We start from the raw sequence: 57,473 nt of genomic DNA on the forward strand, positions 1-57,473 counted from the left end.
GCGGCAAACCGTTCTGGACGACGCGCCCCACGTCCTGCTGTATCCGGAGATCGGCATGGACAAGGTCTCGGCGCAGCTCGCCGCGCAGCGGCTGGCGCCGGTGCAATGCTGCTCCTGGGGACATCCGGTCACGTCGGGTTTTCCGAGCATGGATTATTTCATCAGCAGCGACCTGATGGAGCCGGCTGACGCGGCCGACCATTATTCAGAGCGGCTGGTGCGCTTGCCGAATCTTTCGATCTACTATGAGCCCGCTGACATTGCGTTGCTCGAAGTTGATCGTGCACAATTGGGGCTGCGTCCCGATGCGGTGGTCTATTGGTGCTGCCAGTCGCTCCCGAAATATTTGCCGCAATTCGACGCTGTGTTTGCCCGCATCGCCCGTGAGGTTTCCGGTTGCCAGTTCACCTTCATCGAGTCCGGCGCGGGCGAGGCCGTCACCCAGATGTTCCGGCAACGGCTGGACAAGGCATTTGCCGCGCTCGGGCTCAGCGCAAGCGACCATTGCGTGTTCCTGCCGAGACTAGCGCCGGAGCGTTTTGCGGCGGCTATCGGTCAATGCGACGCCGTGTTGGACAGTATCGGCTGGTCCGGCTGCAACTCGATTCTTGAGAGTCTCGCACACGATCTGCCCATCGTCACCTTCGAAGGCGACTTGATGCGCGGCCGCCACAGCGCGGCGATCCTCAAGATGATGGGCATCCGCGAAACCATCGCGCGAAACGTGGACGATTATGTTGCGATTGCCGTCAGCCTAGGGCAGGACCAGTCAAGGCGCGCAGCGCTGTCCTCACAGATCGCCGGCAGCAAGCATCGGCTTTACCGCGACCGAGAATGCATCGCGGCGCTCGAGGTTTTCCTCGAGCATGCAGTTCGTGGCCGCTTTGATACCGCTTAGGCCAACGAGGCGCACCCAAAGTGCGCCTCGGCCTAGCGTGCTATTGGCGACCATCGGCCCGGCCGCTTACTCCGCCGCTTGCACCACTGGATTCTTCTTTTCCGACGCATTGAGCCGGATCGGTCGCACCACGAACAATGCGAGCGCGACCACGATGAAATTCATGATCGCCGCGACGGCAAACACGGAATGCCAACTGCCCGAATACGTCTTCAGCACGTTCGCCAAGGGGACGACAAAGGCCGAAAGTCCTTTGGCTGTGTACAACAGGCTGGTGTTGGTGGTGGCGTATTTCGCGCCGAACATGTCGGTGCAGGTCGAGGGAAACAGGCTGAAGATCTCACCCCATGTGAAGAAGACGATCGCCGCGCAGATCACGAAAGTCCATGGAGTCGTGCCTGCGGTCCCAAGCAGCCAATAGGCGAGGCCGCCGGCGGTAAAGGCGATGGCCATGGTGTATTCGCGGCCGATCTGGTCCGACACCCAACCGAAGAAGGGCCGGGCGCTGCCATTCGCCACATTGTCGATGATGCCCGCGACCGTCAGTGTGGTCGCACCGAACAGGAGCACCGTCTGCGACACGCCGTAATCCTTGGCGATGATCGCGAGCTGGGCTGCCACCATGAGACCGCTCGCGGACACCAGGACGAACATCAAATAGAGCAGCCAGAACATTGGAGAAGCCAGCATCTGGCCCGGGGTGCTGCTGGTCTTGGATTGCAGCACCTTCACGGCCGATGCAGGGGGAACTTCACCCGACAGCGGCGGGCGGAGGAACCAGGCCAACACAAAAATGACGCCACCCTGAACCAGCGCGAACCAGAAGAAGGTGTCGGCATAGCCGACCGAGGCAATCATCATCTGAATGGGGATGACGGTGACGGCGGCACCCGCACCGAAACCGGCAGCGGTGCAGCCGACCGCCAGGCCCCGACGGTCAGGAAACCATTTCACGGCGTTGCCGACGCACGTGGCATAGATGCCTCCGGCGCCTATGCCCGACACAATGGCGCCGAGATAGAGCATCTCCAGCGACGTTGCCTTGGCGTTGATGAGCCAGCCGAGCGCGACGAAGATACCGCCGGCAGCGACCATCAATCTGGGGCCGCGCTGGCCGAGCGAGTCGACGATCCATCCTTCAAGCGGCGTCAGCCAGGTCTCGAGTGCGACGAAGATGCTGAATGCGACCTGGATGCTCGCGACGTCCCAGGAATGCGCTTTCGCCATCGGGCTGACGAAGAACGTCCAGCCGTATTGCAGGTTGGCGATCATCGCCATGCACACGACGCCGATGATCAATTGAAGCCAACGGAAGCCGCCGGAAGGCGGAGCTGAAGCGTTCGTGCTGTAAGCCATGTTTCCTCCCAATGCGCGTTTTTTCAGTTGCGACTGAGTGCCGCGGAACTTGTGGCTTATCGTCGCAAGCGCTGGGGCGCGATCGTGGTATATTATATTCCAGTATGCAAGGCCCATCTTGTGATGCGTTGCAGCATTCTTGCGGGCGGTTCGAAGGAGCCGTGGCGCGACACGAGCACGGTTCTCAATCTTTTCTAGCGCTCCCAATGCGTTAGGGCCAAGGCCTCGAGGAGTAGGCGGGCGAGCGGCTTGCAATCTCAGCGTCGCAAAAAAAGCGCCCGGCCCGCAAGGGCCGAGCGCGCGGTGCGATGATCCGAAGGTATATTAGGCGTTGGCCTGCGCGACCACCGCCTTGCGCCAAGGTTTGAGCACCGCGATCGCCAGGACCGAAGCCAGAATATTGGCGCCAGCGGCAATGATGAAAACCGTGTCCCAGTGTCCGGACGACTGCTGCATGTAATTGGCGAACGGCACCAGCAGCGCCGCCGTTCCCTTGGCCGTGTAGAGCAGGCCCGCATTGGTGGTCGCGAATTTCGGGCCGAAGGTGTCGGTGCAGGTCGAAGGGAAGAGGGAATAAATTTCGCCCCAGGCAAAGAACACCAGGCCCGACAGGATCACGAACCATACCGGGTCACGTCCGAGCACGTAGAGCGCCCAGATGCCGACGCCCTCGAGGCCGAACGCGATGAACATCGTGTTCTCGCGGCCGATCACGTCGGAGACCCAGCCGAAGAACGGCCGTGTCAGACCGTTGAGAATGCGATCGATCGTCGCCGCGAAGGTCACGGCCGTCATGGTCATGCCGACAAGGGTGACGGGAACGGCATCGACTTTCCAATCGACACCGATCGGCTTGAGGTTCGCCGTCACCATCAATCCGCCGGCGCCGACAATGACGAACATGACATACATCAACCAGAAGATCGGATGCCGGATCACTTCGGTCGGCGCATAATTGCGACGACTCTGCACCAGGTTTGCGCTTTGCACTGCGATCGGTACCTGTCCCGTCTTCGGCGCAAGCAGGAAGAACGACAGGATGATAATGACGATGCCTTGTCCGAGCCCGAAGTAGAGAAACGTGGTTTGAAACCCCGAATCCTTGATCATCGCCTGGATCGGCGCAACGGTCAGGGCCGATCCCGCGCCAAAACCTGCGGCCGTAATTCCGGCAGCCAAGCCGCGTTTGTCGGGAAACCATTTCAGCGCGTTGCCGACGCACGTGCCGTAGACGCCGCCGGCGCCGATGCCGGCGATAATCATGCCGAGATAGTAGCCGTTGAGCGAAGTTGCGTGCGCGTTGATGATCCAGCCGATCGCGCAAAGCACGCCGCCGACGAATACCACGATCCGTGGTCCGTATTTATCGACAAACCAGCCCTCGACCGGTACGAGCCAGGTCTCGAACAGCACGAACAGGGTGAACGCCCACTGGATCGATGCGCGATTCCAACCGAATGTCGTCTGGATATCCGGAACGAAGAACGTCCAGCCATACTGATAATTCGCAATCATCACCATTGCGGCGACGCCGATCGCAAGTTGCGTCCAGCGAAAGGTGTCGCTGACTCGCGCCGCCGCAGGCGCGGTCCCCTGAACAATATCTGTCATATACCCTCCCAAGCGCGCTCTTATCTGAAGGCGAGCGCTGCGCGGGCATTGTGTATCCAATATGCCAAGGTCACCGCGCGACACGCGGTCGCGGGCGCGCAAATGCCGCAGCAAGCGGCGGGTCCGTTGAAGCAAGGGCGAAAAAAAGTGGCTCCGAAAAACTCGGAGCCATCAGTCGGGAGGATGCCTTGCGGCGGGAAAACTGGTTGCCAGCTCAGGCGCTGGCCCGGGGCGTCTGCTCGAAGCTCAGAGGCCGACGCGGGGAACGTCGCCGTTGCGGATCTGAATCTCAGCATAGGCCAGGAGCAGGCGGTCGATCGTGGCGAACAGGCGACCGAACAAGCTGGTCGAGGGGATAAGGCCGATAGTTGCAGTCTTGGACATCGTCTTTCTCTGGTTGCAGCTAGGCGCTGCGCGTTTCTGTTATGGGCAATCTAGGTATACCAGATGCCAGGCGCAACGCTTGTGTTTGCATGGCAGCATAACGCCGTTTGCAATGCAGCATCCAATGTCGCGGAAAGCAAAAAGGCCGCCCGTGGGCGGCCTTAGCAAAGGTTTCGAAAGTGAAACCAGATCTATTCCGCAGCCTGCTTGCGCGGCGGATCAAGGGCGCCGGAGTCATGGATCTCGGCGACCTGATGATCGGAAAAGCCGAGCACCTGGCGCAAAATCTCGTCCGTATGCTCGCCGAGCAGAGGCGAGCGCTTGACCTCGCTCGGGCTGTCCGAAAGCTTGATCGGATTGCCGACCGACAGATACTTGCCACGGGTGGGATGATCGACCTCGACCACGGTGCCGGTGGCGCGCAGTGATTGATCCTCGGCGAGCTCCTTCATGGACAGGATCGGTCCGCAGGGGATGTCGTATTTGTTCAGGATTTCCATGGCCTCGAACTTGGTCTTGCTCATGGTCCACTGCTCGATGCGGGCGAAGATCTGGTTCAGGCGCGGCAGCCGGGCCAGCGGCTTGGCGTAGTCCGGATGGGTCTTCCACCCCGGCTCGCCGATGACGTCGCAGATCTTCTCCCAGACCGGCGCCTGGGTGATGAAGTAGATGTAGGCGTTGGGATCGGTCTCCCAGCCCTTGCACTTCAGGATGCGGCCGGGCTGGCCACCGCCGGAATCGTTGCCGGCGCGTGGCACGGCGTCGCCGAACGGGATGCCTTCACCGTATTGGCTGTATTCTTTGAGGGGGCCATGGGCGAGGCGCTGCTGGTCGCGCAGCTTGACGCGGCAGAGGTTGAGCACACCATCCTGCATCGCCGCGGTGACGCGCTGGCCCTTGCCGGTGTGTGTACGCTGGTAGAGCGCGGTGACGATGCCGAGCGCGAGATGCAACCCGGTGCCGCTGTCGCCGATCTGCGCACCAGTGACGAGTGGGACGTCGTCGCGGAAGCCAGTGGTGGAGGCGGCACCGCCGGTACATTGCGCGACGTTCTCATAGACCTTGCAATCTTCGTAAGGTCCGGGCCCGAAACCCTTGATCGAGGCCACGATCATCTTCGGGTTGATGCTCTGGATCTTCTCCCAGGAGAAGCCCATGCGGTCGAGCACGCCGGGGCCGAAATTTTCCACCAGCACGTCGCATTTCTTGATCAACTCGGTGAGCACCTCCTTGCCCTTGGGGTTCTTGGTGTCGAGCGTGATCGAACGCTTGTTATGGTTGAGCATGGTGAAATACAGGCTGTCCACATTCGGGATGTCCTGCAATTGCCCGCGCGTGATGTCGCCGACGCCGGGACGTTCAACCTTGATCACGTCGGCGCCGAACCAGGCGAGCAACTGTGTGCAGGTCGGTCCCGACTGGACGTGGGTGAAATCCAGAATACGAACGCCCGTCAGCGCCTTGGTCATGATGTCGTGTCTCCTCAAATAATTTCGTTTGCGTCCTTCCGCCTGTCGCGCGGAATGACGGGTTTGGGGTTCACTTCTTCTTCAGCACGCTCTGCGGATTGAGGTTGCCGATACGGCCGCTCTCCGACCCGGCTGCTGGATCGATCACCGCGTTGATCAGCGTCGGCTTGCCGGAATCCATCGCCGCATTCACCGCGCGCTTCAATTCGTCAGGCGTCGTTGCATTGATGCCGACCCCGCCGAACGCCTCGATCATCTTGTCGTAGCGCGCACCCTTGACGAATACGGTGGTGGCGGGATCGCGACCTGCCGAATTGACATCGGTACCGCGATAGATGCCGTCATTGTTGAAGATGACGACGCAGACGGGAAGGTTGTAGCGGCAGATGGTTTCGATCTCCATGCCGGAGAAGCCGAAGGCGCTGTCGCCTTCCACCGCGAGCACCGGCTTGCCGGTCTCGACCGCGGCGGCAATCGCATAGCCCATGCCGATGCCCATGACGCCCCAGGTGCCGACGTCGAGCCGCTTGCGCGGCTGGTACATGTCGATGACGCCGCGCGCGAGATCAAGCGTGTTGGCGCCTTCATTGACCAGGAACGCGTCGGGACGTTCCTTGATGATGGTGCGCAGCGCACCGAGTGCGCCGTGATAGTCCATCGGCGACTTGTTGTTCATCAGCCGCGGCGCCATCTTGGCGACGTTCTCCTCGCGCTTGGTCTTCACCGCATTGACCCAATCGGCCGGTGCTGCCGGCCAGTTGCCGCCCATGGCCTCGACCAGCGCGGTGACGCAGGAGCCGACATCGCCGACCAGCGGCGCTGCGATTTCGACATTGGAGTCCATCTCCTTGGGCTCAATGTCGATCTGGATGAATTTCTTCGGCGCTTCGCCCCAGGTTTTGCCCTTGCCGTGCGACAGCAGCCAGTTGAGGCGCGCGCCGATCAGCATCACGACGTCGGAATCCTTCAGCACGGTGGAGCGCGCGGCACCGGCGCATTGCGGATGGGTGTCAGGCAATAGGCCCTTGGCCATGCTCATCGGCAGGAAGGGAATGCCGCTCTTCTCAACGAGGGTGCGGATGGCGTCATCGGCTTGCGCGTAGGCCGCGCCCTTGCCGAGAATGATCAGCGGGCGCTTGGCGCTCTTGAGCACATCGAGCGCGCGCTTGACCGCGGGGGGGGCGGGGAGCTGCGCCGGGGCGGCATCGATCACCTTCACCAGCGATTTCGCGCCCGCATCCGCATCGATCACCTGCGCGAACAATTTTGCCGGCAGGTCGAGATAGACGCCGCCCGGCCGGCCCGACACCGCGGCGCGGATCGCGCGGGCAAGACCAATGCCGATGTCTTGGGCATGCAGCACGCGATAGGCCGCCTTGCAGAGCGGCTTGGCGATCGCGAGCTGATCCATCTCTTCATAGTCGCCCTGCTGCAGGTCGACGATCTCGCGCTCGGAGGAGCCGGAGATCAGGATCATCGGGAAGCAGTTGGTGGTGGCATGCGCGAGGGCGGTGAGGCCATTGAGGAAGCCGGGCGCGGACACGGTCAGGCAAACGCCGGGCTTCTTGGTGAGGAAACCGGCGATCGATGCCGCATAACCGGCGTTCTGCTCGTGGCGAAAGGAGAGCACGCGAATCCCAGCGGCCTGTGCCATGCGGCCGAGATCGGTGATCGGAATGCCCGGCACGCCGTAGATGGTGTCGATGCCGTTGAGCTTGAGCGCGTCGATGACGAGATGGAAACCATCCGTCAGCTCCTGCTCGGTGCCCGATGCCTCGGTTTTTTGTGCGGTGTTCAGCATGGGCTCGTCTCCCTGTTGGTCGTGCCTGGACGATCTGTTGATCGTCTTCTGGTTGAAGATTCAGTGGTGGTTAGGGCAATTCCTGGCCATGCTCTTCGACGAAGGATGCAAGGCTCAGCGTGTGGTCGCGCGCGCGCTTTTCCGCGAGCTCGGTGTCGCGTGCTTCCAGCGCCTCGATGATCGCGAGATGCTCCGGCAGCGAGGCAGCGATGCGTTCGGTCCGGCCGATGGTGAGTTGGCGGTAGCCGCGCACGTGCAGCAGGATGTCGTTGGTCATGTCGACCAGCACCGGCGATTCCGACAGCGAGATCAGCGCCTGGTGGAAGGCGATGTTCGCCCTGGAATATTCCTCGATGTGATCCTGCGGCAGCCGATCCTTGCCGAAATCCCTGAAGAAGTCGCGCAGCGCCGAAATGTCCTTTTTGCTGGCGGTGGTCGTGATCAGCCGCGCGGCCATGCTCTCCAGCGCCGCCCAGGCGCGGATCATGTCGACGATTTCGCTCTTGGTCCGGCGCACCACCATGATTCCGCGGCGCGGCACCGTTTTCACGAAGCCGTCCTGCTCGAGCATCGCGATCGCCTCGCGAATCGGTGTCCGGCTGACGCCCAGCCGCTCCGATAGCGCACGCTCGTCCAGCATCACGGGGTCGGGCGTCGCATAGATGTCCATCTTGAGGATCGCCTCCTTCAGCGCCTCATAGGCCTTGTTCTTGAAGCTGGTCTCCGGAGCAATCCTGACGATTGCGATGTCTGCTTCGGCCATGGTCAGCGCCACCTTGGTTTGTTTCCTGATGGACACGACAAATCTTCTCCCGGGGGAGATGTCTATAGTGATATAACGATAATGGTTTTGGCATGCCAGATGCCAGAATGTCAAGTTGTCAGCTTTTTCGGCGTTTTCGTCCAGCGCCTTGTCTTGACAAATCCGCAGGCTGGCATACCAAATGCCATGAAACAAGTCGCAGGAGGAAGCGAATGTCCAGTGCCAAAGAAGCCGTCCGTAAAATTCTCGACCAGGTCAAATCGGACAAGCGCACCAGCCTGACCGCCCCCGAGGGCAAAGTGGTGTGCGATGCCTATGGCATCCCTGTTCCGAAGGAGGGCGTGGCCAAATCCGCGGGAGAGGCGGCGAAGATCGCGAGCGGCATGGGCTTCCCAGTGGTGATGAAAATCGTCTCGCCGGACATCCTGCACAAGACCGAGGCCGGCGGTGTCGTGGTCGGCGTGAAGAGCGCCGCCGAGGCCGAAAAGGCCTACGACACCATTCTCGGCAACGCCAAGAAATACAAGGCCGACGCGAAGATCGAGGGCATCCAGGTCCAGCAGATGCTCGCCGGCGGTACCGAGGTTATCATCGGCTCCATCACGGACGGTTCGTTCGGCAAGCTGGTTGCCTTCGGCCTTGGCGGCGTCCTGGTCGAAGTCCTCAAGGACATCACCTTCCGCCTGGCGCCGGCAACCAAGGAAGACGCGCTGTCGATGCTCGACGGCATCCAGGCGCATGAAATGCTAAAGGGCGTGCGCGGCGGTGATCCGGTCAATCGCGAGGCGCTCGCCGACGTCATCGTCAAGGTCTCCCAGCTCGTCAGCGACTTCCCCGAGATCGTCGAGCTCGACCTCAATCCCGTCTTCGCCACCAAGAAGGACGCCATCGCCGCCGACGTTCGCATCGTCGTCGATTTCGACTACAAGCCGCGCCCGGCGCCGCGCTCGAACGACGAAATCGTGGCGGCCATGGACCGCATCATGCAGCCGAAGGCGGTGGCCGTGATCGGCGCCTCCGCCGAGGACGGCAAGATCGGCAACTCCGTGATGAAGAACCTGATCAATGGCGGCTACAAGGGCGAGATCTATCCGATCCACCCGAAGTCGCCCGAGATCCTCGGCTACAAGGCTTATAAGAGCGTCAAGGACGTGCCCGGCGTCATCGACGTCGCGGTGTTCGCGATCCCCGCGAAATTCGTCGCCGCGGCGCTCGCCGAATGCGGTGAGAAGAAGATCCCCGGCGCGGTTCTGATTCCTTCCGGCTTTGCCGAAGCAGGTCATCCCGAATTGCAGGCGGAAATCGTCGAAGTCGGCAAGAAATACAATGTTCGCCTGATGGGCCCGAACATCTATGGCTTCTACTACACGCCGGCCAATCTCTGCGCCACGTTCTGCACGGCTTACGACGTGAAGGGCCACGCGGCGCTGTCGTCGCAGTCCGGCGGCATCGGCATGGCGATCATCGGCTTCTCGCGCTCAGCCAAGATGGGCGTTTCGGCGATCGTCGGTCTCGGCAACAAGGCCGATATCGACGAGGACGATCTGCTCGCCTTCTTCGAGCAGGATCCGAACACCAACCTCATCGCGCAGCACTGCGAAGATCTGAAGGACGGTCGCGCCTTCGCCGAAGCCGCCAAGCGCGTTTCCAAGAAGAAGCCGGTGGTGGTCTTGAAGGCGGGGCGCACCTCTGCCGGCGCGAAGGCGGCGTCGTCACATACCGGCGCGCTCGCCGGTAACGACAAAATCTATGAAGACGTATTCAAGCAGTCCGGCGTGATCCGCGCCCGCTCGCTGCGGCAACTTCTGGAATTCGCGCGCGGCGTGCCGGTTTTGCCGACGCCGAAGGGCGAGAACGTGCTGATCATCACCGGCGCGGGCGGTTCGGGCGTGCTGCTGTCGGATGCCGTGGTCGACAACGGGCTCTCGCTGATGACGATGCCGCCGGATCTGGATGCTGCGTTCCGAAAGTTCATTCCGCCGTTCGGCGCCGCCGGCAACCCTGTCGACATCACCGGCGGCGAGCCGCCGATCACCTATGTCAACACGGTCAAGCTCGGCCTCTCCGATGATCGCATCCATGCGCTGATCCTCGGCTATTGGCACACGATCGTGACGCCGCCGATGGTGTTCGCCCGCAATATGGTCGAGGTGAAGAAGGAGATGGAGTCCAAGGGCTTCGTCAAGCCGATTGTTGCCTCGCTCGCCGGCGACGTCGAGGTCGAGGAAGCCGCCGAATATCTCTACGAGAACGGCATCCCGGCCTATGCCTATTCAACCGAATTGCCGGTCGAGGTGCTCGGCGCCAAGTACAAATGGGCGCGCGGCGCAGGCCTGCTCTAAAGCGCAAACAAACTGATCGCGCAGTATGCCGCCCGGGATCCCCGGGCGGCATTTTTCTAGAGCGTGATCCGGAGACGCCTGCAGCGGTCTTCCGAAAAGATCATGATCAAACAAACGTTGGAGGAGATGACGATCTAACCTGATTTCATCGCGCTCTAGGATGCTTCCCGGCGCCGCTGCATCGCCCAATCCAGCGCGGCGGCGAGTGCAAAACCCGCGATCGCGGCCAGCGCATCGACCGCAAAATCCTCCAACCGCGCATGCCGTCCCGGGACGACGAGCTGCAAGAGCTCGAGCACGCCGATCGCCGGCAACGAGATCATCGCCGCGAGCAGCCGCTGTTGCGGATAGGCGAAGGCGAAAGCAAGGCCCACCAGCACGAAGGCGAGGGTATGCTCGCCATCCTGGCCAAGAGAGGAATGCGGGCGGTAGCTCGGCGGGCCGAGGGTTGCGAAAGTTACGGCAGCCGCGAGCAGCCAAGCGAACAGGCGGAGGAAAATGGTCATCACTCCCGCATAGCACAAATCAAAGCCTCTGGGGCTTCGTCGGCGCTCCAATAACTTGGGTAGTTAATGTGAAAATCGGCGGCTAGAGCGGCTCCCGCACGCCGAGCCCGAGCATGAAGCGCTCGCGGATCTGCACGGGATCTCGCCGTGTCGTGCCGACCCCGGGCTTATCGTCGATGCGCACGCCGATCAGCGTAGGCCCGGTCGCCGACAGCGCCTCCTCGACCAGCCGCTCGAAATCCTCTTCGTCGTGAGCCCATGCGCTGTTGGGAAGGCCGCTGGCGGCGGCAATCGCCACGATGTCGCCCACCTCGGCCGCCGGCGTTGGCTGTGCGCCGGTAATCTGGTAGATGCCGTTGTCCATCACGACCATGGTGAGGTTTGCCGGCGCGAGTGTTGCGATGGTCGTGAGCGAGCCCAGTTGCATCAGCAGTGAACCATCGCCCTCGAGCGCGAAGACGCGCCGCTCCGGCTGCGCCAGCGCCACCCCCAGCGCGATCGGGAAGGCGAGCCCCATGCTGCCCAGCATATAAAAATTCTGCGGGCGATGGCCGGCGGCCCACAGGTCGAAATTGGTGTTGCCGATGCCGCCGATCACGGCCTCCTCGTTCTGCAGTTTCGCGAGAAGGCGCGAGGTGAGATCAAAGCGGTTCATCACCTTGGTGTTGCGCATTGCGGTATCCATTCGATCGCTCACTTGTCGAACACTTTGCCGCCGGTGAGCAGCGGCGAGAGGATCAGCGCCACCGGCGCCTGCGTAGTGACGGCCTGCTTGATCGAACGATCGACGATGAACTCCAATTCATCAAGCCGGGTGATGGTGTGATGCTCCATGGCGAGCGAATCCAGCACCGGGCGCATGGTGCGACACACCAGCGACTGCCCATAATTGAACTCTCCGAGCGTGCCGCGCTCGGAGACGAACATGATCAGCGGGATCTGATAGGGGATCGCAAGCGAAGCCAGCACATTGGCGAGTGTCGCAAAGCCCGAGGTCTGCATCAGCACCGCGCCGCGCACCCCACCCATCCAGGCGCCAGAAACGATGCCCACCGCTTCTTCCTCGCGGGCGGTGGGAAAGGTGGTGAAAAAGGGATCGGCGTGCAGGCCCTTGATCAGACCCGTCAGCACGCGATCGGGAACGTAGGGAATGATTCTGACGTCGTTGCGCTTGAGCGTCTCCAGCACAATGCCGTGCCAGCTCCGTGGTTGCGCGGCGTGATTGGAAGATTGCGGCGCGGCGTTTCCCTCGGCGGCTGCCATCATTTTCTCCTCGGCTCCCTGTTCGTGGCTCGCGGCAATTTTTTTCAGGCCGTCTTGTCAAGCCGTCTTGGGTCGAACTTGACGCGACCGGCGCGATTGTCAACATGCCGCAATCGCAACGCGACCTGCGCCGCGCGCCGATACAGCGGAGCCGTCCAGCGTGCCATAACAACGATAACGATAAGAGCGGGAGGAACAGCCATGGGCAGGTGGTTTGGGGCGGTCGCGACCGCGCTCGCTCTGCTGGCGGCAAATGGCGTCGCAGCCGCGCAAACGGCTTTTCCGTCAAAACCGGTTCATATTTTTGTGCCCTATGCCGCGGGTGGCGCCGTCGACATACTCGCGCGCACGCTGGGCGATGTGGTGTCACGGCAATGGGGCCAGACCGTCGTGGTGGAGAACCGCCCCGGAGCCGGCGGCGTGGTGGCGTCGCAAGCGCTCATTGCCTCGCCGCCTGATGGTTACACCCTGATCGTGGTCGCGAGCGGCCACGCCACCAATCCGTTCCTTTATCCAAAACTGCCTTATGACACATTCAAGGACTTCACGCCGATCTCGCTGCTCGCCTCGTCGCCCAATTTTCTGCTGGTACGGGCCGATTCCCCGTTCAAGACGCTTGGCGATGTGATCGCCCAGGCCAAGGCCAAGCCCGGGAGCCTGTCGTTTGCGCATGCGGGGCTTGGAACCTCCACTCATCTTGCCGGCGAGCTCCTGAAGAATCTTGCCCAGATCGATCTCGAGGCCATTCCGTACAAAGGCGGCGCGCCCGCGATCAACGATCTGCTCGGTGGGCAAATCCCGCTGTCCTTTAACAACGGGCCGGAGTCGGTCGGCCAGATCCAGGCCGGGACGGTGAGGGCGCTTGCGGCGACCACCGCGAACCGCGCGCCTTTCCTGCCTGATGTGCCCAGCATCGGCGAAACCGTGCCCGGCTACGACACCGAGGTGTGGTGGGGATTGCTCGGACGCGGTGGCATGCCGCGCGATCTCGTCGAGAAACTCAATAAGGATTTTGTGGCCGCCCTGAACACCGAGGCCGTGAAGGAGCGCCTGAACAAGCTCGGAGCTTATGCCATCGGCAGCTCGCCAAAAGCTTTCGATACCAAGATCCGTGCGGATTACGAGAAATGGGGGCCGATCATTCGGGCCGCCGGTATCAGGGCTGAATGATGTCGAGCGCGCCACCCTGTCTGCCGCCACGCGAGGTCACGCGTCCCCGAAACCCGCCGCCAGCGGGTGCGTGCGACACGCATGCGCATGTGTTCGGTCCGGCGGGTCAGTTCGCCTACGCCGACGACCGCAGCTACACCCCGCCGGACGCGCCACTCGCAAAATATCTCTCCATGCTCGATACGCTCGGCTTTGCCCGCGGCGTGCTGGTGCAGGGCAGCGCGCACGGCCGCGACAATTCCGCGATGCTGGACGCGCTGACGCGACGCCCGGACCGTCTGCGCGGCGTCGCGGTGGCGGATGCCGATGTCGCGCCGGCCAAATTGCGTGAATGGAACCGCTGCGGCGTGCGCGGACTGCGCTTCAATCATTTCTTTCGCGGTGGACAGTTGCACTATCGCGGCGGCGTGCCGCTCGAGGCGGCAAAAACTCTCGCCCCGGCGATGGCGGAACTCGGCTGGCATCTGCAGCTCTGGATCGATGTGAAGGACCTGCCCGACACGATACCGCTGCTGAAGTCGTTAGGCCTGCCGGTCGTGATCGATCACATGGGCCGCACCGACGCCCGGGCGGGGACGCAGACGGCCGGTTTCCAGAGCCTCTTGCGCGCGGTCGGCGAAGGCTGGTGCTTTGCCAAACTGTCCGGCGCCCACCGCCTCAGCCAACAGGCGCCGGACTATCCCGACGCGCGGCCGTTTCATCAAGCGCTGGTCGCCGCCAATCCGGAGCGGCTGGTCTGGGGCAGCGACTGGCCGCATCCGCGCGTCGAGGGTGAAATGCCCGATGCCGGCCATCTGTTCGAGCTATTCCAGCAATGGACGCCGGATCTGAGCGTCCAGCGGCGCATCCTCGTCACCAATCCCGCAACGCTCTATGGGTTTTTCGAACCGAAAGCCGATCGATGACTGCCAACAACAAGCGCGTCTTCTACGTTAAATATCTCGCCCATCCGATCTATGCCGATATGCTGCGCGCGCGGCCAGACGTTCGGCTGGACAAGCTCGAAAATGAAAGCCCCGAGGAGGTCTTCGCGCCGATTCTGCGGGAGGCACATGCCTACCAGATCGGTGCCGCGCGTGACGAGCTTGCGCCGCATTTTCATGTCCAAGCAGACCTCTTGCGGCGGGCGCCGAACCTTCTGATCGTCTCGTCCAACGGCGCGGGCTTCGATCCTGTCGACGTGGAGGCCTGCACGGCCGCCGGCGTCCTCGTGGTGAACCAGTCCGGAGGCAACGCGCATTCGGTGGCCGAGCATGCGCTCGGCATGATGCTCACGCTGTCCAAGCGCATCATCGAGGCCGACCGCACGTTGCGGCGGCAGTCGGGCGTCAACCGCAACGATCTCATGGGCACCGAGGTGCAGACCCGGACCATTGGCATCATCGGCATCGGGAATGTCGGCCGCCGCATCGCCGAGCTCTGCAGCGGCCTGCTTGGCATGAAGGTGCTGGCCTATGATCCCTATCTCTCACGCGAGGAGATCGCCGCGCGCGGTGCGGAGAAGGTGGAACTTGATGAGCTCCTGCGCCGCTCGGACTACGTCTCGGTCAATTGCCCGCTGACCAGGGAAAGCCGCGGCATGATCGGCGCGCGTGAATTCGCGCTGATGCAGCCGCACGCCTATTTCATCACCACCGCGCGCGGGTTCATTCATGATGAGGCGGCACTGGAGGAGGCGCTGCGCAATAAGCGCATCGCCGGCGCCGGGCTCGACGTGTGGGCCAAGGAACCGCCGCCCCCGGAGCATCCATTGCTGCAATTCGACAACGTGCTGGCGAGCCCGCATACCGCAGGCGTCACCAGAGAGGCGCGGGAAAACATGGGGCGGATCGCCGCCGAGCAGATTCTCGATGCGCTGGATGGCAAGCGGCCGCCGCGCATCATCAATCCCGAAGTCTGGCCCCGCTACAGCGAACGTTTTGCCCGCGCCTTCGGGCTCAGGCCGCAATAGGCCGACGCCGTTAAGGCGGCGGAGAAGATTTTCTTCGCCGTGAGGGGGCTGAAAGCAACAAATGGGCTGCCGTCGGCACGGTCGACGACGGGGCCATTGCTATTTGCGCCGGCGCCTCGACAGCACGCTCGCGCCGGATCATTTTGCCCACCGCGCCGTGATTTTCGCGGGCTTTTCCGCCGGGCGCGAGGGTTCCTCTCGATGCAACGGATTGGTTCATTGCTGCGCTCCGCGTCGTCCCGCCTCTGGCGGCGCCTTGCGCTGATCGCCGCGATCGCGGCGGCGAGCCTGCCGGTCGCCGGGGTCTAAGATTGCTCGCCGACAAATTTCTTGCGCAATCTTGACGGTTGATCCTTGTCAACAGGCTCACGTTGGAGGAGCTTAAGCAGGGAGTTGAGTAATGTCGCAGGAGAGGCTCATGTCGCGCTACGTCGTCAGCTTCATGAAAGATGTGCTCGGCGGTAACGGCCGGCAAATCGAGGTGTGCCAGAAGACCCTCGAAATCGACGCTTCGAGCGAGGGCGAGGCCACGGAACTCGCCAAGCAGAAGTTCTGCAAGGTCGAGCACCTTTGCGAGTGGTCCCTGCACGCCGATCGGATCCAGATCAAGTCCGCGGATTTTACGTCATAACAGACAAGACCGACCGCTCATTGCATTAGATTACATCGCCGGCGAAAGCCGCCTTACTTCAACGGCACGAATTTCAGCGAAAAGCATGCGCCATGGGGGCGGCGGTTTTCGACCGTGATCGTCGCCGAATGCAGTTCAGCGATCCGCTGCACGATCGAAAGGCCAAGCCCCGTGCTGCCCGCCTTTCGGCGATCGCGACGCCAGAAGCGGCGGAAAATGAGCTTGCGCTCGTCCTCGGGAATGCCGGGTCCGTGGTCGAGAACGCTTACTGTCCCGCCGTTCTCGACGAGAAATTCGACGGTCGATCCCGGCGGGGTATGATTGATGGCATTCTCGGCCAGGTTGCGGATGGCGCGGCTTAGCATCTCCGGATTGCCCTTCACCCAGACCGGCTCGGTCGTCCCGTAGAGAGCGACATCCTTGCCTTGCGCGAGCGCGAGCGGCGCCACGAACTCCGCCACCTCGGCCGCGACCGACTGCAGGTCGGCCTTTTCCGAAGGCTCGATCGCCAGAGCATCCAGTTCGGCGATATCGAGCAGTTGGCCGATGATGTGCGCCATGCCCTCGGCGTTTTGCCGCAGCGCCTGGCGTGTCTCCTGGTCCTCGAGAAAATCGATGCGCGTGCGCAGGATGCTGAGCGGCGTGCGCAGCTCATGTGCGGCATCGGCGGTAAAATCACGCTGGACCTTGAAAGCCTCCTCGAGCCGATCGAGCCCCTGGTTCACCGCCGAGACCAGCGGGCGAACTTCGCGCGGGATCTCTTCGGTCGGCAGCCGCAATCCCGGACGCGCAGGGCCGATTTCGGCGGCGATCTCCGACGCCTGCCGTAGCGGCCGCAGCGCGCGACGGAAGATTGCGATGTCCGTGATCAGGAGCACCAGCAGGATCGGCAGCGTGATCCAGCCGACGTTTTTGTAGAAGTCGGCCACGATGTCGTCGGTCAGCACGTCGCGGTTGGTCAGATCCTCGCCAGCCTGCACCCAGATGTTCCGGTCGCCGACGGTTTTGCGGACGCTGGCGCCGGAGACGGTGGCATTACCGCGGCGCTGCTGCAGGAAGCCGACATCGGCAGAGCGGCGGTCGGCTGGAAACAGCGCCGCACGATCCTTGAGCGAGGAAAACAGCACCCGGCCCTGATCATCGATCACCGCATAGGAATAGCGTCCATATTCCTGCGAGTAGAGCCCGCGCAGATCGGAGGGAAGATTCAGCTCCAGGTGCCCCTCGGGCGAAAGGCTCAAATGCTCGGCCACCGCGTTGGCCTGCTCCTGCATCGCCTTGTCGTGAATGTTGTTGGTTGCGTAGCTGAGCAGCCAGGACAGTCCGACCGACATCAGGATCGAGGTGATGACGACGGCAACGACGTGCAGGATCACGATGCGCGAGATGATGGACTCAAATCTCGGCACGCTATTTCTCCTCCGCAATCAGATAGCCGACGCCGCGAATGGTGTGGACCTGAACCCTGGCGCCGCGATCCGATAGCTGCTTGCGCAGGCGGTGGACGTAGACCTCGATGGCGTTGGAGGCGACGTCACCGGAATGACCGTAGAGGTGGTCTTCGACCTGTTTCTTGGAGACCACGCGTCCCTTGCTGCGCATCAGCAATTCCAGCACCGCCGTCTCGCGCGCCGACAGTGCCTGCGGCTGCTCGTCGATCGAGACCTGGCGGCTTTGCGTGTCGAATTCGAGATTGGCGATGCGCAGGCAATTGCCGAGCAGTTGTCCAGGACGCCGCAATTGCGCCTCCAGCCGCGCGATCAGTTCCTCCAGCGCGAACGGCTTCACCAGGTAGTCGTCGGCCCCGCTGCGCAAGCCCTGGACGCGGTCGTGCAGCCCGCCGCGTGCGGTCAGCACCAGGACCGGGATCGGATTATGGCGGTGCCTGATCTCCCGCAAAAGCTGCAGGCCGTCGCGGTCGGGCAGGCCAAGGTCGAGGATGAGAGCGGCGTAGTGCGTCGTCTGCAATACGCTTTGCGCCTGTTCGGCGGTCGAGAGGATGTCCGCCCCATAGCCCGCCGCCCGCAGGCCCTTGGCCAACAGCTCGGCGAGCTCCTCATTGTCTTCGACGATCAACAATCGCATGCGAGGTCACCTGCGCACTCGGCGCCGACATCAGCCTTGAGCCGGAGGATCGGGGCCAACCTGGCCAAGCGAATCGAGCCCTCCTCGTTCGGATCGACGTCCGCCGCCGGGAAGCGGATCGCGCGCTCCGTGTCCGCAAAGCCTGTAAGGCTGGTGTAAGCCTTTGCGGGCTTTCGTGGTGTAGAGTGCGGTCGCATCGCATCATTTCACGGTCACAAAAGCAAGATTCTTACGGTCTATTCATGTGCCGGAAGACATTTATCGAATTGGCCAGGATCTGTTGGAGCGCGCTATTGCAGCAGTCCGAAATCACCAATATGACGAGGCGGCAGAACGCAGGACCCGCAGGAAATACGCATGTGTCGCTGGAACGAACGATAGGTGCGTAGGTCCATGGACATATTTGCAGCATGAAGACGGGCGCGAATTGGAGTAGGCGAGGGCTAGCGGTCGCGCTGATTCTCATCGTGGTGGCTGGCGTGGCGGTCGTCGGCGCCAACAGGATATTCGTCCAGCACGTCAAGTCCGACACGGCGGGCGCCTCGAAGCGGGATCCCGCGCGTTTCGTGCCGACCCCGGCTGAATGGGCGAGCCTGTCAATCGAGCCCGCCTCGGAACAGGTCTTTCGTACCGAGCACATCACGGAGGGCAAGATCGCGGTCGACGAAGATAGTTCGACGCCAATCTTTTCGCCTTATGCCGGCCGCGTCACCAAGCTTCTGGTGAAGCCGAGCGACGTCGTGAAACCCGGCCAGCCGCTGTTCATCATCGAGGCGACCGATACCGTTCAGGCGCTCAACGATTTTGCCACCGCGCTCAGCACGCTCAACACCGCGCGCTCCAAGCTCAACCTGGCGCAGATCGTCGAGAAGCGTCAGAACGATCTCTACGCGGGAAAGGCGGTGCCGCTGAAAGACTGGCAGCAGTCGGAGGCCGATCTCACCGCTGCACAAAACGACATGCGCGCCGCAGAGACGGCAGTCGAGGCGGCACACAATCGCCTGCGCATTCTCGGCCGCTCCGAAGAGCAGATTTCGACCTTCCAGCAGAGCCGGCAAATCAGCGCCGATACGCCGATCTATTCGCCGATCGGCGGCACCGTCGTGCAGCGCAAGGTCGGTCCCGGCCAATTCATCTCGAGCGGCGCCAGCGATCCGGTGTTCGTGATCGGCGATCTCTCCACGGTCTGGCTGACAGCCTTCGTGCGCGAGAGCGAGGCGGCGGACGTGAAGCTCGGCCAACAGGTCGACTTTACCGTGCTGGCACTGCCCGGCCGCGTATTTCACGCGAAGATCGATTACGTCTCGGCCGCAATCGATCCGACTACGAGAAGGCTGATGGTCCGCGCCACGATCGACAACAAGGAAGGCCTGTTCAAGCCCGAGATGTTTGCCAATGTCACGATCTACGCGGGTAAGGACCAGACCTCGGTCGGTGTACCAAGGCAGGCTCTGATCTATGAAGGGGAGCACGTGCGGCTCTGGGTGGCGCATGACGACAAGTCGATCGAGCTCCGCGAAATCGAGACCGGGCTGACCAATGGCGACCTCGTCGAGGTCGCGAAGAACTTGAAGCCCGGTGAGAAGGTCGTCACCAGGGGGAGCCTGTTCATCGACCGGGCAGCGTCCGGCACTTAACCCGCAGCAGACCGAATGGACCGTCTCGTCTCCCTCGCAGTCAGCCGCCGATTTCTGATGGTCGGCCTGTTCGCCGCCGTCATCATCGGTGGTCTGATCGCCTTTCAGCAATTGAACATCGAGGCCTATCCGGATCCGACGCCGCCGATGGTCGACGTGGTCACCCAGAGCGCCGGGCTGTCGGCCGAGGAGATCGAGCGCTACATCACCATTCCGCTCGAGACCCAGCTCTCCGGCATCAAGAACCTGAATGTGATCCGGACGATTTCGCTCTACGGCCTGTCCGACGTCAAGCTGCAGTTCACCTTCGACTATACCTACGACCAGGCCCTGCAGCAGGTTTTGAACCGGCTCTCGCAGCTTGCGCCGCTCCTCAACAATGCGCAGCCGCAGATTTCCCCGCTCAGCCCGATCGGAGAGATCTACCGCTACCGGCTGGTCGGGCCGCCCAATTACTCGGTGCTGGATCTGAAGACCTTGCAGGACTGGGTGCTGCAGCGCCGCTTCCGCACTGTCCCGGGTGTGATCGACGTCACGGGGTGGGGTGGCAAGACCAAGACCTATGAGCTTCAGGTCGACTTCAACAAGCTGGTCGCCAACGGGCTGACGCTGCCGCAGCTTCTGCAGGCGGTGAGCAATTCCAACATCAATGTCGGCGGCAACACCGTCAATATCGGCTCGCAATCGGCCGTCGTGCGCGGCGTCGGCCTGATACGCTCGATCGATGCTCTCGCCAACACCATGATCGCGTCCAATAACGGCACGCCCGTCCTGGTCAAGGACGTCGCTACCGTCGAGGTCGGCTCGCAGCCGCGGCTCGGCATTGCCGGCATGAATGATGACGACGACATCGTGCAGGGCATCGTCTTGATGCGGCGGGGCGAGCAGAGCTCGCCGACGATCGAGCGGGTCGAGAAGCTCGTCGACCAGATCAATCATTCCACCATCCTGCCGCCGGGCGTGCATATCGAGCGCATTTACGACCGCAAGGATCTGATCCAGACCACCACGCGAACGGTGATCGAGAACATGACGTTCGGCATTCTGCTGATCGTGCTGTTGCAATGGATCTTTCTCGGGGACCTGCGCAGCGCGCTCATCGTCGGCGCGACGATTCCCTTCGCGCTGTTCTTTGCAGTCGGCATCCTGGTGCTGCGCGGTGAATCCGCCAACCTGCTGTCGGTCGGCGCGATCGATTTCGGCCTGATCGTCGACGCCACCGTGATCATGGTGGAGGCGATCTTCCGCCGCCTGTCGCATACGGAGGAGCTGTCGGAAAGCGAGCAGGCGGAGATTTCGCCGCGAACGGTGACGGCGATGAAGCATCACGCCATTCTCACCGCGGCCGCCGACGTCTCGCGATCGATCTTCTTCGCCGCCGCCATCATCATCGCGGCCTTCCTTCCGCTGTTCACCTTGAGCGGCGTCGAAGGCAACATCTTCAGCCCGATGGCGCGGACCTATGCCTACGCGCTGGCCGGCGGTCTTTTGGCGACCTTCACCGTCACCCCGGCGCTGAGCGCCATCATCCTGCCGGCGCATGTCGAGGAGACCGAGACATTCATCATGCGCTTTCTGCACCGGCTTTACGCGCCGGTGCTGGGGCGCTCGCTGCAGAACCGTCGCCTGGTGTTGATCAGCGGTGCGGCGCTGATCGTCATGGCGAGCTTCGCCATCCGCCTGCTGGGGCTGGAGTTCCTGCCGAAGCTGGAAGAGGGCAATCTCTGGATTCGCGCCACCTTGCCGCCGACGATCTCGCTGCAGGAAGGCAATTCCTACGTCAACGAGATGCGCCGGCTGATCGCAAGCCGGCCCGAAGTGGAGGCGGTCGTCTCCCAGCATGGCCGACCCGACGATGGCACCGACGCCGCCGGCTTTTTCAACGCCGAATTTTTTGCGCCGCTAAAGCCCGCAAAGGAATGGCCGGCCGGGGAGGACAAGGATGAGCTCACGGCCAGGCTGCTCGCCCAGTTGCAGGAGAAGTTTCCGGGCGTCGAGTTCAATTTCTCGCAATATCTGCAGGACAACGTCTCCGAAGCCGTCTCCGGCGTGAAGGGCGAGAACTCGATCAAGCTGTTCGGCAACGACCTGCAGGCGCTCACCACCACCGCCAACAAGATCAAAGACGTGCTGTCGACGGTGCAGGGGATCACCGACCTCGCCGTGTTTACCTCGCTCGGCCAACCCACGATCCAGATCGAGATCGATCGCGCGCGGGCCGCGCGTTACGGGCTGACGCCGGGCGACATCAACACGACGATCCGCACCGCGATCGGCGGCGACAGTGCCGGCGATCTCTATGAGCCCGGCAGCGACCGCCATTTCCCGATCATCGTCCGTCTCGCGCCGGAATATCGCAAGAGCGCGGAAGCGATCCAGAACTTGCGGATCGGCGCACAGGGGCCGAACGGCATCACCCAGGTACCCCTGAGCGAGGTCGCTTCGATCAAGCTGGTCTCGGGCGCCGCCTACATCTATCGGGAACAGCAGGAGCGCTACCTGCCGATCAAATTCTCGGTGCGCGAGCGCGATCTCGGCGGCGCCATCCGGGAGGCGCAGCAAAAGATCTCGGAGCAGGTGCAGCTACCGCCGGGGTCGCGGCTGGAATGGGTCGGCGAATACGGCAATCTGCAGGACGCGATCAGACGGCTGTCGATCGTCGTTCCCATCAGCCTTGCGCTGATTGCGATGCTGATCTGGTTCAACTTCGGCTCTGTGGTCGATACCATCCTGACCCTGAGCGTCATTCCGATGGCGGTATTCGGCGGTATTGTCGGGCTGCTCGTGACCGGGATCCCGTTCAGCGTCTCGGCTGCGATCGGCTTCATCGCCTTGTTTGGCATTTCGGTCATGGATGGCATTATCATTCTCTCGCAATACAACCAGCTCATCGACCAGGGCATGGAGCGGGGCGCCGCCATCCTGCGAACGGGCGAACTGCAGCTTCGCCCGGTGCTGATGACCTGCGTGGTGGCAGGCGTAGGGTTGCTGCCGGCCGCGTTGTCCACCGGCATTGGGTCACAGGTGCAAAAACCTCTGGCAGTTGTGGTGGTTGCGGGCATGATGGTGGCGCCGGCCGTGATCCTGATCACGTTGCCTGCGCTGATCTCAACGTTCTCGCGGCGGAGCCGGAACGGGGGCAGGGGTGAGGGTCCGCTGGCGCCGGCGGAATGATGGGCCAGGCCGTGGGTCGAGGTGGGGTGTGAGTAGAGCCGCTTTCCGATGCTCTCGTTATGTCCGAGCGGCGGCAACGCCGTCCGCCTGCCTCGGGCTTGGGCTGATTACGCTGTTCAATGTCCTGATGATGGCCGCGGCGCTCGCCGAAACGCTGCCCGACGCGCTGGCCAAGGCTTACCGGAACAATCCCCAGCTCAATGCCGAGCGGGCCAAGCTGCGGGGAACCGACGAGAATGTGCCCCAGGCCTTGGCCGGTTATCGGCCGCAGCTCGTCGCGACCCTGAGCGCCGGACTGCAGGCGGTGCGTAACCTGCTGCCGGGCAATACGGTCCAGGGCGCGACTTTGCATCCCTGGACCATCGGCCTGACGGTCTCCCAAGTCCTCTTCAACGGCAACAAGACCGCCAACAGCGTTCGTGTGGCGGAGTTTCAGGTGCGGTCGGGCCGCGAGGCCTTGCGAAATGTCGGCCAGGGCGTGTTGCTCGATGCCGTGACGGCTTACATGAACGTCATGGCCAACTATGCCCTCTACGAGGCCCAGCGCACCAACGTCCAGGTGCTGAGGGAAATCCAGGCGACGACCCAACGGCGCCTGAATGCCGGAGACGTGACCCCGACCGACACGGCGCAAGCGGAGGCCCGCCTCAACCGGGGATTGGCCGATTTGAACGCCGCCGAAGTGCAGTTGAAGATCAGCAAGGAGGTCTATGCGCAGGTCATTGGCGAGCCGCCGCCGCAACTGGTGCCGGCGAGCCCGGTCGATCGCCTGATGCCTTCCACGCAAATCGCGGCCGTCGAACTTGCCGTCCACGAAAATCCGGCAGTGCTCGGCGCCAGCTACGACCTGGACGTGGCGCAGACCTCGATAAAGCTCGCGGAAAGCGCCCTGCTGCCGACCCTGTCCGCCCAGGCGAATGCCAGCCACTCCGTCGATTCGGACCCGACCCTGAGCACGTTCAGAACCGACCAGGTCTCGGTCACCGGCCAACTCACCGTGCCCATTTACGACGGCGGTACCGCGGCCTCGCAGACAAGGCAGGCGAAGGAGCTGGCGTCGCAGAGCCGCCTGGTGCTCGAGCAGGTCAGGAATCAGTCGCGGACCGCGGTTGTCAGCGCCTGGGTGTCCAACGAAGGAACCAAGGTCGCCCTCAAGGCGGCGGAATCCGAGGTGCATGCAGCCGAAGTCGCGCTGCAGGGTGTCCAGCGCGAAGCCGCCGGCGGCCAGCGCACCACGATCGACGTGCTCAACGCTCAGCAGGACCTCACCAATGCCAGGACCAGGTTGATCACGGCGCAACGCGATCGGGTTATCGCCTCCTACACGATGCTGAGCGCGGTGGGGCGGCTGGATGTCCACAACCTCAACCTGGACACGCCCGACTATCTGCCGGAAGTTCATTACCATCAGGTGCGCGATGCCTGGCATGGCCTGCGCACGCCGTCCGGCCAATGAAACGGGGGCGGCTCGTCGAGGGAATCCCATGGCCAGCCACATCATAGTGACGGACGACGGAGCCACCCGCACCATCGTGATGCGGCGTCCCGAGAAAAGAAATGCGATCACGCACGAGATGTTCGTCGCGATGAGCGAGGCGATTGACTCGGCGCAATCCAACCAGGCGATCCGCTGCCTGATCCTGACCGGCCGTTCCGGCGTTTTCAGCGCGGGCGACGATATCGCCGACGTGCTGGAGGATGCAACGACTGAACACGATCCCGGCAAGCCGAGAAAGGCCGTCATTTTTCTGCGATCGCTGATCAACAACAAGAAGCCGATCATTGCCGCGGTCGACGGCGCAGCCATCGGCATGGGCGCGACGATGGTGTTTCACTGCGACTATGTGATCGCCAGCACCACCTCGTCGTTTTCGTCGCCGCTGATCAAGTATGGGCTCGTTCCCGAAGGAGCCTCCAGCCTGCTGCTGCCGCGCATGGCCGGCCACCAGCACGCCTTCTCCATGCTGGTGCTGGGCCGCTCGATGAGCGCGGAGGACGCGCGGCAGGCTGGCTTCGTCAATGTTGTCGTGCCACCCGGGCATGCGCTCAGCGAAGCGCACAAGGTCGCGCGCGAGGTCTGTGAATTGCCGCCTGACGCGGTCGCCATGTCCCGCAAGCTCCTGAAGCTGCCGACGGAGGACCTGCTGCGCAGGATGGAGCAGGAGGAACATCTCTTCGGCGACCGCTTGCGCCTGCCTCCCATGGTTGCCGCGTTCAAGAGATTCCTGACTCGCAACGAGGAATGAGGAGCGGAGTTGCGGACGCGCCGGTCAGCCTACCAGATCAGCACCGCGCACAGCAGCGACAACGGCAGCAGCGCAAGGCCGAGATAGAGCCAGGTGCGGTAGCCGCCGGGATCCTTGGGCAGGATGAAGAGGTGGACCGCCAGCCACAGGCACACCGCAATGCCGAGCACCACTCGCACAAGGTCGCCTGGCGTATCCAGCAATGTCCAGTACTGTTCGATCTGGGGACTGGCGACGCGCGCGGTGATGACAATCAAAATGGCAATGAAAATCGTTCGCGACACCAATCCGGCAAACCAGACGGCTCTCGATACATCGGTGTCCGAAGCCTTTTTTCTCGCCGTTGGCACCAGCAACCCGCTCGCAGGAAATTGCAGAGGAATCGACGAAGACAGCGAGAAAATAGCCCTCGCATTCCATCTGGGCAAGCTGGCTGGTCACAGGTCAGGTGAAAGTGACGCACATGGGTGGCGTGCAATCGGCTATCCGGCACTGGAACGGTTCATCTGCCGAGACTGAGCAAGGGCGGCGGCTCGGTCGAGCCGGCGCCGAGCGAGCGCTGCACCATGACCGTGTCGGCCCAGTGGCCGTAGCGATAGGCGATGCCCGGCAACAATCCGACACGAGCAAAGCCGAATTTTTCGTGGATGGCGAGGGAAGCCGCGTTATCGGCATCGATATAGCCGATCATCTGCCGGAAACCGGCGGCGGCGCAGGCGTCGATCAGTTCCTGCAACAATGATCCGCCGATGCCGCGGCCGAGATGCTCATGATGGACGTAGATCGAATGCTTGACCGCGAAGCGGTAAGCCGGACGCTTGCGGAACAGCACCACATAGGCATAGCCGACGACCTCGCCGCCGCGCGTGGCCACCAGATGCGGCAGGCGGTGATTGCGGAAGTTCTTGCGCCGGTCGCGCAAGTCATCGGGTTCGGGCGTGCCGCTGTCCTCGACGCCTTCCTCGATCCCGCGTCTGATATGGCGGCGGTAGATCGCCAACATCGCTCCAATGTCGCTGTCGCGCGATGGCCTGATGATCACGGGTTGCGGCGCCGTTTCAGGCACGGTCTGCTTGTCGGCCTCAAAGCTCATTCGGAAACCACGTAAGTGTGCAAGCGGATGCGGCCGGATGGATCGACCTCTTTGTAGACTCCCTGAATTTCAACTTCGAAACCGGGGAAAATGTTGAAGCATCGCTCGAACATTTTGAGATAGTCGATCATGGGCTGCGCCCGCTCATTCAGCCGCTCGCCCGGAACGATGGTGGCAATGCCCGGCGGGTAGACCACGAAGGGCGTGGTCGCGATCCGGCCGCCGATTTCGTCAATCGGCAGATAATCGACATCGTTGCGCACCAGGCAGCGCGCGGCATCGTGCGGTGACAGCGCGATCTCCGGCAGATGCTCAGGGAGGAACTGCTTGGCCTGCAGGGCGCTGACGTCGGCCTCGCGGAAGAAGCGGTGCATCTCGGCGCAAAGATCGCGCAGGCGCACGCCGGCATAGCGCGCGGCGCGTCGGCGATAGAATTCGGGAATGGCCTCTTCCAGCAGCGCATTGTCATCGTGCAGCTTCTTGAAGGCGACGAGCCCGCTGATCAACGTGCCGGCCTTGCTTGCTTCGACACCCGGCGTCAGCAGGAAGAGCAGGGAATTGAGATCGTTCTTCTCCGCGACGATACGGTTCTCGCGCAGATATTGCGCCACGATCGGAGCGGGAATGCCGTGCTCGGCATAGGCGCCCGTGGCAGGGTCGAAACCCGGCGTCAGCAGCGTCAGCTTGTTTGGGTCGGTCATGGCGAAACCGGCCGCCATGCCCGGGAAGCCATGCCAGCCCGTTTCAGGCGAAAGCTGCCAATAAGAGGGATCGCTGGCGAGCAGGTCGGTGCTGATCGTCTCCCAGGCGACATTGTGCGTGCCGCCTTCGCGTGCGACATCGCGGATCGCGACGCGGTCCGGCACGAAGGGCTCGAAGAACCAGCGCCGCTCGGGCCGCACCTCCTTCTCCTCGAATTCGCGGCGAACGGCCCGGATCTTCTTGCGCAGTTCGATGCCGAGCCGGATGGTGTCGTCCCACAACACCTCGCCGGAGCGTCCCTTCATCATCTGTGCGCCGACATCGAGCGAGGCGAACAGCGGATAGAACGGCGAGGTCGAGGCGTGCTGCATGAAACTCTCGTTGAAGCGGCGGTGCTCGATGCGGCGTTTCTGGCCGCGGATATGACGGTCCTTGACGTGGATCTGCGAGGCCTGCGAGAAGCTCGCGAGCTGTTTGTGGGTCGATTGGGTCGCGATGATCCCCGGCGCGTCCTCGTTGAGGCCCGAAAGACCCATGGCGAAGTGGCCGGCATACAGCGGATGAAACTTCATGAAGCCGGCCCAGGCTTCGTCGAACAGGATGTAATCGCAGAGATGGCCGATGCGCTTGAGGATCAACTCGGCGCTGTGGATCGTGCCGTCATAGGTGCACTGTTCGACGATGGCAACCCGGAACGGGCGCGGCTTGCGCCAGGCTTCCTTGTCCTTGACCAGAGGATGGGTGCGGATGCGCTCGCGCAGAGCGGATTCATCCAGCGCGTCCCAGCGCATCGGGCCGATAAGACCCCAGGCGTTACGGACCGTCGGAATATAGACCGGGATGCCGCCCGCCATCATCAGGGCGCCGTGATGCGCGGCCTTGTGATTGTTGCGGTCGAACAGCACGAGGTCGCCGTCGGTGACGAGCGCGCCCAGCGCCACCTTGTTGGAGGTCGAGGTGCCGTTGAGGACGAAATAGGTCTTCTCCGCGCCAAAGATCTGGGCGGCTTCCTTTTGTGCCCGCAGCGCCGGGCCCTCATGAGTGAGAAGATCGCCAAGCTCGAGCACGGAATTGTCGAGGTCGTCGCGAAAGATTGATTCGCCGAGATGCTCGACGAACACCCGCCCGATCGGGCTGCGGCTGTAAAACACGCCGCCATTGTGACCCGGACAGGTCCAGAGCTGGTTGCCGACCTCCGCATAATCGACCAGCGCGCCGAAGAACGGGGTTTTCAGGGTCTCCGCATATTGCTTCAGGCGGCTGATCAGGTTCTTGGCGATGAATGGCGGCGTTTCCTCGGAGAGGAAGACATAGCCATCGATGAAGTCGAGCACTTCGACCGGGACATCCTCGAACCTTTTGCGGCGGATCAAGAGGATGATGGGGAAGTCGAGGCCGCGGCGACGCATCAGGTTGATCAGCGCCGCGGTCTTGCCCTCCAGCCCTTTCTTGCCCCAATCGACCACCATGCAGCCGATCGCGGCATCCGTCTGCACCGCGATCTCGGCGTCCTCAAGCTTGCGGGCGCGAACGACTTCGAAGCCGGAGCGTTCGATCTCGGTGACGATCTGGTTGAAGCGGAGGCCTTCGAGATCGTCAGCGTCGAATACCGGCGCCGCGAACAGGAAGGTGAAGCGTCTGAAATAGTCCATGGGCTTGCCTATCGAATGCGTGCCACAGAAGCTGTGGCGCACATTCGGTGACAGTTCGATGACGCTTGAGGTTGCCGGTGAGCGAGCGCGTCTGGGCCGGCGCAAAGTGTCCAAAATGGGGCACCTCATCGCCATCAGGCGCAAGCGGGAATAGGAACCGCCGGGTCTGCCGGTGCGTTCAACCGGTCGCGGCAAAAAGCAACAAGCGGTGGAAGCGGAAATGGTTCACGGATGTTTGCCTTTCGGCCGGACTTTTGGGCCGGTATTGGGCGGCACGATCGGGTGCGCGCTCATGCTGATTGGGAATGGCACGCTGGCGCAGCCCGTTGCCGGCTCTTCGGAGGGGCTCTCGGCCTTGACGATGCGGGTTTCGGATCAGACTGTCCGTGCACCCAACAGTTTCGCTGATCTCGCCGAAAAGGTTGAGCCGGCGGTGATTGCCGTCATCTCCAAGGACGCTGCGGGTGACAAGTCGTCGTCGGACCAGCCCTTCCAATTCGATACGCCTGATCGGGCTGATCCGGGACAAACCGATCCAGGACAAGATCCGGGGCAAGACGAGCTTCCTCTGCCGCATATGCCCGATCTGGGCAAGGCGCCGAAGCGAACTCAGTCGATCACGCTGGGATCAGGCTTCTTCATCTCCGCGGATGGCTATGCGGTGACCAACAGCCATGTCGTGGAAAACGGGGATACGGCCGAGGTCCGCACCAATGACGGCAAGACCTACTCGGCGAAGGTCGTGGGAAGGGACGCGTTGAGCGACCTCGCTCTGATCAAGGTCGACGGACGCAAGGATTTCAGCTACGTGAAATTCGCCGCTCAATCGCCGCGCATCGGCGAGTGGGTGCTTACTGTCGGTAATCCCTTCGGGCTCGGAGGCACGGTAACGGCCGGCATCGTCTCGGCGCGCGATCGCAATATCGACGTCGGCGCAGGCGAGGATTTCATCCAGATCGATGCGCCGATCAACAACGGCGATTCCGGCGGTCCAAGCTTTAATGTCGACGGCGACGTCATCGGCGTCAACAGCATGATTTTTTCCCCTTCGGGAGGTTCGGTCGGCGTCGCATTCGCGATCCCCGCCGAAACGGTCAAGCTGGTCATACCTCAGCTCAAGGACAAGGGCACGGTGACGCGCGGATGGATCGGGGCCGAAGTGCAGTCGATTACGCCGGAGATAGCCGATAGTCTCGGCAAGAACGACCTGCGCGGCGCCATCGTCGCGAACGTCAAGCGCAACGGTCCCGCCGCGCAGTCAGGACTGACAAGCGGCGATGTCATCACCTCGGTCAGCGGCCAGGCGATCAAGAACGCGAATGAGTTGACCAAGAAGATTCATGCGGCGGCGCCGGGATCGTCCGTGCAACTCGGCATGCTCAGAGGCGGAAAAGAGAGCTCGGTCAATGTAACTTTGGGGCGGCTGCCGGATCAGTCCACCGTCGGCGCTGCGCAGAAGTGAATGATACTCGCTCGAAGGATGAACGGCCCGCTGGGAGAGCCGGGCCGTTCCTCTTCGAGGCTCGCTTCGCGAGCACCTCAGGGGTGACGGTGAGAGGGGGAGCACGCTTCGATCCGAGACGATTATGTTTTAGTTCGTAAAGTCAGGATCGGCTCGCTCCAGCATCCGCTTAAACGCGGCCCATGCGGCGTCAGGCTTTTCCGGCACTTCGATGCTGTCGTAGAAATTGGCGTATTGCTGCGCGATGTGGCGCGCGACGGCGTCGGAGAGCGGCGCGATCCCAGCGCCTGACGCTGGGATCACGAGCTGCGCGCGGCAGGAGCGCTCCAGATTGTGCATCAGCTTGAAAGGCTTCGGCGACCGAGCGGCCGTAGGTGGGCATGCCATGGTTGCGCAGCATGGCATGGATCGATTATCACATCGGCCATGCTTGGCGCGAAGTGGGCAGGCTCGTGCACGAGACTCCAGTCGGACCGTCCATCACCAGCGAATGAATTGACGCCGGCGCGCACGACACCAGCGCGGCGCGCAACAGGAATCGTTTTTGCACAGGAGCAATCGCGTGAAGGCAGTCTACACTGAACGGCATCGCAGCCATGATCCGCAATTCTTTCTGGTGCGTGGCGTGGTGAAGCGAACCACCGAGCAGCCCGAGCGCGCCGACAGGCTCCTTGCGGGCCTGAAGGCGGGCAAGCACCAGCTCATCGAGCCTGTTGCGTTCGGGCAGGGGCCGCGCCTGCGGGTGCACAGTCCGGAATATCTGAATTTTCTCGCTGAGGCCTGGGAGGCTTGGTCTGCGCTCGGCGATGCGGGCCCCGAGATGATCGCCAACATGCATCCCGTCCGCAACGCCGCCACGTACCCCACCCACATCGTCGGCCGGCTCGGCTGGCACACGGTCGACACGGCCTGTCCGATAGGCCCGGGCACCTGGGCCGGCGCCTGCGCCGCCAGCGATGTCGCAGCGACGGCGGCGCAAATGCTCATGGACGGCGAAGATGCGGCCTACGCGCTCTGTCGTCCACCTGGCCATCACGCCTATCGCGATCTCGCCGGCGGCTTCTGTTTCCTCAATAACAGCGCCATCGCAACGGCGCATCTGCGGCAGAAACATGAGCGCGTGGCGATCCTCGATGTCGATGTGCATCATGGCAACGGCACCCAAGGCATTTTCTACGAGCGCTCGGACGTGCTCACCGTTTCGATCCATGCCGATCCGACCGCGTTCTATCCTTTCGTCTGGGGCTTTGCGCATGAGCGCGGCGCAGGCGCAGGGCTTGGTGCCAACCTCAACATCCCCCTGGCGATCGGCACCAGGGACGACGGCTATCTGCAGGCGCTCGACGTCGCAGCCAAGGCGATCAGGAACTTCGCGCCGGGCGCATTGGTGATCGCGCTCGGGCTGGACGCCTCCGAGCACGATCCGCTGGCCGGCCTTGCGGTGACCACCGAAGGGTTCCGCCGCATCGGCGCCGCGATCGCGCGGATGGGGCTGCCGACGGTGTTCGTCCAGGAAGGAGGGTATCTCTCGGACATTCTCGGCGCCAATCTCACCGCGGTGCTCGGTGGATTCGAAGCGGCGCGCTAGGCGCGGTCGTCCTCAACGGTCTCCCCGACGAGAATTTTTCAAGCTGCGGATTATCGATGGCATGACAGCTTCGAGCGGCGAACGCTCGAAGCCGACAGAGCATACGGAGCGTCGTCTCACTCTTTCGCGCGATATTGCTGCGGCATCACGAGCACCTCGTCGGCGCGGCCATAGCCGCCGTCCGGCACCTCTTCGATCAGCACCATCGTGTGCGGCCGCGCGACCTCGCTGAAATAGTCGACGAACATCGCGGTGATGCGATGCACGATCTCCTCCTTCTGAGCCTTGGTCAGTGCCGCTTGGGGGACCTTGATGTTGGCAAATGGCATGATGATGCTCCTCGTGATGTGCCGCAGCAGGCGGTGGAATGAAGAAGATCGGAACGGCCGGTCCGCTCGACCAAGTGTGAACCCGATCGGCGACGCCGTGACGATCTCCCTTTGCGAGGGCAACGTTATCTGGTCGCCCATTCCGGTTAATCTGCCGGAACTTGACATCACCTGTCGGACTAGGCGAACAATCGTGGATGGATCGGTTTGAGGCCATGCGTCTGTTCGTCCGTCTTGTCGAGCGGCGCAGCTTTACGCTGGCGGCCACCGACCTCGGTCTGCCGCGGTCGACAGCCAGCGAAGTCATCAAGAACCTGGAATCCCATCTCGGCGTGCGGCTGCTCGATCGGACCACCCGCCACGTTACGCCGACGCTGGACGGCGACGAGTATTACCGGCGCTCCGCTGCCATTCTGTCCGAGTTGGAGGAAGCGGAAGCCGCGCTGCGCGACGCCCGGCCGCGTGGTCTTTTGCGTATTGATGCGCACCCGTTGCTCACAAGGACTTTTCTGCTGCCCCATCTCCCCGACTTCCTCGCCCGTTACCCGCTGCTCGATCTGCGCATCGGCCAGGGCGATCGTTGGGTGGACCTCGTGCGCGAAGGCATCGATTGCGTGATCCGCGCAGGCGAGCCCGAGGACAGTGGAATGATCCGGCGGCGGCTCGGCAGCATCGAGGAGATCACTGTCGCTAGCCCCGGCTACCTGGCCAGGTTCGGCGTGCCCAACACGCCCGATGAGCTCGACGGGCATCAAATGATCGGATTCATCTCGTCGAGAACAGGCGAGGTGATGCCGCTTGAATTCAGCGAAGGTGGAAGGCTGCGACACGTGGTGCTGCCGAGCCGCGTCACGGTGAACAATTCGGACACGATGGCCGATCTCGCCCGGCTCGGGCTTGGGCTGGTCCAAGCGCCGCGCTATCGCTTCGCGCGGGACCTGGCCGATGGCGCGCTGGTGGAGGTGTTGCCGGAATATCCGCCGTCGCCGACGCCGCTGACAGCGCTTTACCCGCAAAACCGTCAACTAACATTGCGGCTGCGCGTGTTTCTGGACTGGATCGTCGACATCCTCGGCAGCGCCAAGCTTTCCGCTGTTTGACCCAGGGCGGCGCGAGCGCGGAGCTGCACGCCGTCTGAGCCACACTTGCCTCTGCCGCGTAACTCAGAACGGATACCAGCGCAGCGAGGTCATGACGATGTTGTCATCGGTCGAAGGTGCACCGCCGAGGCCGGCAAAGGCCTGGCGCCTGATATATTCGTATTGGGCGCCGGCGGCCACGCGGCCGAAGTCGCCCTTGTAGAGGTTCTGCCAGAAGCCCACCGTCACGTCTTCCAGTCGGCGGTTGTTCGCGATGCAGTTCGTCGGTGTCGTGCCCGCAAACGAACTCGGCGTCGTGATGGTACAGCCGACATTGCTGAAGCCGGGATTGCCATAGCCGAGCAGGGTCGTGCCGGAATTGAAGTACTTCGGCTCGACCTGCTCGAGGCCAGCGTAAGCGTAGACGTCCAGCCCCTCGGTCGGATGACCGATCAGGCCGATCATGGTCTGCAATCCCGTCAGCGGTGTGAGCGAACCGTCGGCTCCGATGGTCACGTCCGGCAACTGGCCGGCGCCGTAACGGCCGATGCCTTGCCCGTACAAGACGCTGCCAGTGAACTCGAGATACTTGGGAATGACCGGCAACAGCACCGAGCCGCCGATACCCCAGCCGAACGCCGACCTGTCGGAGGTCGTGCCCGCCTGTCCGACCGAGCCGGCGATACATGGTCCGAGCGCGCAAGTGAGCGTGCTGTCGTTGAAGAACCGCTGCAGCGCGACGGCTTCGTAGTGACCCCAGCCAGGGTCGAACGCGGCCTTTTCGATGATGTCCGGCGCCTGATCCGTCGTGATCGGCACGGTGCTTAGGAAGCTGCTGCCGGTATTGCTGAAATTGGTGACGACGCCGTTGACGATGCCGCCGCTCGCGAACGTACCGCCGGTGCCGGCGGGCGCGGTGGCCGTCGAGGCGCCGACGATGCTCGCGGGGTTCTCGACCGATATGCCGAACGAAAGCTCCGGCCCAAAGTCCTTCACGAAGCGGATCTGCCAGTTGCGCGTATAGTTGAAGCCGACGACGTAACTCGCATCGATGGTGAGCGGGATGTTCTCCTTGCGCGGGGTGATGCCGGTCTGGTTTTGCGTGAGCAGGCTCCATGACTGGCCCGCAAGGACGTGGAAGCCCCAATCGGCGTCGTCATAGGTGCCATAGGCCTGGCGCAGGCGCGGCGCCCAGCTATTGCTCTGATTGTAGTTCGACGTCGTGCCCACGCCGAGAAAATCCGTCTCGAAATAGCCCGACAGCTTTTGCTGCGGATCGATCGCGCCCTCGATGAGGAGGGAAATTCTGCTCTGTCGCGCCGAACCATGAAACTCGTTCTCGTGATAGAGCGGGGAGAACGGATAAGGGATGCCGGCGAAACTCGATCCCATGTCGGCAGCCTCATTGCGCTGCCGCCAGACCGACTCCGCCGCGATGAAGCCGCCCAGCGTCACCTTGACCTTGTCCGATATCGCGAGCGTCGGAGCCTTGAGGATCGGGCCCTTGTCGGCCGGCGGAGGTGGCGCGGCTCGAGGTGCCGTGGCCTGTGCGGCTTCGACCTTTGCGGTTCTCTGGCGCGTCTGCGCGATTTCGTTTTGAAGCGCCTTGAGCTGCTTCTGCAGCGCCTCCGTCTGACGCTCCAGCCGCTCGATCTTCTCGGCGTCCGACATCGCTTGCGCTGCTGCAACAGATGGAATCGACAGCCAGGCGACGCACAGAGCCGTGGACGCCATTAAATGATACCTGCAATGCATCGTCATCTCCCGCATGAAATCTGCAAAGGAAAAGCGCTTGGCAGTGCCGATTAGAAATGTCGGATCGGACTGTCGGGGCAGCTCGTGAAGACGCGATGACACCGGGGAGACTGGCAGCGATATCGCGGATCGGTGTGACCCAAAGGCCGCAGTTGGGCGCTATCAAAGCTGTGATGCGTGAGCATGGCATCAGCGGAGCTGACGGGCGCGTGATGGTGTTCCGTACGCTGCTCCTCGACGTGGTCAGCGAGGGCTCTGATCTTGAGACAGACAATGGGGTTTTGAAACAGCCGCGTCGCGCTCACTTGCGCGCCATCCGAAGTGCCTTGCCCGACAAGCTAAAGAGCTCAATTGCCATCGCCACCGCCGGCTTGCACGCGTCTTCCGCGCGCAAAACACCATGCGCCAAACGCGAAATTTTCCGAGCGCAATCAAGCTGCTTGGGGCGTTCAAGATCCGCGCGCAAAAATTTTCCGCTTTCCTTTTTTCCGAAATCTGTGACTCTTGTCGCTGTCCCGCCTCGGCAAGAGGGGCGTATCGCGATCGTCACGGACGTGGAGTGCGGGATGCGGTGGACGCGCATGTGCCGACTGACGAGCGGCGGAGGCGCGGACGGCGAAGCCGTGTGGTCCTGGCGCCCCGAGGCTGGCGCTAAGTTTCGCGACGATGCATTCGCATCGCGCAGGCGACGGTGACAACGACGTCTGGCTCACCGAGGAGAGCACGGAGTAAGCCGTAAACCACTGTGCAGGGAATGCCGGCGTGATCTGGCTGAACCTGTGGTCAACGCCCCGCGCACTTCTTTCGCGCGGGGGCCATGGGTGCAGTCGGCACCCGGCATTCCCTGCGCCCTCATTGTTTCAAAGAGGGCGATCGTGAGCCAAAACCGGGGCGCTATTTGTGCCGCGGGAACGCGGGCGCCTGCTCATGTGTTCGCGTGCGATCAGGCCGGAAGTCGGCCTTGGAAGCCGCGCAATGGGAACCTATTTTTGTGCTTCCTGGTTCTTGCTCCAGCCGGCTTCCCGCCCACAAAAGTCAAAGCCATGACCAAAACGCGCCTGCTCATCTCCAGCCTGATCGCCGTAATCCTCGTCGTTCCCCTGATCTCCGCGTTCAGGACGGAAGGGGAGGAAGGGCCGGCCCCGGACCTTGCCCTGCTCGCGGGCGTGATCCAGCTCGTGCGGCACGATTATGTCCACCCTGTCAGTTCGAATGAGCTGACCGAGGATGCGCTGAAGGGAATGTTGAACAAGCTGGATCCGCATTCCGACTACATGGACGAGGAGGAGTTCAAGCAATCTCAGGCGGACACAGCCGGCCGGTTCGGCGGCCTCGGCATGCAGATCTCCGAACAGGACGGGCTGCCCAAGATCATTTCTCCCATTGATGGCACGCCGGCAGCGCATGCCGGCATCGAGCCTGGCGACGAGATCGTGCTGATCGATCACACGACCACGCGCGGCATGGCCTTGCGCAAGGTCGTGACCCTGCTGCGCGGCGAGCCCGGCACGGCCGTGACATTGACCATTCTGCGGGGCAAGCAGGCGCCCTTCGACATCACTTTGACGCGCCAGATCATCCGCGTCGACTCGGTGAAGTCGAAACTCGAGCCGAATGATATCGGCTATATCAGGATCAGCCAGTTCGGCAGCGACACGTCCGATGCGTTCAAGCAGGCGATCACGGATCTCCAGCGCAATGCGAACGGGCACATGAAGGGGCTGGTGATCGACCTGCGTAACGATCCGGGCGGGCTATTGACCGCGGCGGTCGACGTCGCCGGCGATCTGCTGGAGGGCGGAACCGTGGTCAGCATCCGCGGCCGGCGCTCCAGCGAGACCAAGAATTTCGATGCGCCCGCGCATGGCGACATGCTCGCCGGTGTTCCCGTGGTGGTCCTGATCAACGGTGCTTCCGCCTCCGCCTCGGAGATCGTGGCCGGCGCGCTGCAGGACCGCCACCGCGCGGTGGTGATGGGAACGCAGAGCTTCGGCAAGGGCTCGGTGCAGACCATTATTCCGCTCAACGGCAAGGGCGCGGTCCGGCTCACCACCGCGCTCTATTACACACCCTCGGGGCGCTCGATTCAGGACGAAGGGATCGCGCCCGATGTCGTCGCCGAGGCGCCGAAGGATCAGCAGATCAGTGGCGGCGCGCTCGTGCGCGAAAGCGCCTTGCACGGCGCGTTCGCAAATCCGGGCCCGCTGCAGCAGAGCCAGAAGCCCGAGGAGGCGCGCTCGGCGGCGGAGAAGAGCCAGTCCGTCTATTCGGCGCCGATCAAGGTGGAACTGATCGGCAAGCCCGATGATGCCCAGCTCAAGACGGCGCTGTCCTATCTCGACCATGCGGGGGACACGGCGAGCCAGCCGCACTGAGGCCGGAGAAGAATCCTGGCGCGCAAACCACGCATATTGGGAATCGGAAGAGGAGAAATGAGGGGCTCGGAGCATGGATGAGAGGTCGACGCTCCCCGACGTGGAATCCTATTTCAGACATCGGCCAAACTATGAAGTTTATTCTCGGCCAAAGCGTCTATCATGTCGTTGAAACGCAAACGATTTGCGCAGACCCGCTGCTAGCATCCTCGCGAACACGAAAGATGTCGCAAGGAGCGAGCAGCCGGACATGCGGATGATTGGCTTGATCGGTGGAATGAGTTGGGAAAGTACTGCCGTCTACTACAGGCGGCTGAACGAGCAGGTCCGCAGTCGTCTGGGAGGTCTTCATTCCGCTGAAATCCTGATGCGGTCAGTCGACTTCGAGGCCATCGTCAATCTGCAAAAGCAGGGGCGTTGGGACGAGGCGGGCGAAATTCTTGCCAAGATTGCGCGCGATCTGGAAGACGGCGGTGCGGACTGCCTGCTGATCTGCACCAATACGATGCACAAATTGGCCGACGACGTGCAGCAGGCGGTCTCGATCCCGCTGCTCCACATCGCCGACATCACGGCAGCCGCGATCAAGGCGGCCGGGTGCGATCAGCCTCTGCTGCTGGCCACGCGCTACACGATGGAGCACGCCTTCTATGTGCAGCGCCTGCGCGATCACTTTGCGCTGGATCCGATTGTTCCTGATGACGATGACCGTGCCGTCGTACACGACATCATCTTCGACGAGCTATGTCAGGGCATCGTCAGCGATCGTTCGCGCGCGCTCTATCTCGACGTTATCGCACGCGGCAAGTCGCGCGGCGCCGACAGCGTGATCCTCGGCTGCACGGAGATCTGCCTGTTGGTCGGCCCCGAGCACATCGACCTGCCGGTCTTCGACTCCACCGCTTTGCACGTCGATGCTGCGATCGAATTCTCCATGACCAAACAGACGCCGCATCCGCGCGCAGCGCAAAGCGTCGCGTCGTAAAATGGCATTGATCTTGCTACGTAAACGGACGCAACGCGCGGGTTTGTGACGACATGAGTGACTTGCCTCCAACGATCGATCCAGTGCGGCCGGTGCTCGATCACGCCGTCATCAACGTGATGGACGGGCTGGATGAGGCCGCCGCGCAATATGAACGGCTCGGTTTTCATCTCACCGAACGCGGTCATCACTCGCTCGGCTCGAGCAATCATCTGGCGATTTTCGGCGAGAATTATCTCGAGCTGCTCGGCTATCTGCCCGGCCGTGAAACCAGCCGCGCCGATCTGTGGAAGCATCCGCCCGGTCTGTCCGCACTGGTGTTCAAGTCGGTCGACCCGGATGCCGTCTTCGCTGCGTTAAGAAGCCGCGGGGTCCCGGCCGAACAGCCGTTGAGCTTCTCGCGTCCCGTGCCGCTTGCCACGGGGGCGGAGGATGCGCGCTTCCGCGTGGTGCGGGTGAGTGCGGAGCAGGTGCAGAACGGTCGCACCTTCTTCTGCCATCATGACACGCCGCAGCTCGTCTATCGCCCGGAATGGCGTGCGCATCCCAATGGTGCTCTGGATATTGTCGAATTCGTCATCGCCTCCACTGCGCCGCAGCGGACCGCTGCGCTTTACGAGCGGATGTTCGGCGCGCCTCTGCTCATATCTCGCTCCGGCGGCGTCGCCTTCCGAGCCGGCGTGGCGACCGTGCTGGTGCTGGAGCCGTCAGCGGTCGCCGAGCGCTACGCAAGCGCGGCTGTCGTGAGCGAGGACGGATCGGACCGGATGGTTGCGCTGACCTTCAAGGTGGCTTCGCTGGATCAGCCGCGCGCGCTGTTCGACGTCGCGGGCGTGAGCTACCGCCCATACGCCGATGGCATCGTCGTGGGGCATGCGGACGCCGCCAATGTCGCGCTGGGGTTCACCGCGCGATGAGGAGCGATTTCACAACCGGCTTTGCTTCAGCGCTCCCGAGCTGGCGCAAGTGCGGCTCGTTGCGAGCGATGTCGAGACTTCAACGGGTGATCGACGGGCGGGCGCGAAACTCGCTCGTCGTGGTCGCCGAACAACGGAGCTGAGCAGGAACATGAGAGCCGTAGTGCTTCGCGAGCATGGCGACAACGACAAACTGGAATTCGTCGCCGATTATCCGACGCCGAGGGCCGGCGAGGGCGATGTCATTGTGCGGGTCAAGGCCTCCTCGATCAATTACCATGACGTGTTTACCCGTCGCGGCATGCCGGGAATCAAGGTGCCATTGCCGGTCATCATTGGCTTGGACGTGGTGGGCGAGATCGCCGAACTCGGCGCCGGCGTGACCGGTTGGAAGCTGGGCGATCGCGTACTGATCGATCCGGTCAACCGCGTCGAGGGCGGCTTGATGGGCGAGACCCAGGACGGCGGGCTCGCCGAATACTGCCGCGCCAAGGCGCATCAACTGGTCAAGATTCCCGATAATGTCAGCTTCGAGCAGGCGGCCGCGCTGCCGGTGGCTTACGGCACCGCGATCCGCATGATGAACACCATCGGCAAGATCAGGCCCGGCGAAAAGGTCTTGATCCTGGGCGCGAGCGGCGGTGTCGGCGTTTGCTGCGTCCAGCTTGCCAAGCTCGCCGGTGCCTATGTCATTGCCTGCGCGGGCAGCGAGGAGAAGGGGCGGCGGCTCACCGAGCTCGGGGCCGACGAGATCATTCTCTACACCGAAACTGATTTCATGAAGGCCGTATTCGAGCGGCATGGCAAGCCGCATCGCCGGCGCTTTGTCCAGGGCGGCGGCGTCGATGTCGTGGTCAATTTCACGGGCGGCGATACCTGGGTGAAGTCGCTGCGCTGCCTGAAGCTCGGCGGCCGGCTTTTGACCTGCGGCGCCACGGCAGGCTTCGCCCCGACCGAGGATATCCGCTTCATCTGGACGTTCGAATTGCAGATTCTCGGCTCCAACGGCTGGGAACGTGAGGACATCGAGAAGCTCTTCGATCTCGTGCAGAGCGGCAAGCTGAAGGTGCTGATCGACAAAAGCTACCCGCTCGAACAGGCCAAGGAGGCGGTGCGCGTGATCGAGGATCGCGCGGTGTTCGGCAAGGTCGTGGTGACTCCATGAGCAAGCCGCAAGTTGTCGCGCTGAGCGCGGCCGATATCCAGAAGATGCTGGATGCATCGCCGTTCAACCTATTCCTCGGCCTCACTGTTGTGAGCGCCGATTCGGTCAAGCAGGAGGTCACCATGCGCTCGGCGATGCGGCCCGAATTCGAGCGCCGCCCCGGTTCGAAGCAATGGCATGGCGGCGTCATCGCCTCGCTGATCGATACCGCTGGCGACTTCGCTGTCGGCATGATGGTCGGCAGGGGGCTTCCGACCGTTAATTTCCGTGTCGATTATTTGCGACCCGCGATCGATACCGCGTTGATCGCCGTGGCGCGGGTGCGCCGCGCGGGGAAAAGCGTCGGCGTCGCCGATGTCGACGTGTTCGACGAAAAGGGATCATTGCTGGCGGTTGGAAGAGGCACCTATTCGACGTTGGAGTCCTGATAACGACATTGGGGATGGACGACGCCACGACGAGGAACCGGTTCAAACAATCAAGAGGTAAGGCGATGAGCAGGTTTTCGCGACGTGACTTTCTGATGACGACGGCAGGCGCCGCGCTTGCTTCCCGCTTGTCCGGCCCCGCTTTCGCCGCGACCGAGGCGCCGAAGCGCGGCGGTACGCTGCTTGCGACCTGGGGCGGCTTCGAGCCGCAATCCCTGTTCGTGCCGCCCGGCGGCGGCTCGAGCCCGTATTTCACCTCGACCAAGGTGATCGAGCGCCTCGTCCGGCTTACGGTCGACCTGAAATTCGAGCCGGTCCTGGCCGTCGATATCAAGCCTGCGGAGGATTTCCGCAGCTACCTCATCAAGCTCCGCGAAGGGGTCACCTGGCATGACGGCCAGCCTTTCACGGCGGATGACGTCGTCTTCAACGTGCTTGAATATTGGAAGCCGATCTCGGCCGGGGTCTCGCTGGATGCGCTGGACAGTGCGGAAGCCGTCGATCCCCTGACTGTACTCTTGAAGTTCAAGGCGCCCGTGCCGGAATTCTTCCTGAAGTCGGTGCTTGCCGGCAAGTCGGGTCTCGTCATCCCCAAGCATATCTACGCCGGCAGCAACATCATTACCAATCCGATCAACAACACGCCGATCGGCACCGGACCCTTCAAGGTCAAGGAATGGGTGCGCGGCAGCCATGTCGAATATCTGCGCAACGAGAAATATTGGAATCCGTCGTTGCCGTATCTCGATCGCCTGGTGATCCGCTGGTGGCAGGATCCGGCATCGCGTTCGGCGGCGTTCGAGGCGAACCAGCTCGATATTGGCGTCTTTAATCCCGTTCCGATGCCGGATGTTCCGCGGCTCACCTCAGGTGGCAAGTTCATCGCGGAGACCAAGGGCTACTCGAATTCGGCCTGGATCACGACCATCGAATTCAACCAACGCCGCGACATCTTCAAAAAGCGGGAAGTGCGGCAGGCATTGATGCAGGCGATCGATCGCCAGTTCATCTCGGACACGATCTTCTTTGGCCGAGCCCATCCCTCGATCGGCGCTATTCCTTCTTCGAACGCGATCTTCTTCACTAAGGACGTCCAGGACTACCCGTTCGATCCCAAGAAGGCCGCGAAGATGCTCGATGGCGCCGGCTATCCGGTGAAAAGCGGCTCGCGCTTCGGCCTCAACCTCGTTTCGGCGGGATGGTTCGAGGAGAACGTCAAGATTGGCCAATATCTCAAGCAGGCGTTCGAGGACATCGACATCACGGTCGACCTCGCGGTGCCGGATCGCGCCACCTCGCTCAAGCGCATCTACAGCGACTACGACTATGACGTCGCGGTCTCCAACAATTCCGGCAGCATCGAGCTGATTCCAAGCACGACGCAATACTACACCACGGACGGCATCGTGAAGGGCGCTGCCTTCCGCAACGCCACCGGCTATTCCAATCCCAAACTCGACGAGATCGTCGCGAAAATGGCGGTGGAAACCGACGAGCCGAAACGCATCGCGCTGGGGAAGGATTTTGACCGCCTTGTCGCGCTCGAGGCACCCTTGCTGCCGATGGTCGATCTGGAGCCGGTGACGATCGCCCGCTCCGATGTTCGCAACCACTCCACTACCGCCGACTTCATGGGAGAGAGCTGGGCGGAGCTCTGGCTGGACCGCTAGGGAAGGGAGGTCGTCTTGCGCCGCATCGTCCTTCGCCGATTGGCTCAGATCATTCCGCTGGTCCTTGCGGTGATCGTGCTCAATTTCGTGCTGATCCATCTCGCTCCGGGCAGTCTGTTCGACGTCATGACATCCGAGCAGCAGATCACGGACCCGGCGATGCTGGATCAATTGCGTCACACCTACGGGGTGGATCAGCCGACCGGGGTGCAGCTTGCCAAGTACATCTGGTCGGTGATGCGGCTCGATCTCGGCTTTTCCTATCGCCAGAACGCGCCGGTGCTCGACGTGATCATGGATCAACTGCCGGCCACGTTGATACTGATGCTCGCGGCGATCGCCGTGGCGCTGGTGATCGGCATGACGGCCGGCGTGCTGGCGTCGGTCCGGGTCAATACGATCTGGGACAATTTGATCTCGCTTGCGGCAGTCTTCTTCTTCGCCGCGCCGAGCTTCTGGCTCGGCATCATGATGGTGGTGCTGTTTTCCGTCAAACTCGGCTGGTTTCCGGTCGGAGGCATGCGCACGATCGGCGTTAACAACGGTGTGATCGGTGACGCGCTGGACGTAATGCATCATCTCGTGCTGCCCGCGACCGCGCTCGGCTTGTTCTACGCCGCGACCTATGCGCGGGTGATGCGGGCCTCCATGCTTGAGGTATTCCGGCTCGATTTCGTGCGCACCGCCCGCGCCAAGGGCTTGTCGCGGGCGCGGGTTGTCCTCGTGCACGTCATGCGCAACGCGCTGCTGCCGATCGTCACGCTGCTTGGGCTGCAGCTCGGCACCATACTCGGCGGCAGCGTGGTCATCGAGTCCGTCTTTAGCTGGCCGGGCATTGGAAGCCTGTTGTTCGACAGCGTCATGAGCCGCAACTTCCCGATGGTCCTGGGAGTGCTTGTTCTCGGTTCGCTGCTGGTCGCCGTCGCCAACGCCGCGGTCGATTTGGCTTACCTGCGGCTCGATCCGCGCATCAGGGCGAGATAAGCGATGTTGCCGCGCACCATCGACTTTGCCCGGCGCTTCGCCCGCAACCGCGCGGCCGTGGTCGGTCTTCTCCTGGTGATCCTCGTGATTGGCATCGCGTTGGCCGCACCATGGATCTATCCGCGCAATCCCCTGCGGATCGTCGGCCGTCCCGAGATCTGGCCCTTCGTCAACTCACGCTTTCCCTTGGGTACGGATTCGCTCGGCCGGGACATCGCGGCGATGATCGCTTACGGCGCGCGCACCACGCTTCTGATCGGCCTTTGCGCCAGCATCACGGCGACGCTGATCGGCATCACCGTCGGGGCGGCCGCCGCCTATTTCGGCGGATGGATTGATGAGATGCTGATGCGCTTCACCGAGTTGTTTCAGACCATCCCCAATCTGATCTTCGTGCTGACCATCGTCGCGATTCTCGGCCAGAAACTCGAATATGTGACGATTGCGGTTGGCGTCGTCACGTGGACGCCGATCGCGCGGCTGACGCGCGCGGAGTTCCTGTCGCTGCGTGATCGCGAATTTGTCCAGGCCTGCCGCGCCATGGGGATGAGCAATCTCCGCATCATGTTCGGCGAAATCCTTCCCAATGCCTTGCCGCCGGTGATCGTGCTGTCGTCGCTGGTGATTGCCGGCGCCGTGTTGTTCGAATCTGCGGTCTCCTTTCTCGGTCTCGGCGACCCCAACGTGTCGAGCTGGGGCCGGCTGATTGGCGACGGCCGGACCCTGATCCGCACCTCCTGGTACATCTGCGCGGTGCCTGGGCTTGCGATCATGCTCACCGTCCTGGCACTCAACCTGGTCGGCGACGGTCTCAATGATGCGCTCAACCCCAAGCTCAGGGATCGCTGAGATGGTGGTGAGCATGTCGAAGCGGCCCGTGATCCTCGACATCGATAGCCTTCGGGTGTCCCTGTTCACGCGCCGCGGCGTGTTGCCCGCGGTCGATGGGCTGTCGCTCACGGTTGCAGCCGGCGAGACGGTCGCGATCGTCGGTGAATCCGGCTGTGGCAAGTCGCTCACGGCGTTGGCCGTGATGCGCTTATTGCCCGATCCGCCAGCCAGAGTCGTCGGTGGCGCCGTACGCTTTATGGGACGTGACCTTGCCGCTCTATCCGAGCGCGAGATGCAGCGCGTGCGCGGCAAGGACATCTCGATGGTCTTCCAGGATCCGATGACCTCGCTCAATCCGGTCGCGACCGTCGGCGATCAGCTCATCGAGGCGATCCGCTGGCACGACAAGGTCTCGCGTCAGGAGGCACGCACGCGTGCGGTGGAACTGCTGCGGCGGGTGCGCATTCCCGACGCCGAGCGGCGGCTGAACGATTTCCCGCATCAGATGTCGGGCGGAATGAGTCAGCGGGTGATGATCGCGATGGCGATCGCCTGCGGGCCCAAGCTCCTGATTGCGGACGAACCCACGACGGCCCTCGACGTCACCATCCAGGCGCAGATCCTCGAGCTGATGAAGGAGTTGCAGGCCAATTCAGGTATGGGGCTGATCATCATCACCCATGATCTTGGCGTCGTCGCCGAGACGGCCGACCGCGTCGTGGTGATGTATGCTGGCCGTAAGGTTGAGGACGCGCCGGTCGAAGCATTGTTCGAGCGGCCGCTGCACCGCTACACCCGCGGCCTGCTTGGAGCCACGCCATCGGCGAATCGGCGGCGTGGCAACAGATTGGCCGAAATAGCCGGCAGCGTTCCGGCCCTTTCGGAGCTGCCGCGCGGCTGCACTTTCCAGAACCGCTGCGCTGATGCGTCCGATCGCTGCCGCGCGGAGAAGCCTGCCTTGACGCCGTTGCTGCCGGGCCGAACGGCGGCCTGTTTCGCTGCCGAAGAGGAGTTGTCGCGACATGGCATTGCTGTCGGTCCTTAGCCTGTGCGTCCAGTACCAAACCGCGCAGGGCACTGTGCGCGCGGTCGATGATGTCAGCCTGGAACTGGAGGCCGGAGAGACGGTCGGGCTCGTCGGCGAGTCCGGATGCGGCAAGTCGACCTTGGGCAAAGCGATCATGCGGCTTGTGCCGGCGACCGACGGCAAGGTCGTGCTCGACGGCGAGGACATCACCCGCCTGGAAGGCGCGGGGTTGAAGGCGGCGCGCAGGACCATGCAGATGATCTTCCAGGATCCTTACGGCTCGCTCAATCCCCGCCATGACATCGGCACGAGCATCGGCCAGCCGCTCAGCGTTGCCGGATGGTCACGCCACGACATCCGCGAGCGCGTCGCCGAGCTGATCGCGCAGGTTGGCCTGCCGGCGGACGCAGCGCGCCGCTATCCGCATGAGTTCTCGGGCGGTCAGCGCCAACGCGTCGGCATCGCTCGCGCGCTGGCGCTGCGGCCCAAGGTCATCATTTGCGACGAGCCGGTATCAGCGCTGGACGTCTCTGTCCGTGCCCAGGTCATCAACCTGCTGCAGGACCTGCAGGAACGGACGGGCGTAGCCTATCTGTTCATTTCCCACGACCTGTCGGTGGTTGAACACGTCTCCGACCGGCTGATCGTGATGTATCTCGGACGCATCGTTGAAAGCGGTCGCAGCGAGGATATCTGGCAACAGCCGGCCCACCCTTACACGCTCGCGCTGTTGGCTGCCGCACCGGTCGCCGATCCGAAATTGGCGCGCAGCCGCCGGAAGACTGTGCTGCAGGGTGAATTGCCGAGCCCGCTCAATCCGCCGCAAGGCTGCAGTTTTCACGCGCGCTGCCCAATGGCGCAAGAGCGGTGCCGCACGGAACGGCCGATGCTGGGCCAACTCTCCGGTGGGCGGGCGGTGGCGTGCCACTACGACCTGCTCGCGCAGCCTGCCGAGTTGCCGCGCGCGCTCAGCGCGGCGAGATAGATGTTTTGAAGGGGAGCCCCACCGATGCGTTGGCATAATCTCGGCGACCTCGTCGACCGTAACGGCAATCTCGACAAGGAAGCGGTGATTGACCTCGCCTTGCCGACGGGACCGCGGATCTATTCGCACTGGCATATCGATCGGCTCGCGAACGGTGTCGCGCGCTACCTGACCGAGCGGGGCCTTGAGCGCGGCACTCACGTTGCGATCGTATCGCTCAATCGCGCTGAATACGTCATCGCCTATTTCGGTATCATGCGCGCTGGCTGCGTCGCTGTGCCGGTCAACATCAAAATGGCGCGCGATACCATCGACTATGTGATGGATGATGCCAACATCGCATTGGCCTTTGCCGACGCAGGTAATCGCGTGCTGGTCCGCGACGACATTCCCGTGATTGATTTCGATGATGCTGGTTCCAATGGTTTTGCCGCCCTCATCAAGCCTGCCGATTTCGAGAGCGTGGTCGCCGGCACAGACGAGGTCGGCCAGATGCTCTACACGTCAGGGTCGACCGGCCGGCCCAAGGGCGTGCCGCTGTCGCACCGCGGGCAGCTTTGGGCATTGTCCACGCGGACGAGCGGCGCGCTCAACGAAAGCGAACGCTACATCATCGCGCAGCCTTTATTTCATATGAACGGGCTGTTTGCGACCAAGACGATCTTCGCCACCAACGCGTCGGTCGTGCTGCTGCCGGCGTTCGAAACCCGGAGCTATATCGAGGCGATCGCCAAATACAAGGCGACAGCGGCGACCGCAGTGCCGACCATGTGGGCGAGGGTGGTCAAGGAGACTGGTCTTCTCGCCGAGAACGACATCTCCTCGATTCGGCGGCTGATGCTGGGCTCGGCGCCGATGACGATGGCGCTGTGGGACAAGATCAAGCAGGCGCTGCCGAACGTAACGCTCACGATCGGCTACGGCACCACTGAGGCGGGGCCTGCGGTGTTCGGACCGCACCCGAAGGGCCTGCCGACCCCGCCGCTGGCGCTCGGCTATCCGATCAGCCTCGAGAACGTCAGACTCGTGAACGGCAGCGAGAACGAGGGCGTGCTATTGATGCGCAATCCTGCGCTGATGGACCACTACCACAATTTGCCGCAGCAAACGGCGAAGGCAATCGTCGACGGCTGGTACTATAGCGGCGACGTGATGCGCCGCGACGAAAACGGCTTCTATTACTTCGTTGGGCGAGCCGACGATATGTTCGTGTGTTCGGGCGAGAACATCTATCCGGGCGAGGTCGAGAAGCTGCTTGAGCGGCATCCAAACGTGCAGCAGGCGGTGGTGGTGCCGCTGGCGGACGAGGAACGCAGTCAGGTGCCGGTCGCCTTCATCGTACCGCGCACCGGGGCAAGACCGAGTGTCGAGGAGATCCGTAAGTTCGCCATTGCGAACGGTCCGGCCTACCAGCATCCGCGCCGGGTCGAGTTCGTCAGCGAGTTGCCTTGGGCCGGTACCAACAAGATCGACCGCAAATCCTTGATCGAGCGGGCGCGGCAGTTGGAGGCCGCTCAAGGGTGGTCGGCGTGAGGGCGCTGGCAGGGAAGGTTGCGCTGGTCACCGGTGCGAGCCGCGGTATCGGAGCGGCGATCGCACAAAGGCTCGCTGCCGACGGCGCGATCGTCGCGGTCCATTACAATTCTGCGGCGGAGGCCGCGCATCGCGTGGTTGCCGATATCGTCGGGTCGGGCGGAACCGCCTTCGCACTGCAAGCCGATTTGTCGGAGCCGAGCGGAGCGAAGAACCTTGTCGGGACATTCACGGCGGAACTGACACGCAGATGCCCGAAGGCGGAATTCGACGTTCTCGTTAACAACGCCGGCGTAAGCAAACGCGCCACCATTGAAGACATCACGGAAGAGGATTTCGACCGGTTACTTCAAATCAATCTCAAATCGCCGTTTTTCCTGATCAAGGCCCTGTTGCCGCATCTGAGCAATGGCGGCCGCATCATCAATATTTCCTCCATGGGAACTCGCGCAGCCTATCCGGCGATGGCGGCTTACGCGCCGGCCAAAGCCGGCCTCGAAGCGCTGAGCCGGCTGCTGGCGGTTCACCTGGGCGGGCGGCGGATCACTGTCAATGCAGTCATGCCGGGCGCGACGGCCACCGACATGAATGCGAATGCGCGCGATCCCGTCGCGAGCCGCGCAATTGCGGAGACGATCGCGCTGGGCCGCGTCGGAACACCCGACGACATCGCCAAGGTGGTTGCCTTTCTGGCTTCGGAGGACGGAGCGTGGATTACCGGCCAATCCATCGACGCCAGCGGCGGCCAGCGGCTGTAAAGAGCAGGGAACCGCGACGTCCGCACGTCGCACGATGCAGTTGTTTGCACGTGGAACCGATATTTCAGTGCAGGACCGCGTTCGCAATATTGAAGCAAGGGGATTCGCGACACTACGATTGCGCATGAGTCGAAGGCGGCCAACCGCCTCGTACGCGACCGCAACGTCGGTCATTTGGGGACGACTATGCTGACCGATCGGAATATAGTTCGCAAGTTGAGGCTGGCGTCGGCTCTGGCCTTCTGCCTGGCGCTGTTGCCGCTGACGGCCAGCGCATTCACCTATGAGGATCAGCGCAGGCTCTGTATGGGCGATGCCTTTCGACTGTGTTCCTCGGAAATTCCCAATGTGGCCCGGATCACCGCTTGTATGCAGCGGCAGCGGGCGCACCTCAGCGAAGGCTGTCGCCGGGTTTTCGGCAAGCCGACCGAGCAATCCGCTTCCGCCAGATGAAGCTTCTGTATGCCGATGCAATGGCGATCGCGCGCTGACGCGATGGTGTGAGCGTTCATGGCGCGGCGCACAATAGCGCCTGCTTCACGCGACGTCACGCAGAGCGTAAAGTGGAGTCGCTGCTCGCCTTCTTTTTGGCGGAGTCGCAGCGCTCAACTTGCGCCATGTCTGAAACCAATCTGAACGTTGATCGCACAGCCGAGCGGATCGAGACGGGCGCGTTGTGTCCAAAGCTCGCACGACGTGCGTTGCTGCTGACGGCATTGGCCGCCGGAGCTTGTTTGGCGACCAGACCGGTGGCCGCCGATGAAGATCAGCCCGGCAGCGATGAGCGGCCGCAAAAGGGTGATCTTCTGGTTTTTTCCGAAGGGGAGCACGAGGGCCAGATCATCAAGCCCGACGATCTGAAGCTGGGTGGGCCCCCGGTTCACGCTTGGCCGAAGGATCCGAAGACCTCAGTGGTCCGTAGCGGTTCGCGGCTCAACGAAATCCTGATCGTCAAGCTGGACGCAAGCGAACTCGACGACGACACGCGGTCCCGCTCGGCCGATGGCATTGTGGCCTACTCGGCGGTTTGTTCTCACGCGGGCTGTCCCGTGAGCGAGTGGGTCAAGGGAGAAGGCACCGACAAGGTCGTGCTCAAATGCCCTTGTCATAATTCGGAATACGACCCCCGTCAGGCCGCGCAGGTCGTGTTCGGCCCAGCGCCTCGCCGTTTGGCGGCGCTTCCGTTGGCGCTCGTCGACGGGTCGCTCACCGTCGCCGCGCCTTTTGTCGGAAAGGTAGGTGCCCAGCAAGCAGGATGACGTTTGCACCGTCGTATCGCAGTGATCGCGCTACTGAATGAAGCGTTACCGACCGCAGAGTGGGTGACCAGAAGAAGATGACAGGGAGATAGCGTCCATGACCCGAAAACAATGGCTATTGTCAAGCTGTGTTGCGTTCACTTGTCTTGTTTCAACCGTTGCCCTTGCCGGACCGATCGAAAACTACAGTCCGGTTACACCTGCACGTCTGGAAAATCCCGAACCCGGCAACTGGATGCTTTATCGCCGGACCTATGATGGTCAGGGCTTTAGCCCGCTCAATCAGATCAATACGTCCAATGTGAAGAATCTGACGCCGGTATGGACCTTCTCCACCGGGGTGGTCGAAGGGCACGAGGCGCCGCCGATCGTCAATAATGGCGTGATGTTTGTTGCAACGCCGATGGGACAGGTGATTGCGCTGAATGCAAAGACCGGTGAGGAATACTGGCGCTACAAGCGTCAGTTACCCGAGGATCTCTTTCAGTTGCATCCCACCAGCCGCGGCGTGGGCTTGTGGCAGGACAAGCTTTATCTCGCCACCACTGACGATCACCTCGTTGCGCTGGATGCCAAGACCGGCAAGGTGGTGTGGGATAAGAAGGTTCAGGACTACAAGAAGGGCCAGTACATGACCCTGATGCCGCTGGTCGTTGATGGCAAAGTCATCGTCGGCGGCTCCGGTGGCGAGTTCGGCGTGCGTGGCTATGTTGTTGCGTTTGACGCCAACGATGGCAAGGAGTTGTGGCGTACCTTTACCATCCCGGGCGAGGGCGAGCCTGGTCACGACACCTGGCGGGGCGACGACTGGAAATCGGGCGGCGGTTCGGCCTGGATGACCGGAACCTACGACAAGGACACCAAAACCATCTACTGGGGCGTCGGCAATGCCGCGCCCTGGCCGGGTGAAGCGCATCCAGGCGATAATCTCTACACGAGTTCCGTGATCGCGCTTGATCCCGAGAGCGGCAAGATCAAGACCTACCACCAATACCATCAGAATGATTCGTGGGATTGGGATGAGGTCGACGCGCCGATGCTGGTGAATCTGGAAAGGGACGGTCGCCCGCTCAAAGCCCTGATTCACCCCGGACGTGACGCCATCTTCTGGATCTTGGAGGCGAAGCCCGATCGCATCAATTACGTGGCCGGCTGGCCCTTCGTCCATACCGACGTCTGGAAGGGAATCGACAAAGAGACCGGCAGGCCGATCGTCGATCCCGAGCATAAGCCGGTACTCGGAAAGCGCGTCACGTTCTGTCCGTCGCTGTGGGGTGGCAAGGATTGGCCATCAGCGGCCTATAATCCGAATACCAAGCTCGTCTACGTGCCGGCCAACGAGAACTTCTGCGGCGGCTTCACCGGCGAGAAGGTGCCGCTCAAACCCGGCGAGCTCTGGCTTGGGACCAAGGCTGAAGATATCGGTCTGACGGTGCGTCCTGGTGCCGATCACTTCGGCGAATTGCAAGCCTGGGATCCGGCCACGGGCAAGAAGGTTTGGTCGCACAACTTCCCGAAGTCGCAGTTGTTTGCGTCGGTGACGACGACGGCGGGCGACCTCATCTTCGCCGGCGGCACCAATGACCGTGACTTTCGGGCCTTCGACGCCAAGACGGGCGAGGTGCTCTGGCAGCAAAAGACCAATTCCGGCATCGTCGGAATGCCAATCGCCTATGAAGTGGACGGTACGGAGTACATCGCCGTCCAGTCCGGCTGGGGTGTAGACGCCCAACGCATCCAAGATGCGCTGGTCGGCAACAACATTGGTCTTGAGAACAATGTTCCTCAAGGCGGCGTCGTCTGGGTCTTCGCCGTCAAGAAGTAGGCGGCCAGTCAACGCGCCGAGTGAGACAAACGGCAGGCAAAAAGCGGCGGATCGAAAGGTCCGCCGCTTTTCATTTCGGGGCTACTTGCCCTCTCTCTCGACTTTGCTCTTCGCGTCCTGGTTCATCTGCTTGGTCGTCGGATCTTGACTGCCTTGACCGGTCGTCTGACTCGGGGTGGCAGCGGGCGCGTTGTTGGGCGTTGACATCTGATCCGGCGACTTTGCCGGCCGCGTTGCGGTCGCAGGCGGCGGGTTGCCCTGAGCGCTCAATGCGTGGGCGTTCAGAAGAAAGGCGCTCGTCAGCAGCGATACCGCGAGCGCCTTGGGCTTGAAATTCATCGATCCGGCTCCTGTCAGTCAGATCGACGAAAACGGTCTGCAGGGACGAACGTTCCCTTTAGGTCTCTAGCTGCTTGCCGATCGGCAGCGCGCGGATGCGCTTACCGGTCGCGGCAAAGATGGCGTTGACCAGGGCCGGCGCGAACGGCGGCACGCCGGGTTCGCCGACACCGCTGGGTGGCGTGTCCGGCCCTGGAGGCACGATGTGAACATTCGTCACCGACGGCGACTCGTCGATGCGGAGCACCGGGAAGTCGTCGAAGTTCTTCTGCTGGACCTTGCCATCCTTGAAGGTGATCTCACCATATTTGGCAAGGCTCAGCCCCATGATGGCGGCGCCTTCGATCTGCGACTGGATTCGCTCCGGGTTAACATATGTGCCGCAATCGATGGCAGTGTCGACCCTCGGCACCGTCAGCTTGCCCTTGTCGTCGATGGCCACCTCGACGATGGTCGCGATATAGCTGACGAAGCTGCGATGAGCGGCGATTCCGAGCCCGTGGCCTTTGGGCAGTGATCGTCCCCATTCGCCCTTTTCGGCAACCAGCTCGACCACGCGCCGCAATCGCGCCGTGTCGATCGGATAGCTCGAGTAGGGCTCGCCGTAGTTCCAGGGATCCTTCACCGAAGACAGGTTGACGATCCGCGGCGAGCCGATGAGCTCGAGCAGCATCTCCTTCTGATCGCGATTGGTGGCATGGGCGAGTTCGCCCACCATCGACTGCACCGCAAAGGCGCGCGGGATATTGGAGACCGAGCGGAACCAGCCGATGCGGGTGTGCGCGGCGGCTTCCGGATTCTCGCACTGAATGTTGGCGATCTCGAATGGCATGTCGATCAGTCCCATGCCGAGCTCGAACGGCGCCTGATGCACCGTATTCGCCGCGAAGGTCGAGGCGATGCTCGGCGCGACACTGCGGTGACGCCAGGCGATGACTTTGCCGTTCTTGTCGAGCCCGGCCTCGATCCGCTCCACCGAGACGGTATGGAGGAAGTCGTGGTGAACGTCATCTTCCCGCGTCCATTGCACCTTCACAGGCGCGGCGAGCTCCTTTGAGAGCAGGGCTGCTTCCAGCACGTAATCGCATTTCGACTTGCGGCCAAAACCGCCGCCGAGCAGCGTTACGTGAACGGTGACGTTCCCCTCGGGAATGCCGAGCGTCTTCGCGACGTCTTCGCGCGTTCCCCCCGGGCTCTGCACCGGCGCCCAAATTTCGGCCTTGTCGCCCTTGACGTCCGCGACGGCGACCGGCGGCTCCATGCTGACATGGGCGAGATGCGGCAGGTAGTATTCGCCGACGATCACCTTGTCGGCGGTCTTCAAGGCGGCGTCCACGTCACCTTCCTTGCGCACGACCAGTCCGGGTTTTCGCGCGGCTTCTTCGAGCTCGGCCCGATAGGCGACCGAGTCGTATTTGGCGTTGGCGCCGTCGTCCCAGACGATCTTCAGCGCGTCGCGGCCCTTAATCGCGGCGCCGGTATTGCGCGCGATCACGGCGACACCACCGAGCGGCTGGAACTTGGACGGCCACGGCCATCCCTTGACCTGCGTGACCTTTTCGACGCCCGAGACTTTCAAGGCGTCGGCAGGGTCGAAGGACACCAGCGTTCCGCCCGTCACCGGGGGGCGGGCAATGACGGCGTATTTCATGCCGGGCAGGCGGACGTCGGCACCATAGCCCGCCTTGCCAGTGGTGATGTCGTGCAGATCGACGATGCTGACCTCGCCTTTGCCGAGATAGCGGAAGTTCTTCGGGTCCTTCAGCTTCAGGCCTTCGATGCTTGGCACCGGCTCTTTCGCGGCATCGGCCGCGAGGTCGCCGAAACCGAGTTTCCGCCCGGTTGCGTCATGGACCACCTCGTGGTTGGCAGCCTTCACTTCGGTGGCGGGCACGCCCCAGCGCTTCGCCGCCGCCGACTCCAGCATGGTGCGCGCGGAGGCGCCGATCTGGCGCATCGGCATCAAATAGTGCCGGGTGCTGCGTGATCCGTCCGTATCCTGGTTGCCATACCTGACCTCATCGCCAGGGGCTTGCTGGACGCGGACGCGCGACCAGTCGGCGTCCATCTCCTCGGCAACGATCAGGGGCAGGCTCGTGCGGACGCCGGTGCCCATCTCGGCGCGATGCGCAATGATGGTCACGATGCCGTCCGGCGCGATGGCAACGAACACACGCGGGTCGACAACGGTACCGTGCGGCATCTTGCCGGCGCCGGTCTCGTAGGCGGCGAAGGCAGGCCGACTCAGAATAGGCGCGGCAAGCACGAAGCTTCCAGCGATCCCAAGTCCCTTCAGCACGCTGCGGCGCGAGACGTTCTCGACCCTGCAGGCTTTCTCAAAGCCACGAAGCTTTTTCGGATTCGTGATGATGTTCATGATTACACCCCCGTCGATGCGAGATGGACGGCGTTTTCAATGCGCTGATAGCAGCCGCAGCGGCAAATGTTGCCCGACAGGGCCTCACGTATCTGGGCGTGCGATGGTTTCGGATTGTCCATCAGCAATGCCGCGGCCTGCATGATCTGACCGGCTTGGCAAAAGCCGCATTGCGGTACGTTGATCTGACGCCAGGCCTTCTGCACTGGATGATCGCCGGTTGGATGAAGGCCTTCGATCGTGGTGACCTGGCGGTCGGCCACATCCGAAACTGATGTGATGCAGGCGCGTACGGCTTCCTTGTCGACGATGACGGTGCAGGCGCCGCACAGCGCCTGGCCGCAGCCAAATTTGGTGCCCGTCAAGCCGACCTCATCACGGAGAAACCAAAGCAGGGAAAGATCCGGGTCGCCATCCCAAGTTCGTTCCTGGCCATTAATCTTCAACTTGATCATGATCGTTCTCGCTCTTTTTAAGCTGCTGATGTCCGGTTCAATGCAGGCCGGAACATGTTTCCACTCGCCCGCATCAACCGCCGCGACTTCCCCACGAGCCAATCGTGTCAGGAAGGCTGACAGACCTCATTGCACGACCTGTTTGGTTTTCCGTGTCTGGGCGCTCCTCCCGTTTTCTTAATGTTTTGGTTCTTAATTGTTCTTTTGATTGTTCTTTTGGTTTTGGTTCTTGTGCAGTCGGCCCGTTATCGCGAAGTCGTAATGCTATCAGAAACTGACGCCGAACGGACTTCACAGAGAGTTGTTTTGCAACTGCATTTGTCAAAAGCAGGGCGGTTGCCGGGAGCGGTTCGACCTGCAGCGAACGAGGCGTGCGCGTGGGTGCGACGCCAAAAACAAAATGCCTCGCTCACTAAAGTGAGGCGAGGCCGGGACTCCAAATCAAGAGAGTAACATCGGAATGATCGATCGCGCCTGAGGGCAGATGGACGGTCGATCCAAACAGACCTTTGCGTCGGGCCAGAGCTCCGATTCGCGTTGGCTGTTCGCCAACGCGAATCGGCGCCGTTGCCGCTGGCGAGGATCAAATCATCAGGCCGCTTTTGCTTTGGCCTTCGCTGTGTGCGTTGCAATCGCATCCATCAGCGGCGGAGACAGGCAATCATAGGGCTCAAGGCCGAGCTCCTTGAGGCGTGCGCGTATGCCCTCCATCTCTTCCGGTTTGACACCAGACTCGATGACGGACGACACGAAGGCCGCGAATCCCGGCGCCGCCCAGCCGCCTTCCTGGAATAATTCGGGATGGATGAAGTCGAGGCCGTAGAACGGATGGCCCGTATTCTCGATGCGGCCATACATATGCGTGCCGCAGACCTTGCAGGCGTAGCGCTGGATCACGGCCGACGGATCCACGATCTGGAGCTTGTCGCCGTTCTCGAGCACCGTCACATTTTGACGCGGTACGACCGCGACGATGGAGAAGGTTGCGCCTTCCGGCTTCCAGCACTTGGTGCAACCGCAGGCGTGATTGTGCGCAACGTCGCCCTTGATGCCGATCTTGACCGGCCGGTCCGTGCATTTACAGACCAGGGTGCCCCCGGCGAAGGTCCCGGAGCCCTGTTTTACGCCGTTGTCAACCGCCGGGTGGATGTGAACAGTCATAGGTCAATCCTCCTTGTGTGGGACATTCTTGCTTCAGTAAACGACGACCGAACGTATCGACTTGCCTTCGTGCATAAGATCGAAGCCCTTGTTGATGTCCTCGAGCTTGAGGACATGCGTGATCATCGGATCGATCTGGATCTTTCCATTCATGTACCAGTCGACGATCTTCGGCACGTCGGTGCGGCCGCGTGCGCCTCCGAATGCGGTGCCTTTCCAGACACGTCCGGTGACCAACTGGAATGGCCGGGTGGAGATCTCCTTGCCCGCTTCCGCAACGCCGATGATCACGGAGACACCCCAGCCGCGATGGCAGCATTCGAGCGCCTGGCGCATGACGGTGGTGTTGCCGGTGCAGTCAAAGCTGTAATCGGCGCCACCGTCGGTCAGCGTCACCAGGTGCTGCACGACGTCGCCGCCCACCTTCTGCGGGTTGACGAAGTGGGTCATGCCGAACTTGCGGCCCCATTCCTCCTTGGAGTCGTTAACATCGACGCCAACGATTTTGTCGGCGCCAACCATCTTGGCGCCCTGGATGACATTGAGGCCGATGCCACCGAGGCCGAATACCACGACGTTCGAACCTGGCGTGACTTTCGCGGTATTGACCACCGCACCGACGCCGGTCGTTACGCCGCAGCCGATGTAGCAGCTCTTGTCGAAGGGGGCGTCCTCGCGAATCTTCGCCACCGCGATTTCCGGAAGCACGGTGAAGTTCGAAAAGGTCGAGCAGCCCATGTAGTGATAGATCGGCTTGCCCTTGTAGCTGAAGCGCGATGTGCCATCAGGCATCAGGCCCTTGCCTTGGGTGGCGCGAATCGCGGTGCAGAGATTGGTCTTCTGGCTGAGACAGCTCTTACACTGGCGGCATTCCGGCGTGTAGAGCGGAATGACGTGGTCGCCGGGCTTGACCGAGATCACGCCCGGGCCGACCTCACGAACGATGCCGGCGCCTTCATGACCGAGAATCGACGGAAAGATCCCTTCGCTGTCGAAACCGTCCAGGGTGTAGGCGTCGGTGTGACAGATACCCGTTGCCTTGATCTCAACGAGGACCTCGCCGACCTTCGGGCCTTCCAGATCGAGTTCGACGATTTCGAGTGGTTTCTTCGCCTCGAAAGCGACGGCTGCGCGCGTCTTCATTGCTTAACTCCTTTCTCGCTCTTCAAGGCCATACCATGGTTCGTGCAGTTGAAATTCTCTCGTCATGTTCAATGATTGCCCATGCACGCGTTTTCCGCCTCGGTATAGGCCTCCGGTTTGTCCTCGTGTTTGGACGGTCGCACGCGACCCCATGCGTCATTGGCGCGGGCGCGCAGATAAACGTAGATGTCGTCCATGTAGCAGGCCACGTTCGGGTTGGTGCCGAAGGCCGGCATCACGTTCTCCGACGCAGTACTGACGTTCTTGCGGCCGCTCGCGACGACAGAGAGAAAGTCCGCATAGCTCATG

The 57,473-nt window shown here is 62.4% G+C and carries 51 protein-coding genes (2 of these 51 cut by a window edge); 28 read left to right on the plus strand and 23 right to left on the minus strand.

The features are described from left to right. A protein-coding gene (locus F758_RS0107090) for a tetratricopeptide repeat protein (protein ID WP_024507210.1) crosses the window boundary here: on the plus strand, positions 1-898 show its end. 1,334 nt of this gene lie to the left of the window's left edge; 898 of the gene's 2,232 nt are visible here — the last part of the coding sequence; the start codon falls outside the window, past its left edge; its stop codon occupies positions 896-898. A gap of 66 nt (positions 899-964) precedes the next feature. Here F758_RS0107090 and oxlT (F758_RS0107095) read toward each other — a convergent pair whose 3' ends face one another. The 6 genes from oxlT (F758_RS0107095) to F758_RS0107125 form a co-directional block, all read right to left on the minus strand. After that, a complete protein-coding gene (gene oxlT / locus F758_RS0107095; RefSeq protein ID WP_024507211.1) occupies positions 965-2,254 on the minus strand; it encodes an oxalate/formate MFS antiporter in 1,290 nt (429 codons plus the stop codon). Between the two features lie 324 nt (positions 2,255-2,578). Beyond that, on the minus strand, positions 2,579-3,865 hold the full coding sequence (gene oxlT, locus F758_RS0107105) for an oxalate/formate MFS antiporter (protein ID WP_024507212.1): 1,287 nt from the start codon (positions 3,863-3,865) through the stop codon (positions 2,579-2,581). 246 nt (positions 3,866-4,111) lie between these two features. After that, positions 4,112-4,249, minus strand: a complete 138-nt coding sequence (locus F758_RS50725) for a hypothetical protein (RefSeq protein ID WP_198026422.1) — start codon at positions 4,247-4,249, stop codon at positions 4,112-4,114. Positions 4,250-4,440: 191 nt separating this feature from the next. Continuing rightward, positions 4,441-5,718 carry a formyl-CoA transferase gene (gene frc / locus F758_RS0107115; protein WP_024507213.1) on the minus strand — a complete coding sequence of 426 codons (1,278 nt, stop codon included), beginning with the start codon at positions 5,716-5,718 and terminating at the stop codon, positions 4,441-4,443. A gap of 70 nt (positions 5,719-5,788) precedes the next feature. Further along, positions 5,789-7,519 (minus strand): oxalyl-CoA decarboxylase, encoded by a 1,731-nt coding sequence (gene oxc / locus F758_RS0107120; RefSeq protein ID WP_024507214.1) that lies wholly within the window; start codon positions 7,517-7,519, stop codon positions 5,789-5,791. A 70-nt stretch (positions 7,520-7,589) separates the two neighbouring features. Continuing rightward, positions 7,590-8,282, minus strand: a complete 693-nt coding sequence (locus tag F758_RS0107125) for a GntR family transcriptional regulator (protein ID WP_051386749.1) — start codon at positions 8,280-8,282, stop codon at positions 7,590-7,592. Positions 8,283-8,494: 212 nt separating this feature from the next. Here F758_RS0107125 and F758_RS0107130 point away from each other — a divergent pair, with 212 nt between their 5' ends. After that, positions 8,495-10,624 carry an acetate--CoA ligase family protein gene (locus F758_RS0107130; protein WP_024507216.1) on the plus strand — a complete coding sequence of 710 codons (2,130 nt, stop codon included), beginning with the start codon at positions 8,495-8,497 and terminating at the stop codon, positions 10,622-10,624. A gap of 155 nt (positions 10,625-10,779) precedes the next feature. Here F758_RS0107130 and F758_RS0107135 read toward each other — a convergent pair whose 3' ends face one another. The 3 genes from F758_RS0107135 to F758_RS0107145 form a co-directional block, all read right to left on the minus strand. Next, on the minus strand, positions 10,780-11,130 hold the full coding sequence (locus F758_RS0107135) for a VanZ family protein (RefSeq protein WP_024507217.1): 351 nt from the start codon (positions 11,128-11,130) through the stop codon (positions 10,780-10,782). A gap of 82 nt (positions 11,131-11,212) precedes the next feature. Further along, entirely contained in the window at positions 11,213-11,815 is a 603-nt protein-coding gene (locus tag F758_RS0107140) for a thiamine pyrophosphate-dependent enzyme (protein WP_024507218.1), read from the minus strand. A gap of 8 nt (positions 11,816-11,823) precedes the next feature. Continuing rightward, positions 11,824-12,393: a thiamine pyrophosphate-binding protein gene (locus tag F758_RS0107145; RefSeq protein ID WP_024507219.1), complete on the minus strand. Its 570-nt coding sequence runs from the start codon at positions 12,391-12,393 to the stop codon at positions 11,824-11,826. 201 nt (positions 12,394-12,594) lie between these two features. Between F758_RS0107145 and F758_RS0107155 the strand changes: the two genes are divergently transcribed. From F758_RS0107155 to F758_RS0107175, 4 genes are all read left to right on the plus strand, one after another. Beyond that, positions 12,595-13,563 (plus strand): Bug family tripartite tricarboxylate transporter substrate binding protein, encoded by a 969-nt coding sequence (locus F758_RS0107155; protein ID WP_024507220.1) that lies wholly within the window; start codon positions 12,595-12,597, stop codon positions 13,561-13,563. Beyond that, positions 13,563-14,468, plus strand: a complete 906-nt coding sequence (locus F758_RS0107160) for an amidohydrolase family protein (protein ID WP_051386751.1) — start codon at positions 13,563-13,565, stop codon at positions 14,466-14,468. Before F758_RS0107155 ends, F758_RS0107160 begins: the two co-directional genes overlap by 1 nt. Next, positions 14,465-15,514: a hydroxyacid dehydrogenase gene (locus F758_RS0107165; RefSeq protein ID WP_024507222.1), complete on the plus strand. Its 1,050-nt coding sequence runs from the start codon at positions 14,465-14,467 to the stop codon at positions 15,512-15,514. The genes F758_RS0107160 and F758_RS0107165 overlap by 4 nt, the downstream gene beginning before the upstream one ends. Before the next feature lie 418 nt (positions 15,515-15,932). Next, positions 15,933-16,145, plus strand: a complete 213-nt coding sequence (locus F758_RS0107175; RefSeq protein ID WP_024507223.1) for a hypothetical protein — start codon at positions 15,933-15,935, stop codon at positions 16,143-16,145. A gap of 53 nt (positions 16,146-16,198) precedes the next feature. On the opposite strand, the gene F758_RS43425 is transcribed toward F758_RS0107175, so the two are convergent. Together F758_RS43425 and F758_RS0107185 are read right to left on the minus strand one after the other, a co-directional pair. After that, entirely contained in the window at positions 16,199-17,554 is a 1,356-nt protein-coding gene (locus F758_RS43425; RefSeq protein ID WP_051386728.1) for a sensor histidine kinase, read from the minus strand. A 1-nt stretch (position 17,555) separates the two neighbouring features. Beyond that, positions 17,556-18,230, minus strand: coding sequence for a response regulator transcription factor (locus F758_RS0107185; RefSeq protein ID WP_024507224.1), 675 nt, complete (start codon positions 18,228-18,230; stop codon positions 17,556-17,558). Between the two features lie 410 nt (positions 18,231-18,640). Between F758_RS0107185 and F758_RS0107195 the strand changes: the two genes are divergently transcribed. The 4 genes from F758_RS0107195 (at position 18,641) to F758_RS0107210 (ending at position 25,287) form a co-directional block, all read left to right on the plus strand. Then, positions 18,641-19,867, plus strand: coding sequence for an efflux RND transporter periplasmic adaptor subunit (locus F758_RS0107195; RefSeq protein ID WP_024507226.1), 1,227 nt, complete (start codon positions 18,641-18,643; stop codon positions 19,865-19,867). A gap of 15 nt (positions 19,868-19,882) precedes the next feature. After that, positions 19,883-23,041 (plus strand): efflux RND transporter permease subunit, encoded by a 3,159-nt coding sequence (locus F758_RS0107200; protein ID WP_024507227.1) that lies wholly within the window; start codon positions 19,883-19,885, stop codon positions 23,039-23,041. A gap of 127 nt (positions 23,042-23,168) precedes the next feature. After that, complete coding sequence (locus F758_RS0107205; RefSeq protein ID WP_024507228.1) at positions 23,169-24,497, plus strand: TolC family outer membrane protein; 1,329 nt, start codon at positions 23,169-23,171, stop codon at positions 24,495-24,497. A gap of 28 nt (positions 24,498-24,525) precedes the next feature. Next, the gene (locus F758_RS0107210; protein WP_024507229.1) at positions 24,526-25,287 is read left to right on the plus strand and encodes an enoyl-CoA hydratase-related protein; all 762 of its coding nucleotides are present in this window, start codon (positions 24,526-24,528) and stop codon (positions 25,285-25,287) included. Between the two features lie 29 nt (positions 25,288-25,316). On the opposite strand, the gene F758_RS0107215 is transcribed toward F758_RS0107210, so the two are convergent. Then, a complete protein-coding gene (locus F758_RS0107215) occupies positions 25,317-25,544 on the minus strand; it encodes a hypothetical protein (protein WP_157449893.1) in 228 nt (75 codons plus the stop codon). A gap of 1 nt (position 25,545) precedes the next feature. On the opposite strand from F758_RS0107215, the gene F758_RS49330 reads away from it, so the two are divergent. Further along, the gene (locus F758_RS49330; RefSeq protein ID WP_157449894.1) at positions 25,546-25,806 is read left to right on the plus strand and encodes a hypothetical protein; all 261 of its coding nucleotides are present in this window, start codon (positions 25,546-25,548) and stop codon (positions 25,804-25,806) included. Here the strand turns inward: F758_RS49330 and F758_RS0107220 are convergent. Together F758_RS0107220 and F758_RS0107225 are read right to left on the minus strand one after the other, a co-directional pair. Further along, positions 25,790-26,380, minus strand: coding sequence for a GNAT family N-acetyltransferase (locus F758_RS0107220; RefSeq protein WP_024507231.1), 591 nt, complete (start codon positions 26,378-26,380; stop codon positions 25,790-25,792). The two genes, F758_RS49330 and F758_RS0107220, sit on opposite strands and share 17 nt — an antisense overlap. Continuing rightward, positions 26,377-28,734 carry an Orn/Lys/Arg family decarboxylase gene (locus tag F758_RS0107225; RefSeq protein WP_024507232.1) on the minus strand — a complete coding sequence of 786 codons (2,358 nt, stop codon included), beginning with the start codon at positions 28,732-28,734 and terminating at the stop codon, positions 26,377-26,379. The genes F758_RS0107220 and F758_RS0107225 overlap by 4 nt, the downstream gene beginning before the upstream one ends. Positions 28,735-29,026: 292 nt before the next feature. Between F758_RS0107225 and F758_RS0107230 the strand changes: the two genes are divergently transcribed. After that, complete coding sequence (locus F758_RS0107230; protein ID WP_198026423.1) at positions 29,027-30,196, plus strand: S1C family serine protease; 1,170 nt, start codon at positions 29,027-29,029, stop codon at positions 30,194-30,196. Positions 30,197-30,325: 129 nt separating this feature from the next. Here F758_RS0107230 and F758_RS0107235 read toward each other — a convergent pair whose 3' ends face one another. Continuing rightward, positions 30,326-30,535 carry a class II aldolase/adducin head domain-containing protein gene (locus F758_RS0107235; RefSeq protein WP_198026424.1) on the minus strand — a complete coding sequence of 70 codons (210 nt, stop codon included), beginning with the start codon at positions 30,533-30,535 and terminating at the stop codon, positions 30,326-30,328. A gap of 223 nt (positions 30,536-30,758) precedes the next feature. Between F758_RS0107235 and F758_RS0107245 the strand changes: the two genes are divergently transcribed. Beyond that, the gene (locus F758_RS0107245; RefSeq protein WP_024507235.1) at positions 30,759-31,784 is read left to right on the plus strand and encodes a histone deacetylase family protein; all 1,026 of its coding nucleotides are present in this window, start codon (positions 30,759-30,761) and stop codon (positions 31,782-31,784) included. Positions 31,785-31,900: 116 nt separating this feature from the next. Here the strand turns inward: F758_RS0107245 and F758_RS0107250 are convergent, their stop codons facing one another. Beyond that, a complete protein-coding gene (locus tag F758_RS0107250; RefSeq protein WP_024507236.1) occupies positions 31,901-32,113 on the minus strand; it encodes a tautomerase family protein in 213 nt (70 codons plus the stop codon). Between the two features lie 197 nt (positions 32,114-32,310). Here F758_RS0107250 and F758_RS0107255 point away from each other — a divergent pair, with 197 nt between their 5' ends. After that, a complete protein-coding gene (locus tag F758_RS0107255) occupies positions 32,311-33,213 on the plus strand; it encodes a LysR family transcriptional regulator (protein ID WP_024507237.1) in 903 nt (300 codons plus the stop codon). A 63-nt stretch (positions 33,214-33,276) separates the two neighbouring features. Here the strand turns inward: F758_RS0107255 and F758_RS0107260 are convergent, their stop codons facing one another. Continuing rightward, positions 33,277-34,926 (minus strand): FlxA-like family protein, encoded by a 1,650-nt coding sequence (locus F758_RS0107260; RefSeq protein WP_024507238.1) that lies wholly within the window; start codon positions 34,924-34,926, stop codon positions 33,277-33,279. Positions 34,927-35,990: 1,064 nt separating this feature from the next. Between F758_RS0107260 and F758_RS0107270 the strand changes: the two genes are divergently transcribed. From F758_RS0107270 to F758_RS0107340, 14 genes are all read left to right on the plus strand, one after another. Next, entirely contained in the window at positions 35,991-37,322 is a 1,332-nt protein-coding gene (locus F758_RS0107270; protein ID WP_024507240.1) for a S41 family peptidase, read from the plus strand. Positions 37,323-37,572: 250 nt separating this feature from the next. After that, complete coding sequence (locus tag F758_RS0107275) at positions 37,573-38,307, plus strand: aspartate/glutamate racemase family protein (protein ID WP_024507241.1); 735 nt, start codon at positions 37,573-37,575, stop codon at positions 38,305-38,307. Between the two features lie 53 nt (positions 38,308-38,360). Beyond that, positions 38,361-39,224, plus strand: a complete 864-nt coding sequence (locus F758_RS0107280) for a VOC family protein (RefSeq protein ID WP_024507242.1) — start codon at positions 38,361-38,363, stop codon at positions 39,222-39,224. A gap of 151 nt (positions 39,225-39,375) precedes the next feature. Further along, positions 39,376-40,389: a quinone oxidoreductase family protein gene (locus tag F758_RS0107285; protein ID WP_024507243.1), complete on the plus strand. Its 1,014-nt coding sequence runs from the start codon at positions 39,376-39,378 to the stop codon at positions 40,387-40,389. Continuing rightward, the gene (locus F758_RS0107290; protein ID WP_024507244.1) at positions 40,386-40,817 is read left to right on the plus strand and encodes a PaaI family thioesterase; all 432 of its coding nucleotides are present in this window, start codon (positions 40,386-40,388) and stop codon (positions 40,815-40,817) included. Before F758_RS0107285 ends, F758_RS0107290 begins: the two co-directional genes overlap by 4 nt. A gap of 65 nt (positions 40,818-40,882) precedes the next feature. Then, complete coding sequence (locus F758_RS0107295) at positions 40,883-42,487, plus strand: ABC transporter substrate-binding protein (RefSeq protein WP_024507245.1); 1,605 nt, start codon at positions 40,883-40,885, stop codon at positions 42,485-42,487. Positions 42,488-42,502: 15 nt separating this feature from the next. Further along, on the plus strand, positions 42,503-43,471 hold the full coding sequence (locus F758_RS0107300; protein ID WP_024507246.1) for an ABC transporter permease: 969 nt from the start codon (positions 42,503-42,505) through the stop codon (positions 43,469-43,471). 3 nt (positions 43,472-43,474) lie between these two features. Beyond that, the gene (locus F758_RS0107305; RefSeq protein WP_024507247.1) at positions 43,475-44,320 is read left to right on the plus strand and encodes an ABC transporter permease; all 846 of its coding nucleotides are present in this window, start codon (positions 43,475-43,477) and stop codon (positions 44,318-44,320) included. 13 nt (positions 44,321-44,333) lie between these two features. Continuing rightward, positions 44,334-45,347 carry an ABC transporter ATP-binding protein gene (locus tag F758_RS0107310; RefSeq protein WP_245286430.1) on the plus strand — a complete coding sequence of 338 codons (1,014 nt, stop codon included), beginning with the start codon at positions 44,334-44,336 and terminating at the stop codon, positions 45,345-45,347. Continuing rightward, positions 45,325-46,314 (plus strand): ABC transporter ATP-binding protein, encoded by a 990-nt coding sequence (locus F758_RS0107315; protein ID WP_024507249.1) that lies wholly within the window; start codon positions 45,325-45,327, stop codon positions 46,312-46,314. Before F758_RS0107310 ends, F758_RS0107315 begins: the two co-directional genes overlap by 23 nt. 24 nt (positions 46,315-46,338) lie before the next feature. Next, positions 46,339-47,847, plus strand: coding sequence for a class I adenylate-forming enzyme family protein (locus F758_RS0107320; protein WP_024507250.1), 1,509 nt, complete (start codon positions 46,339-46,341; stop codon positions 47,845-47,847). Next, a complete protein-coding gene (locus F758_RS0107325; RefSeq protein WP_283805847.1) occupies positions 47,835-48,605 on the plus strand; it encodes an SDR family oxidoreductase in 771 nt (256 codons plus the stop codon). Before F758_RS0107320 ends, F758_RS0107325 begins: the two co-directional genes overlap by 13 nt. 617 nt (positions 48,606-49,222) lie before the next feature. Then, entirely contained in the window at positions 49,223-49,864 is a 642-nt protein-coding gene (locus F758_RS0107335; protein WP_024507252.1) for a Rieske (2Fe-2S) protein, read from the plus strand. A 97-nt stretch (positions 49,865-49,961) separates the two neighbouring features. Continuing rightward, positions 49,962-51,689 carry a methanol/ethanol family PQQ-dependent dehydrogenase gene (locus F758_RS0107340; protein WP_024507253.1) on the plus strand — a complete coding sequence of 576 codons (1,728 nt, stop codon included), beginning with the start codon at positions 49,962-49,964 and terminating at the stop codon, positions 51,687-51,689. Positions 51,690-51,770: 81 nt separating this feature from the next. Here F758_RS0107340 and F758_RS0107345 read toward each other — a convergent pair whose 3' ends face one another. The 6 genes from F758_RS0107345 to F758_RS0107370 form a co-directional block, all read right to left on the minus strand. Beyond that, on the minus strand, positions 51,771-52,028 hold the full coding sequence (locus F758_RS0107345; RefSeq protein ID WP_024507254.1) for a hypothetical protein: 258 nt from the start codon (positions 52,026-52,028) through the stop codon (positions 51,771-51,773). A 58-nt stretch (positions 52,029-52,086) separates the two neighbouring features. Then, positions 52,087-54,405: a xanthine dehydrogenase family protein molybdopterin-binding subunit gene (locus F758_RS0107350; protein WP_024507255.1), complete on the minus strand. Its 2,319-nt coding sequence runs from the start codon at positions 54,403-54,405 to the stop codon at positions 52,087-52,089. Between the two features lie 2 nt (positions 54,406-54,407). Then, positions 54,408-54,860, minus strand: a complete 453-nt coding sequence (locus F758_RS0107355) for a (2Fe-2S)-binding protein (RefSeq protein WP_024507256.1) — start codon at positions 54,858-54,860, stop codon at positions 54,408-54,410. Between the two features lie 591 nt (positions 54,861-55,451). After that, complete coding sequence (gene gfa / locus F758_RS0107360) at positions 55,452-56,021, minus strand: S-(hydroxymethyl)glutathione synthase (protein WP_024507257.1); 570 nt, start codon at positions 56,019-56,021, stop codon at positions 55,452-55,454. A 33-nt stretch (positions 56,022-56,054) separates the two neighbouring features. Next, positions 56,055-57,164: an S-(hydroxymethyl)glutathione dehydrogenase/class III alcohol dehydrogenase gene (locus F758_RS0107365; RefSeq protein ID WP_024507258.1), complete on the minus strand. Its 1,110-nt coding sequence runs from the start codon at positions 57,162-57,164 to the stop codon at positions 56,055-56,057. 68 nt (positions 57,165-57,232) lie between these two features. Beyond that, a protein-coding gene (locus F758_RS0107370; protein WP_502689126.1) for a c-type cytochrome, methanol metabolism-related crosses the window boundary here: on the minus strand, positions 57,233-57,473 show its 3' end. Its footprint extends 278 nt past the window's final position; 241 of the gene's 519 nt are visible here — the last part of the coding sequence; the start codon falls outside the window, past its right edge; the stop codon is at positions 57,233-57,235.

The sequence above is a fragment of the Bradyrhizobium sp. ARR65 genome, assembly GCF_000472385.1.
Lineage (GTDB): Bacteria > Pseudomonadota > Alphaproteobacteria > Rhizobiales > Xanthobacteraceae > Bradyrhizobium.

Excerpts from the sequence above, each read along its gene's own strand:
- F758_RS0107315 (WP_024507249.1), top strand. The coding sequence starts at position 45,325 with ATGGCATTGCTGTCGGTCCTTAGCCTGTGCGTCCAGTACCAAACCGCG.
- F758_RS0107230 (WP_198026423.1), top strand. The coding sequence starts at position 29,027 with ATGCTGATTGGGAATGGCACGCTGGCGCAGCCCGTTGCCGGCTCTTCG.
- gfa (WP_024507257.1), bottom strand. The coding sequence starts at position 56,021 with ATGACTGTTCACATCCACCCGGCGGTTGACAACGGCGTAAAACAGGGC.
- F758_RS0107285 (WP_024507243.1), top strand. The coding sequence starts at position 39,376 with ATGAGAGCCGTAGTGCTTCGCGAGCATGGCGACAACGACAAACTGGAA.
- F758_RS0107210 (WP_024507229.1), top strand. The coding sequence starts at position 24,526 with ATGGCCAGCCACATCATAGTGACGGACGACGGAGCCACCCGCACCATC.
- F758_RS49330 (WP_157449894.1), top strand. The coding sequence starts at position 25,546 with ATGGCAATGAAAATCGTTCGCGACACCAATCCGGCAAACCAGACGGCT.
- F758_RS0107225 (WP_024507232.1), bottom strand. The coding sequence starts at position 28,734 with ATGGACTATTTCAGACGCTTCACCTTCCTGTTCGCGGCGCCGGTATTC.
- F758_RS0107175 (WP_024507223.1), top strand. The coding sequence starts at position 15,933 with ATGTCGCGCTACGTCGTCAGCTTCATGAAAGATGTGCTCGGCGGTAAC.
- F758_RS0107365 (WP_024507258.1), bottom strand. The coding sequence starts at position 57,164 with ATGAAGACGCGCGCAGCCGTCGCTTTCGAGGCGAAGAAACCACTCGAA.
- F758_RS0107140 (WP_024507218.1), bottom strand. The coding sequence starts at position 11,815 with ATGGATACCGCAATGCGCAACACCAAGGTGATGAACCGCTTTGATCTC.
- F758_RS0107135 (WP_024507217.1), bottom strand. The coding sequence starts at position 11,130 with ATGACCATTTTCCTCCGCCTGTTCGCTTGGCTGCTCGCGGCTGCCGTA.
- F758_RS0107200 (WP_024507227.1), top strand. The coding sequence starts at position 19,883 with ATGGACCGTCTCGTCTCCCTCGCAGTCAGCCGCCGATTTCTGATGGTC.
- F758_RS0107205 (WP_024507228.1), top strand. The coding sequence starts at position 23,169 with ATGATGGCCGCGGCGCTCGCCGAAACGCTGCCCGACGCGCTGGCCAAG.
- F758_RS0107260 (WP_024507238.1), bottom strand. The coding sequence starts at position 34,926 with ATGGCGTCCACGGCTCTGTGCGTCGCCTGGCTGTCGATTCCATCTGTT.
- F758_RS0107165 (WP_024507222.1), top strand. The coding sequence starts at position 14,465 with ATGACTGCCAACAACAAGCGCGTCTTCTACGTTAAATATCTCGCCCAT.
- oxlT (WP_024507211.1), bottom strand. The coding sequence starts at position 2,254 with ATGGCTTACAGCACGAACGCTTCAGCTCCGCCTTCCGGCGGCTTCCGT.
- F758_RS0107290 (WP_024507244.1), top strand. The coding sequence starts at position 40,386 with ATGAGCAAGCCGCAAGTTGTCGCGCTGAGCGCGGCCGATATCCAGAAG.
- F758_RS0107305 (WP_024507247.1), top strand. The coding sequence starts at position 43,475 with ATGTTGCCGCGCACCATCGACTTTGCCCGGCGCTTCGCCCGCAACCGC.
- F758_RS0107280 (WP_024507242.1), top strand. The coding sequence starts at position 38,361 with ATGAGTGACTTGCCTCCAACGATCGATCCAGTGCGGCCGGTGCTCGAT.
- F758_RS0107340 (WP_024507253.1), top strand. The coding sequence starts at position 49,962 with ATGACCCGAAAACAATGGCTATTGTCAAGCTGTGTTGCGTTCACTTGT.
- F758_RS0107275 (WP_024507241.1), top strand. The coding sequence starts at position 37,573 with ATGCGGATGATTGGCTTGATCGGTGGAATGAGTTGGGAAAGTACTGCC.
- F758_RS0107350 (WP_024507255.1), bottom strand. The coding sequence starts at position 54,405 with ATGAACATCATCACGAATCCGAAAAAGCTTCGTGGCTTTGAGAAAGCC.
- F758_RS50725 (WP_198026422.1), bottom strand. The coding sequence starts at position 4,249 with ATGTCCAAGACTGCAACTATCGGCCTTATCCCCTCGACCAGCTTGTTC.
- F758_RS0107345 (WP_024507254.1), bottom strand. The coding sequence starts at position 52,028 with ATGAATTTCAAGCCCAAGGCGCTCGCGGTATCGCTGCTGACGAGCGCC.
- oxc (WP_024507214.1), bottom strand. The coding sequence starts at position 7,519 with ATGCTGAACACCGCACAAAAAACCGAGGCATCGGGCACCGAGCAGGAG.
- F758_RS0107235 (WP_198026424.1), bottom strand. The coding sequence starts at position 30,535 with ATGCACAATCTGGAGCGCTCCTGCCGCGCGCAGCTCGTGATCCCAGCG.
- F758_RS0107160 (WP_051386751.1), top strand. The coding sequence starts at position 13,563 with ATGTCGAGCGCGCCACCCTGTCTGCCGCCACGCGAGGTCACGCGTCCC.
- F758_RS0107255 (WP_024507237.1), top strand. The coding sequence starts at position 32,311 with ATGGATCGGTTTGAGGCCATGCGTCTGTTCGTCCGTCTTGTCGAGCGG.
- F758_RS0107295 (WP_024507245.1), top strand. The coding sequence starts at position 40,883 with ATGAGCAGGTTTTCGCGACGTGACTTTCTGATGACGACGGCAGGCGCC.
- F758_RS0107220 (WP_024507231.1), bottom strand. The coding sequence starts at position 26,380 with ATGAGCTTTGAGGCCGACAAGCAGACCGTGCCTGAAACGGCGCCGCAA.
- F758_RS0107250 (WP_024507236.1), bottom strand. The coding sequence starts at position 32,113 with ATGCCATTTGCCAACATCAAGGTCCCCCAAGCGGCACTGACCAAGGCT.
- F758_RS0107270 (WP_024507240.1), top strand. The coding sequence starts at position 35,991 with ATGACCAAAACGCGCCTGCTCATCTCCAGCCTGATCGCCGTAATCCTC.
- F758_RS0107310 (WP_245286430.1), top strand. The coding sequence starts at position 44,334 with ATGTCGAAGCGGCCCGTGATCCTCGACATCGATAGCCTTCGGGTGTCC.
- F758_RS0107335 (WP_024507252.1), top strand. The coding sequence starts at position 49,223 with ATGTCTGAAACCAATCTGAACGTTGATCGCACAGCCGAGCGGATCGAG.
- F758_RS0107130 (WP_024507216.1), top strand. The coding sequence starts at position 8,495 with ATGTCCAGTGCCAAAGAAGCCGTCCGTAAAATTCTCGACCAGGTCAAA.
- F758_RS0107355 (WP_024507256.1), bottom strand. The coding sequence starts at position 54,860 with ATGATCAAGTTGAAGATTAATGGCCAGGAACGAACTTGGGATGGCGAC.
- oxlT (WP_024507212.1), bottom strand. The coding sequence starts at position 3,865 with ATGACAGATATTGTTCAGGGGACCGCGCCTGCGGCGGCGCGAGTCAGC.
- F758_RS0107195 (WP_024507226.1), top strand. The coding sequence starts at position 18,641 with ATGAAGACGGGCGCGAATTGGAGTAGGCGAGGGCTAGCGGTCGCGCTG.
- F758_RS0107145 (WP_024507219.1), bottom strand. The coding sequence starts at position 12,393 with ATGGCAGCCGCCGAGGGAAACGCCGCGCCGCAATCTTCCAATCACGCC.
- F758_RS0107155 (WP_024507220.1), top strand. The coding sequence starts at position 12,595 with ATGGGCAGGTGGTTTGGGGCGGTCGCGACCGCGCTCGCTCTGCTGGCG.
- F758_RS0107185 (WP_024507224.1), bottom strand. The coding sequence starts at position 18,230 with ATGCGATTGTTGATCGTCGAAGACAATGAGGAGCTCGCCGAGCTGTTG.
- F758_RS0107320 (WP_024507250.1), top strand. The coding sequence starts at position 46,339 with ATGCGTTGGCATAATCTCGGCGACCTCGTCGACCGTAACGGCAATCTC.
- F758_RS0107125 (WP_051386749.1), bottom strand. The coding sequence starts at position 8,282 with ATGGCCGAAGCAGACATCGCAATCGTCAGGATTGCTCCGGAGACCAGC.
- frc (WP_024507213.1), bottom strand. The coding sequence starts at position 5,718 with ATGACCAAGGCGCTGACGGGCGTTCGTATTCTGGATTTCACCCACGTC.